The sequence below is a fragment of the Streptomyces sp. SudanB52_2052 genome (genome assembly GCF_964272415.1).
GTDB lineage: Bacteria > Actinomycetota > Actinomycetes > Streptomycetales > Streptomycetaceae > Streptomyces > Streptomyces olindensis.
Map to the genome: position 1 here is coordinate 282,373 of NZ_OZ186796.1, position 55,613 is coordinate 337,985.

General features: G+C 73.2%; 50 protein-coding genes and 2 pseudogenes (2 of these 52 only partly in view). 33 read left to right on the forward strand and 19 right to left on the reverse strand.

Annotated elements, in window-relative coordinates; all coding sequences use genetic code 11:
• Nucleotides 1-49, reverse strand: partial view of an MFS transporter gene (locus ACSUPV_RS01335; protein WP_436946746.1) — the 5' end (the start) only. 1,346 nt of this gene lie to the left of the window's left edge; 49 of the gene's 1,395 nt are visible here — the first part of the coding sequence; it begins with the start codon at nucleotides 47-49; its stop codon lies beyond the left edge, outside the window.
• A gap of 217 nt (nucleotides 50-266) precedes the next feature.
• On the opposite strand from ACSUPV_RS01335, the gene ACSUPV_RS01340 reads away from it, so the two are divergent.
• A complete protein-coding gene (locus ACSUPV_RS01340; protein WP_382608418.1) occupies nucleotides 267-938 on the forward strand; it encodes a pyridoxamine 5'-phosphate oxidase family protein in 672 nt (223 codons plus the stop codon).
• Between the two features lie 28 nt (nucleotides 939-966).
• On the opposite strand, the gene ACSUPV_RS01345 is transcribed toward ACSUPV_RS01340, so the two are convergent.
• Both ACSUPV_RS01345 and ACSUPV_RS01350 read right to left on the reverse strand, forming a co-directional pair.
• Nucleotides 967-2,214: a PP2C family protein-serine/threonine phosphatase gene (locus tag ACSUPV_RS01345; protein WP_382609251.1), complete on the reverse strand. Its 1,248-nt coding sequence runs from the start codon at nucleotides 2,212-2,214 to the stop codon at nucleotides 967-969.
• Between the two features lie 147 nt (nucleotides 2,215-2,361).
• The gene (locus tag ACSUPV_RS01350; protein ID WP_382608420.1) at nucleotides 2,362-3,456 is read right to left on the reverse strand and encodes a carboxylate-amine ligase; all 1,095 of its coding nucleotides are present in this window, start codon (nucleotides 3,454-3,456) and stop codon (nucleotides 2,362-2,364) included.
• Between the two features lie 250 nt (nucleotides 3,457-3,706).
• Here ACSUPV_RS01350 and ctaD point away from each other — a divergent pair, with 250 nt between their 5' ends.
• From ctaD to ACSUPV_RS01385, 7 genes are all read left to right on the forward strand, one after another.
• Nucleotides 3,707-5,422 carry an aa3-type cytochrome oxidase subunit I gene (ctaD, locus tag ACSUPV_RS01355; protein ID WP_359790439.1) on the forward strand — a complete coding sequence of 572 codons (1,716 nt, stop codon included), beginning with the start codon at nucleotides 3,707-3,709 and terminating at the stop codon, nucleotides 5,420-5,422.
• A complete protein-coding gene (locus tag ACSUPV_RS01360) occupies nucleotides 5,419-5,793 on the forward strand; it encodes a hypothetical protein (protein WP_031120342.1) in 375 nt (124 codons plus the stop codon). The genes ctaD and ACSUPV_RS01360 overlap by 4 nt, the downstream gene beginning before the upstream one ends.
• 269 nt (nucleotides 5,794-6,062) lie before the next feature.
• Nucleotides 6,063-6,389, forward strand: coding sequence for a hypothetical protein (locus ACSUPV_RS01365; protein ID WP_051648935.1), 327 nt, complete (start codon nucleotides 6,063-6,065; stop codon nucleotides 6,387-6,389).
• A 107-nt stretch (nucleotides 6,390-6,496) separates the two neighbouring features.
• Nucleotides 6,497-7,639 carry a hypothetical protein gene (locus ACSUPV_RS01370; protein WP_436946747.1) on the forward strand — a complete coding sequence of 381 codons (1,143 nt, stop codon included), beginning with the start codon at nucleotides 6,497-6,499 and terminating at the stop codon, nucleotides 7,637-7,639.
• A 91-nt stretch (nucleotides 7,640-7,730) separates the two neighbouring features.
• Nucleotides 7,731-8,261: a (2Fe-2S)-binding protein gene (locus tag ACSUPV_RS01375; protein ID WP_436946748.1), complete on the forward strand. Its 531-nt coding sequence runs from the start codon at nucleotides 7,731-7,733 to the stop codon at nucleotides 8,259-8,261.
• Nucleotides 8,258-9,262 carry an FAD binding domain-containing protein gene (locus tag ACSUPV_RS01380; protein WP_436946749.1) on the forward strand — a complete coding sequence of 335 codons (1,005 nt, stop codon included), beginning with the start codon at nucleotides 8,258-8,260 and terminating at the stop codon, nucleotides 9,260-9,262. Before ACSUPV_RS01375 ends, ACSUPV_RS01380 begins: the two co-directional genes overlap by 4 nt.
• Nucleotides 9,259-11,358, forward strand: coding sequence for a xanthine dehydrogenase family protein molybdopterin-binding subunit (locus ACSUPV_RS01385; RefSeq protein WP_436946750.1), 2,100 nt, complete (start codon nucleotides 9,259-9,261; stop codon nucleotides 11,356-11,358). The genes ACSUPV_RS01380 and ACSUPV_RS01385 overlap by 4 nt, the downstream gene beginning before the upstream one ends.
• A gap of 57 nt (nucleotides 11,359-11,415) precedes the next feature.
• Here ACSUPV_RS01385 and ACSUPV_RS01390 read toward each other — a convergent pair whose 3' ends face one another.
• A complete protein-coding gene (locus ACSUPV_RS01390) occupies nucleotides 11,416-11,832 on the reverse strand; it encodes a hypothetical protein (protein ID WP_382608433.1) in 417 nt (138 codons plus the stop codon).
• Between the two features lie 675 nt (nucleotides 11,833-12,507).
• Here ACSUPV_RS01390 and ACSUPV_RS01395 point away from each other — a divergent pair.
• From ACSUPV_RS01395 to tgmB, 3 genes are all read left to right on the forward strand, one after another.
• Nucleotides 12,508-12,819, forward strand: a complete 312-nt coding sequence (locus ACSUPV_RS01395) for a YkvA family protein (protein WP_436946751.1) — start codon at nucleotides 12,508-12,510, stop codon at nucleotides 12,817-12,819.
• Between the two features lie 132 nt (nucleotides 12,820-12,951).
• Nucleotides 12,952-13,143: a putative ATP-grasp-modified RiPP gene (tgmA, locus tag ACSUPV_RS01400; protein WP_031120348.1), complete on the forward strand. Its 192-nt coding sequence runs from the start codon at nucleotides 12,952-12,954 to the stop codon at nucleotides 13,141-13,143.
• Between the two features lie 16 nt (nucleotides 13,144-13,159).
• Nucleotides 13,160-14,143: an ATP-grasp ribosomal peptide maturase gene (gene tgmB, locus ACSUPV_RS01405; protein ID WP_359790449.1), complete on the forward strand. Its 984-nt coding sequence runs from the start codon at nucleotides 13,160-13,162 to the stop codon at nucleotides 14,141-14,143.
• Nucleotides 14,144-14,183: 40 nt separating this feature from the next.
• Here the strand turns inward: tgmB and ACSUPV_RS01410 are convergent, their stop codons facing one another.
• Complete coding sequence (locus ACSUPV_RS01410; RefSeq protein WP_031111422.1) at nucleotides 14,184-14,387, reverse strand: hypothetical protein; 204 nt, start codon at nucleotides 14,385-14,387, stop codon at nucleotides 14,184-14,186.
• Between the two features lie 140 nt (nucleotides 14,388-14,527).
• Complete coding sequence (locus ACSUPV_RS01415) at nucleotides 14,528-15,001, reverse strand: membrane protein (RefSeq protein WP_031120350.1); 474 nt, start codon at nucleotides 14,999-15,001, stop codon at nucleotides 14,528-14,530.
• A gap of 185 nt (nucleotides 15,002-15,186) precedes the next feature.
• Here ACSUPV_RS01415 and ACSUPV_RS01420 point away from each other — a divergent pair, with 185 nt between their 5' ends.
• Nucleotides 15,187-16,158: a GlxA family transcriptional regulator gene (locus tag ACSUPV_RS01420; RefSeq protein ID WP_031120351.1), complete on the forward strand. Its 972-nt coding sequence runs from the start codon at nucleotides 15,187-15,189 to the stop codon at nucleotides 16,156-16,158.
• A 45-nt stretch (nucleotides 16,159-16,203) separates the two neighbouring features.
• Here the strand turns inward: ACSUPV_RS01420 and ACSUPV_RS01425 are convergent, their stop codons facing one another.
• The gene (locus ACSUPV_RS01425) at nucleotides 16,204-16,455 is read right to left on the reverse strand and encodes a DUF5133 domain-containing protein (RefSeq protein WP_037763987.1); all 252 of its coding nucleotides are present in this window, start codon (nucleotides 16,453-16,455) and stop codon (nucleotides 16,204-16,206) included.
• Nucleotides 16,456-16,696: 241 nt separating this feature from the next.
• Complete coding sequence (locus ACSUPV_RS01430; RefSeq protein ID WP_031120353.1) at nucleotides 16,697-17,554, reverse strand: aldo/keto reductase; 858 nt, start codon at nucleotides 17,552-17,554, stop codon at nucleotides 16,697-16,699.
• Nucleotides 17,555-17,849: 295 nt separating this feature from the next.
• Between ACSUPV_RS01430 and ACSUPV_RS01435 the strand changes: the two genes are divergently transcribed.
• The 6 genes from ACSUPV_RS01435 to ACSUPV_RS01460 all read left to right on the forward strand — a co-directional run bounded on the left by ACSUPV_RS01435 (nucleotide 17,850) and on the right by ACSUPV_RS01460 (nucleotide 28,476).
• Nucleotides 17,850-19,385 (forward strand): acyl-CoA carboxylase subunit beta, encoded by a 1,536-nt coding sequence (locus ACSUPV_RS01435; RefSeq protein ID WP_382609254.1) that lies wholly within the window; start codon nucleotides 17,850-17,852, stop codon nucleotides 19,383-19,385.
• Nucleotides 19,386-19,463: 78 nt separating this feature from the next.
• Nucleotides 19,464-21,230: a fatty acyl-AMP ligase gene (locus tag ACSUPV_RS01440; protein ID WP_436946752.1), complete on the forward strand. Its 1,767-nt coding sequence runs from the start codon at nucleotides 19,464-19,466 to the stop codon at nucleotides 21,228-21,230.
• Nucleotides 21,227-25,360: a beta-ketoacyl synthase N-terminal-like domain-containing protein gene (locus ACSUPV_RS01445; RefSeq protein WP_436946753.1), complete on the forward strand. Its 4,134-nt coding sequence runs from the start codon at nucleotides 21,227-21,229 to the stop codon at nucleotides 25,358-25,360. The genes ACSUPV_RS01440 and ACSUPV_RS01445 overlap by 4 nt, the downstream gene beginning before the upstream one ends.
• A gap of 21 nt (nucleotides 25,361-25,381) precedes the next feature.
• On the forward strand, nucleotides 25,382-26,353 hold the full coding sequence (locus tag ACSUPV_RS01450) for an alpha/beta hydrolase (RefSeq protein WP_436946754.1): 972 nt from the start codon (nucleotides 25,382-25,384) through the stop codon (nucleotides 26,351-26,353).
• Nucleotides 26,354-26,475: 122 nt separating this feature from the next.
• Nucleotides 26,476-27,696, forward strand: a complete 1,221-nt coding sequence (locus ACSUPV_RS01455) for a PucR family transcriptional regulator (RefSeq protein WP_436946755.1) — start codon at nucleotides 26,476-26,478, stop codon at nucleotides 27,694-27,696.
• A 138-nt stretch (nucleotides 27,697-27,834) separates the two neighbouring features.
• Nucleotides 27,835-28,476 (forward strand): cutinase family protein, encoded by a 642-nt coding sequence (locus tag ACSUPV_RS01460; protein ID WP_436946756.1) that lies wholly within the window; start codon nucleotides 27,835-27,837, stop codon nucleotides 28,474-28,476.
• Nucleotides 28,477-28,541: 65 nt separating this feature from the next.
• Here ACSUPV_RS01460 and ACSUPV_RS01465 read toward each other — a convergent pair whose 3' ends face one another.
• Complete coding sequence (locus ACSUPV_RS01465) at nucleotides 28,542-30,263, reverse strand: hypothetical protein (RefSeq protein ID WP_436946757.1); 1,722 nt, start codon at nucleotides 30,261-30,263, stop codon at nucleotides 28,542-28,544.
• A gap of 160 nt (nucleotides 30,264-30,423) precedes the next feature.
• Here ACSUPV_RS01465 and ACSUPV_RS01470 point away from each other — a divergent pair, with 160 nt between their 5' ends.
• Nucleotides 30,424-30,654 (forward strand): hypothetical protein, encoded by a 231-nt coding sequence (locus tag ACSUPV_RS01470; RefSeq protein WP_031120363.1) that lies wholly within the window; start codon nucleotides 30,424-30,426, stop codon nucleotides 30,652-30,654.
• Nucleotides 30,655-30,682: 28 nt separating this feature from the next.
• Here the strand turns inward: ACSUPV_RS01470 and ACSUPV_RS01475 are convergent, their stop codons facing one another.
• Entirely contained in the window at nucleotides 30,683-31,540 is an 858-nt protein-coding gene (locus ACSUPV_RS01475) for an aldo/keto reductase (protein ID WP_037764001.1), read from the reverse strand.
• A gap of 174 nt (nucleotides 31,541-31,714) precedes the next feature.
• Between ACSUPV_RS01475 and ACSUPV_RS01480 the strand changes: the two genes are divergently transcribed.
• Together ACSUPV_RS01480 and ACSUPV_RS01485 are read left to right on the forward strand one after the other, a co-directional pair.
• Nucleotides 31,715-32,125: a VOC family protein gene (locus ACSUPV_RS01480; protein ID WP_031120366.1), complete on the forward strand. Its 411-nt coding sequence runs from the start codon at nucleotides 31,715-31,717 to the stop codon at nucleotides 32,123-32,125.
• Between the two features lie 315 nt (nucleotides 32,126-32,440).
• Complete coding sequence (locus ACSUPV_RS01485; RefSeq protein ID WP_359790460.1) at nucleotides 32,441-33,445, forward strand: substrate-binding domain-containing protein; 1,005 nt, start codon at nucleotides 32,441-32,443, stop codon at nucleotides 33,443-33,445.
• Nucleotides 33,446-33,469: 24 nt separating this feature from the next.
• Here ACSUPV_RS01485 and ACSUPV_RS01490 read toward each other — a convergent pair whose 3' ends face one another.
• On the reverse strand, nucleotides 33,470-34,477 hold the full coding sequence (locus ACSUPV_RS01490; RefSeq protein ID WP_037764007.1) for a LacI family DNA-binding transcriptional regulator: 1,008 nt from the start codon (nucleotides 34,475-34,477) through the stop codon (nucleotides 33,470-33,472).
• Nucleotides 34,478-34,705: 228 nt separating this feature from the next.
• On the opposite strand from ACSUPV_RS01490, the gene iolC reads away from it, so the two are divergent.
• The 7 genes and pseudogenes from iolC to ACSUPV_RS01525 all read left to right on the forward strand — a co-directional run bounded on the left by iolC (nucleotide 34,706) and on the right by ACSUPV_RS01525 (nucleotide 40,417).
• Complete coding sequence (iolC, locus tag ACSUPV_RS01495; RefSeq protein ID WP_436949864.1) at nucleotides 34,706-35,659, forward strand: 5-dehydro-2-deoxygluconokinase; 954 nt, start codon at nucleotides 34,706-34,708, stop codon at nucleotides 35,657-35,659.
• A pseudogene (locus ACSUPV_RS01500) lies at nucleotides 35,649-35,816 on the forward strand (Cgl0159 family (beta/alpha)8-fold protein); the annotation flags it as partial. The gene iolC and the pseudogene ACSUPV_RS01500, both read left to right, overlap by 11 nt.
• Nucleotides 35,813-36,091 (forward strand): annotated as a pseudogene (locus ACSUPV_RS01505) (aldehyde dehydrogenase family protein); the annotation flags it as partial. The pseudogenes ACSUPV_RS01500 and ACSUPV_RS01505, both read left to right, overlap by 4 nt.
• A gap of 20 nt (nucleotides 36,092-36,111) precedes the next feature.
• Nucleotides 36,112-37,062: a TIM barrel protein gene (locus ACSUPV_RS01510; RefSeq protein WP_037764017.1), complete on the forward strand. Its 951-nt coding sequence runs from the start codon at nucleotides 36,112-36,114 to the stop codon at nucleotides 37,060-37,062.
• Between the two features lie 9 nt (nucleotides 37,063-37,071).
• The gene (locus ACSUPV_RS01515; RefSeq protein WP_436946758.1) at nucleotides 37,072-38,511 is read left to right on the forward strand and encodes a sugar porter family MFS transporter; all 1,440 of its coding nucleotides are present in this window, start codon (nucleotides 37,072-37,074) and stop codon (nucleotides 38,509-38,511) included.
• Between the two features lie 20 nt (nucleotides 38,512-38,531).
• Nucleotides 38,532-39,551, forward strand: coding sequence for a Gfo/Idh/MocA family protein (locus tag ACSUPV_RS01520; protein WP_037764023.1), 1,020 nt, complete (start codon nucleotides 38,532-38,534; stop codon nucleotides 39,549-39,551).
• The gene (locus ACSUPV_RS01525) at nucleotides 39,548-40,417 is read left to right on the forward strand and encodes a sugar phosphate isomerase/epimerase family protein (protein ID WP_436946759.1); all 870 of its coding nucleotides are present in this window, start codon (nucleotides 39,548-39,550) and stop codon (nucleotides 40,415-40,417) included. Before ACSUPV_RS01520 ends, ACSUPV_RS01525 begins: the two co-directional genes overlap by 4 nt.
• 29 nt (nucleotides 40,418-40,446) lie before the next feature.
• Here the strand turns inward: ACSUPV_RS01525 and helR are convergent, their stop codons facing one another.
• Nucleotides 40,447-42,606, reverse strand: a complete 2,160-nt coding sequence (gene helR, locus ACSUPV_RS01530; RefSeq protein ID WP_436946760.1) for an RNA polymerase recycling motor ATPase HelR — start codon at nucleotides 42,604-42,606, stop codon at nucleotides 40,447-40,449.
• Nucleotides 42,607-42,898: 292 nt separating this feature from the next.
• Between helR and ACSUPV_RS01535 the strand changes: the two genes are divergently transcribed.
• Entirely contained in the window at nucleotides 42,899-43,783 is an 885-nt protein-coding gene (locus tag ACSUPV_RS01535; RefSeq protein WP_436946761.1) for a Gfo/Idh/MocA family protein, read from the forward strand.
• Nucleotides 43,784-44,319: 536 nt separating this feature from the next.
• Here the strand turns inward: ACSUPV_RS01535 and ACSUPV_RS01540 are convergent.
• Complete coding sequence (locus ACSUPV_RS01540) at nucleotides 44,320-45,186, reverse strand: class I SAM-dependent methyltransferase (RefSeq protein ID WP_037764034.1); 867 nt, start codon at nucleotides 45,184-45,186, stop codon at nucleotides 44,320-44,322.
• 140 nt (nucleotides 45,187-45,326) lie between these two features.
• Between ACSUPV_RS01540 and ACSUPV_RS01545 the strand changes: the two genes are divergently transcribed.
• Complete coding sequence (locus tag ACSUPV_RS01545) at nucleotides 45,327-45,911, forward strand: TetR/AcrR family transcriptional regulator (RefSeq protein WP_031120381.1); 585 nt, start codon at nucleotides 45,327-45,329, stop codon at nucleotides 45,909-45,911.
• A 149-nt stretch (nucleotides 45,912-46,060) separates the two neighbouring features.
• On the opposite strand, the gene ACSUPV_RS01550 is transcribed toward ACSUPV_RS01545, so the two are convergent.
• Nucleotides 46,061-46,960, reverse strand: a complete 900-nt coding sequence (locus ACSUPV_RS01550) for a GNAT family N-acetyltransferase (RefSeq protein WP_436946762.1) — start codon at nucleotides 46,958-46,960, stop codon at nucleotides 46,061-46,063.
• A 251-nt stretch (nucleotides 46,961-47,211) separates the two neighbouring features.
• Here ACSUPV_RS01550 and ACSUPV_RS01555 point away from each other — a divergent pair, with 251 nt between their 5' ends.
• Nucleotides 47,212-48,324 carry a PP2C family protein-serine/threonine phosphatase gene (locus ACSUPV_RS01555; RefSeq protein WP_436946763.1) on the forward strand — a complete coding sequence of 371 codons (1,113 nt, stop codon included), beginning with the start codon at nucleotides 47,212-47,214 and terminating at the stop codon, nucleotides 48,322-48,324.
• A 198-nt stretch (nucleotides 48,325-48,522) separates the two neighbouring features.
• Nucleotides 48,523-48,726 (forward strand): hypothetical protein, encoded by a 204-nt coding sequence (locus ACSUPV_RS01560; protein WP_037764046.1) that lies wholly within the window; start codon nucleotides 48,523-48,525, stop codon nucleotides 48,724-48,726.
• Nucleotides 48,727-48,742: 16 nt separating this feature from the next.
• Here ACSUPV_RS01560 and ACSUPV_RS01565 read toward each other — a convergent pair whose 3' ends face one another.
• A complete protein-coding gene (locus tag ACSUPV_RS01565; protein WP_031120386.1) occupies nucleotides 48,743-49,228 on the reverse strand; it encodes a DUF5709 domain-containing protein in 486 nt (161 codons plus the stop codon).
• A gap of 147 nt (nucleotides 49,229-49,375) precedes the next feature.
• On the opposite strand from ACSUPV_RS01565, the gene ACSUPV_RS01570 reads away from it, so the two are divergent.
• Complete coding sequence (locus ACSUPV_RS01570; protein ID WP_359790477.1) at nucleotides 49,376-49,552, forward strand: hypothetical protein; 177 nt, start codon at nucleotides 49,376-49,378, stop codon at nucleotides 49,550-49,552.
• Here the strand turns inward: ACSUPV_RS01570 and ACSUPV_RS01575 are convergent.
• The 4 genes from ACSUPV_RS01575 to ACSUPV_RS01590 all read right to left on the reverse strand — a co-directional run.
• The gene (locus tag ACSUPV_RS01575) at nucleotides 49,545-50,690 is read right to left on the reverse strand and encodes a HoxN/HupN/NixA family nickel/cobalt transporter (protein WP_436946764.1); all 1,146 of its coding nucleotides are present in this window, start codon (nucleotides 50,688-50,690) and stop codon (nucleotides 49,545-49,547) included. The genes ACSUPV_RS01570 and ACSUPV_RS01575 overlap by 8 nt on opposite strands.
• Before the next feature lie 161 nt (nucleotides 50,691-50,851).
• Nucleotides 50,852-51,700: a proteasome subunit beta gene (prcB, locus tag ACSUPV_RS01580; protein WP_436946765.1), complete on the reverse strand. Its 849-nt coding sequence runs from the start codon at nucleotides 51,698-51,700 to the stop codon at nucleotides 50,852-50,854.
• A gap of 71 nt (nucleotides 51,701-51,771) precedes the next feature.
• Entirely contained in the window at nucleotides 51,772-53,265 is a 1,494-nt protein-coding gene (locus tag ACSUPV_RS01585) for a hypothetical protein (protein WP_436946766.1), read from the reverse strand.
• Nucleotides 53,266-53,418: 153 nt separating this feature from the next.
• A protein-coding gene (locus tag ACSUPV_RS01590; protein ID WP_436946767.1) for a glycoside hydrolase family 65 protein crosses the window boundary here: on the reverse strand, nucleotides 53,419-55,613 show its 3' portion. It continues 160 nt past the right edge of the window; the window shows 2,195 of its 2,355 coding nt (coding positions 161-2,355); the start codon falls outside the window, past its right edge — the gene reads right to left on this strand; its stop codon occupies nucleotides 53,419-53,421.

Sequence of the window (55,613 nt, forward strand, 5' to 3'; positions counted from 1 at the left end):
TCGATCCGCCCGGGTCGCGGCGTCTTCGGCCCCGCCAGGTGATCACCATGCACGAGGACCGGGCCGTGGCCGGAACAGCGGTCGTCCTGGAGGTTCTGCGTCCGTCCGCGTGACAGGAGAGAGGCCGGGCCCGCAATGAGTCACCGGAGGGTGGTTGTTCTACCCTCACGGGCAAGGCCGATGGTGCATTTTCGGCCTGCAAGGCGATCGAATCAGTCACGCGCGCCGTGGCGGACGCGGGCGGACAACCCCTGCCAGGAGGACCCTTGTACGACGACCAGCGGGCGGAGCGCCCCGGAAGCCACGGAGAGCACCACATACAGCGCGAGTTGGGCACCGTCGAACGCGCCGACCGCTTCTACGACGAACAGGTGCTGGACCGGCTCAACCCGCGGATGCGGGAGTTCGTGGCCCGTCAGGAGATGTTCTTCCTCGCCACGGCGGACGGCCGCGGGGAGTGCGACAGCACCTTCCGGGCCGGCCCGCCCGGATTCCTCCGGGTGCTCGACGACGCGACCCTGGCCTACCCGGAGTACCGCGGGAACGGCGTCATGGCCTCGCTCGGCAACATCCTGGAAAACCCGCACATCGGCATCCTGATGATCGACTTCTCCCGGGACCGTATCGGCCTGCACGTCAACGGCCGCGCCCACCTGGTCGCCGATGACGCCATGCGCCGGCGACATCCGGGCCTGCCGGTCGACCCGGTGCCCGGCCGCCGCCCCCAGATGTGGGTGGAGGTCGAGGTGGAGGAGGCGTACATCCACTGCTCGAAGCACATACCGAGACTCGTCCCGGCACCACTGCGGCAGAACACCGCCAGGGAGGGCGGCCCGGCCGTCGACGGCGAGCAGGCCTGGGGCACCGACGACGTCCGGCGCAAGGGCGGCGACTACTTCGGAGCGGCGGCACAGCGGCACGGGCTGGCGTCACGCTGACGGCCGGCGACCGGCCGGCCGTCGCCGGTCAGGCGTCTTCGGGGCCGGCCGGGCGTCGCCGTGACGGGTACACGCCGGTCAGGTCGGCCGCCGTCCGCGCCGGTTCCGGACGCGGGCCGATCCACTCGCAGATGAGGACGGTGGCATCGTCCTGAAGACGGCCGTCGTGGTATTCGAGGACGGCGTGGATGAGGCGGCGCAGCGTCTCGGGGACGGGCAGCCCGTCGGCGTGGTGGCGGATCAGAAAGTCGGTGAACCGGTCCAGGCCGAATTCCGGGCCGCCGGAGCGACGCGCCTCGGTGATGCCGTCGGTGTAGAGCACCACGCGGTCGCCGGGCTGGAGGTGCTCCTCGCACACCCTGCCGGGCAGGCCGAGGTCGGTGCCCATCGGGTGGGCCGGCGGGCAGGTGAGGTGGGTCGTCCAGCGGTTGCCGCGGATGATGATCGGCGGGTGGTGGCCGCGGTTGACCCACCGCAGGCCGCCGGTGCGGGTGTCGAGCGTGGCCAGGACACCGGTGACGTAGCGCCGGTGGTCGTACTGTTCGAGGAGGGCGGCTTCGACGGCCTCCGCCTTGGCGAGGAGGTCGGCGCCCTGGCGGCGGGCGTTGCGGCAGGCTCCCAGCGCGAGGGCCCCGGAGAGGCCGGCCGCGGTGTCGTGGCCCATCGCGTCGAGGATCGTCAGGTGGACCAGGGGCCCGTCGACGGCGTACTCGAAGACGTCGCCGCTGATGTCGTAGGCCGGTTCCAGGGCGGCCGAGATCGCCACCCTTCCGTCGGCGTAGGTCCGCGGCGGCAGCAGGTTCCACTGCATCTCCGCGGCCACGCTCATCGGTCGAGTGCGGGCCAGTCTGGCCAGCGCGTCGCTGGTGCCCCGCTTGCTGACGACGATCAGCGAGACGAGGGCGGCCAGCGCCTCCATGTCCGCGCGGGTGCCGGGGTCGTCGCGCCCGGCGCTCACCCGCAGCAGCCCGATGCGTTCGGTCCCGTCCAGCAGCGGCACCCACCACTCGAACGTGTCACCGCCCGGTGGCCCGGCGGGCAGGACGTCGCCGTACTGGAAGGCCCGCCCGGCGACCGTCCCCTCGACCTGCAGCACCGGCTCGTCCCCCTGGGCCGCCGCGTCGGCGCCGGGCAGGAGGCACAGGGTGTCGCGTTGCAGGTCCGCCAGGTAGATCAGCACGCGGTGGAAGTCGGCGGCACGCGCGCACTCGGACGCCTTGGCCGGCAGCAGCTCGATCGGCATGAGGTGACTGGCGTCCAGCAGGTCGGCGAGCATCCGCCGCCCGCCCTCGCCGCTCGGCTCGCTCACGGTCCACCTCCGTTCGTTGCACCGGACGGTTACCCGGGGTGGCGTCCGGGAAGCCGGCCCGCGGAACCCGGCGGCGCGGTCACCCGGTGCGCCACCCACCGGCCGAGTGCCCCGTCACGGCATCGTGCCCTGGCCGCTGATCAGGTCGGTGACCGCGGGGAGGCCGCCCCGCGCGAGGGCGGCGCGCTGCCGGTCCGCGCCGGTACCGTCCTGCAGGAGCCGGTGGATCAGGGACGTGACCTGCCGGGTGTCGCCCGAGGCGTCGAGTGCGGGGGCGACGTAGCGCAGGAACTCGTACAGCATGTCGCCGGCGCGGTGCGGTGTGCCGCCCGGGTCGACCAGGGTGTCGTCGAGACCGTGACGGGCGGCGTGCCACATGGCGGCCTGGAGCATCTCCGGGGCGCAGTCGGGCACGGGCGCGCCGACGGCAGTCTCGGCCAGGGCGGTCTCCACCAGGCCCCGGGTGATCGCGGCGAGCATGACCGCCTCGTCCGCGTGCAGCTGGACGTCCAGGCACCGCACCTCGACGGTGGGATAGCGCGACGACAGGCGGGCCTGCCAGTAGAGCTGGCCGGTGTCGGAGATCAGCCCGGCCTCCACCAGCCGCTGCGCACGGCGGTCGTAGTCCGCGGCGTCCCGGAAGGCCGGGGGCATGCCGCTGACGGGCCAGCGGCTGAAGATCACCGTGCGCCAGCTCGCGAAGCCGGTGTCGTGGCCGTCCCACAGCGGGGAGTTCGCCGCCATGGCCGTCAGGGTGGGCAGCCAGGGCCGGATCCGGTTCAGGACCTGCACACCCGCCTCGCGGTCGGGCACGGCGACATGGACGTGGGTGCCGTTGACCAGCTGCTCCGCCACCAGCTGCGGTGCCTGCGTGACCATCGCCCGATACCGGGCCTGGTCGGTGACGGCCACGGGACGGCCGTGACGCACCGGCGGTGTGCCGCAGGCGGCGATCCGACAGCCGTGCTCCTCGGCGGCCACCCCGACGGCGTGCCGCAGCCGTAGCAGATGCCCTCCGACCTCCTCCAGGGTGTCGCACACCGGCGTGGCCACCTCGACCTGCGCCTGCAGCAGCTCGTACTGCACCTCCTGGTCGGCCACGAGACGCCCCACGCCCGCGGCGGCACGCACCTTGTCCGCGTGGGGTACCGGCAGGCCCGTGACCGGGTCGAGCAGCAGGTACTCCTCTTCCACGCCGATCGTCGTCATCGACCACCCTCTGTTCCGCCCGGCCGATGGGCCGGACCTCCATCCGAGTGCCGCAGCCGCTTCATGACAAACCATGACACATCAAGCGAAACGGAGGGTCGACCGCTCGGACGAATGGATCATTCGGCCGTTCGGCCGAACGCCGCGCGAGGACACGTGAAGGGGACGCACCGCCGGGGCTAGGTTCCTCCGAGCCGGAGACGGCAGACGCCGTCACGCCCACACACCGTTGCTGCTGATCGAGGAACTCATGGCGACCTATACCGAGCCCGTCGCGCCGGTACCCGCGGCGGAGCGCCGCGGCAGGGGGAAGGTGATCGTCACCTGGGTGACGACCACCGATCACAAGAAGATCGGGCACCTGTACCTGATCACGTCGTTCGTGTTCTTCCTGATCGCCGGGGCACTGGCGATGGCCATCCGGGCGGAGCTGGCACGGCCCGGGCTGCAGATCCTCTCCAGCGAGCAGTACAACCAGGCGTTCACCATGCACGGCACGATCATGCTGCTGCTGTTCGCGACGCCCACCTTCGCCGGCTTCGCCAACGCCGTCATGCCCCTGCAGATCGGCTCGCCCGACGTGGCGTTCCCCCGGCTGAACATGCTGTCGTACTGGCTGTTCCTCTTCGGCGGACTGATCGTGCTCGGCAGTTTCCTCACCCCGCAGGGCGCCGCCGACTTCGGCTGGACCGCGTACACCCCGCTCAGCGGCGGCGAGCGCACGACCCACGTCGGCGGGGACCTGTGGATCATGGGGCTGGCGCTGTCCGGCTTCGGCACGATCCTCGGCTCGGTCAACTTCATCACCACGATCATCTGCATGCGCGCCCCGGGCATGACGATGTTCCGGATGCCGATCTTCACGTGGAACGTGCTGCTCACCTCGGTGCTGGTGCTGCTGGCCTTCCCGGTCCTGGCCGCCGCGCTGCTGGTGCTGGAGGCGGACCGGCGGTTCGGCGCCCAGGTGTTCAACGCCGAGAACGGCGGGGCGGTCCTGTGGCAGCACCTGTTCTGGTTCTTCGGACACCCCGAGGTCTACATCCTGGCGCTGCCGTTCTTCGGCGTGATCAGCGAGATCATCCCCGTCTTCGCCCGCAAACCGATCTTCGGTTACACGGGTCTGATCGGCGCGACCATCGCGATCGCCGGTCTGTCGGTGACGGTGTGGGCGCACCACATGTTCGCCACGGGCGCGGTGCTGCTGCCGTTCTTCTCCTTCATGACGTACCTGATCGCCGTGCCGACGGGCGTGAAGTTCTTCAACTGGATCGGCACGATGTGGAAGGGCTCGCTCTCGTTCGAACCGCCCATGCTGTGGGCGGCCGGTTTCCTCGTCACCTTCCTCTTCGGCGGCCTGACCGGTGTCATCCTGGGCTCCCCGCCGCTGGACTGGCACGTCACCGACAGCTACTTCGTGGTCGCCCACTTCCACTACGTGCTCTTCGGCACGATCGTGTTCGCGATGTTCGGCGGGTTCAGCTTCTGGTGGCCGAAGATGACCGGCACCCTTCTCGACGAACGCCTGGAGAAGATCCACTTCTGGACGCTCTTCGCCGGCTTCCACACCACGTTCCTGGTGCAGCACTGGCTGGGCGCCGAGGGCATGCCCCGCCGCTACGCCGACTACCTGGACGCCGACGGCTTCACCGCCCTCAACACCGTCTCCAGCATCGGCGCCTTCCTCCTCGGCCTGTCGACGCTGCCGTTCCTCTACAACGTGTGGAAGACGGCCCAGAAGGGCGAGAAGGTCGAGGTCGACGACCCGTGGGGCTACGGGCGCTCGCTGGAGTGGGCCACCTCCTGCCCGCCGCCCCGCCACAACTTCCTCACGATGCCCAAGATCCGCTCCGAGTCCCCGGCTTTCGACCTGCGCCACCCGGACCTCGCCGTCCTCGACGAGGCGGAGAACACCGGCGGGCAGCGCGATGTGATCGACGCCGACGGGCACAAGGGCGAACGGCCGTGAGACGCGGCAGACGCGAACCGCCGGCCGGCGGGCGGCCTCACGTCCTGGCCGACGAGGTGGAGGGCTATCTCCTGGCCCAGACCCATCACGACCAGGCGCGACGCGAGGCCGAGGACCTGTGCGCCCGGATGCCGTGGCTGACCGGCGCCCAGGCCGAGGAGATCGCCGGGCACTACGTCCGCACGCGCCTCGACGTCACCCGTCAGCTGCTGCTCGGCACTGTCCGGCGGGCCGAGCAGCTGCGGCACGAGTACGAGAGCCGCTACGCCGCCCTGCGGCACGCCCTGCTCAGACGCCACGCGGCCGGTGCCTGCGCCGTCCTCGCCTGCGCCGCCGGGGTGGGCGCCCTGGCGGGTCTGCCGACCCGCTGATGAGCGCCGACGCCCGACGAGCCTCCCGGGCAGCGAGCAGGACCCGCCCCGATGCGGATGGTGGGCGGGCCCTGCTCGTGCGCACCATTGTGAGGAACCCCGGGGGGCCGGGCCACGAGTGAGATCCCCGTGTGTGCGCGCGGCGCGCACACCCCGCGCGCAGGGCGCACTCCCCGCACGCTCGCCCCTGCCCCCGGGCGCCGCCCGGGGCCGCAAGGCGCTGCCCGCGTCCTCACATGGCACAGCTCGGCACGGGTACGCGGTGCCTCATGAGCGACGACAACACCCCAGAACCGAACGACCGCGGGAGTCGGCCGGAGAGCACCGAGGAGGAGCGGGCCGCCGCCCGTCCCTTCAGCTATCCGCACCCGGAGCGGCGCGCGGGTGTGCGCGCCACCCGCCACATCAGCCGCGACGAGGCCGACGCGGACAGCGTCCCCGGCGTGCCGGGCGGCTACGGCACCACCGGCGGCGGTCAGGCCGGCGGCCGGAGCACGCCCCGCCCCGGCGGGGAGGACACCGCCGAGGAGTCGGGCGTGACCGACGTCGTACCGGGCCGCGAGCCGCGTCCCGACCGGGGAGGTGACCGCTCGTAGGTACGTACGGGACGGGAGCCCCGACCCGGACGCGACCCCGGGTGATCCCCGCCGGCCTGCGGCGACGATACTGGCAGGCACACGTACCCCCGCTCACAGATGGACCCATGCCGACCTCCCCCACCGTCCGCCCCCTCACCCCCGCCACGGTGTGGCTGGCCCGCGGCCGCCGTACCGGAGGCGCCGCGGAAGAGACTCTCCGGCGCTCGCTCCAGCAGCGCAAGGACAGCCAGGACATCGACGACTTCGTGGAGTTGCCCGCCGACGAGACGGCCCCCTCGGAGCGGGTCTTCGAGGCCCGCTGGCGGGTGGACGACGCGGTGACCGTGCGCGCCCGGCTGAGCCTGACGCCCGGTCCGGGCGACGGGCAGGAGTGGCTGCTGGTCGCGGAGGCCGAGCAGCCGTGGCGGGAGGCATGGCCGTCCCCGGCGGGCCTGTTCTGGCCGGAGGAGCCGGACACGGCGTGGGTCCAGGACGCCGCCACGGGCCTGTCCCTGCGGGAGATCAACCCGCTCCCCCAGGACGACAAGGAGACCCGTCGCCTGCTGCGGAACGCGGTGCGCGGCGGCTGGCACATCCACGTGGTCGTCCACGAGGCGATGACCACCGACGACCGCGGCCGGGTGCCGCTCGCGCGGTGGCTCCCGCCGGGCCTGCGGCACCGCGTGGTGGAACACCGCGCCGCGCCCCAGCAGCACCGGGGCCTCAACTGGGCCCTGCGCGACCTCGGTGTCCAGGTGCCGCGCGGCGGTGCCGTGGTCCTGCCCGGCACGCCGGCCCCGGAGGGCTACGACGCCCCGGACTTCTCCGTGCGCGCGGTCTTCCTCGACGGCTCGGAGCCGACCGACCTCGTCGACGCGGTGAAGCGGTTCGCGGCGCTGCCCAGACCCCTGCCCGACGGCGCCGAGGCCGCCCTCACCGCGCTGCGGGAGGACTGGCACCTGCTGACGCTCCAGGAGGAGCTGGAGCGCCAGCGCGGTCTGGTGGCCATGTACGCCGAGGCGCTGGAGGCCATGACGAAGTCGCGCGACCTGTACCGGGAGGCGGCCGAACGCGCCCACGAGGCCCTGGCCGCCTACCAGGAGTCCGCCGGGGCCGCTCCGGCCCGGGAGGAGCCGTCCGGTGCGCCCGCCGCGTCCCCGCTCCAGCAGCTCACCCGGACCCTGGAACGCTTCAGGAGCAGGCGCCCGGCGGCAACGGCCCAGGACGCGGGGAGCGCGGACGTCGAGCAGGTGAAGTCGGAGCCGTAACGCCCGCCTCGCGAGGCGCACGTGTCAGTCGAGGGCTCGTGGATACGCGTTCCGTACGGCAGTACGGCCCGCCCGGAAAGGTCCCGACGACATGGGCAACGACCAGCACCACTCGGAGACGACACTCCGCGTCAACGGCAAACCCCACACGCTCACGGTCGACCACCGACGGGTCCTGCTGGACCTGCTGCGGGAGGATCTCGGTGTCACGGGCGCCAAGAAGGGCTGCGACCACGGCCAGTGCGGCGCCTGCACGGTCCTGGTGGACGGGCGGCGCCTGAACAGCTGTCTGCTGTTCGCGGTCGCCCTGGACGGCTGTGACGTCACCACCGTCGAGGGCCTCGCCGGCGACGGGGAGGAACCGCACCCGCTGCAGCGCGCCTTCCTGGAGCGCGACGCCTTCCAGTGCGGCTACTGCACCCCGGGCCAGATCTGCTCCGCGGTCGGCGTGCTCGCCGAGGCGGCGGCCGGACACCCCTCGCACGTCACCGATCCCGGGGCGCCCTCGGGTCAGCCGGTGCCGCTGGACCGGGACGAGATCCGGGAGCGGCTGAGCGGCAACCTGTGCCGGTGCGGTGCGTATCCGCGGATCGCCGAGGCGGTGGAGGACGTGATCCCGTGAAGGAGTTCGCCTACGTCCGCGCCGGGAGCGTCGAGGAGGCGACCTCCGCGTACGCCTCCCACGCCGGGGCCCGCTATCTCGGCGGCGGCACCAACCTCGTCGATCTGATGAAGCTCGGCGTCGAGACGCCCGCCGCGCTCATCGACGTCACCCGGCTGCCGCTGGACGGGGTGGAGGAACTGCCCGACGGCGGGCTGCGGATCGGGGCGATGGTCCGCAACAGCGACCTCGCGGCCCACCCCCTCGTACGCGACCGGTACCCGGCGCTGTCGCAGGCGGTGCTCGCGGGTGCCTCCGGGCAGTTGCGCAACGCGGCGACGACCGGCGGCAATCTGCTCCAGCGCACCCGGTGCCCGTACTTCCAGGACCTGTCCAAGCCGTGCAACAAGCGCGAGCCGGGCAGCGGCTGCGGCGCGCGGGACGGCGTCCACCGCGACCACGCGGTGCTGGGCCACTCCGCGCACTGCATCGCCACCCATCCCTCGGACATGGCGGTGGCGCTGGCCGCCCTGGACGGGCGTGTCGAACTGTACGGCCCCGAGGGCGCCCGGCGTGTCGCGGCGGCGGACTTCCACCGGCTGCCCGGGAACCGGCCCGAGCAGGACACCGAGATCCGGCCGGGCGAGCTGGTCACCGGCGTGGTGCTGCCGGCCTCGTCGGCAGGGCTGCCGTCGGCGTACCGCAAGGCACGCGACCGGGCCTCGTACGCCTTCGCGCTCGCGTCCGTCGCGGTCGTGCTGCGCGTGGCGGACGGTGTGGTGGGCCACGCGGGCCTCGCCTTCGGGGCGCTGGCGCACCGGCCGTGGCGGGCCCGGCGGGCGGAGGAGGCGCTGCTGGGCGCGGCTCCCACCCGGGCCGCGTTCGAGCACGCCGTCGACCTCGAACTCTCCGCCGCGCGGCCGCTGCGGGACAACGCCTACAAGGTGCCGCTCGCCCGGAATCTCGCCGTGGACGTGCTGTCCCGGCTGACCGACACCGCGCTCACGAGGAGGGCGTCATGACCGGCAGCCTGGGCGCTCCCGCCGAGCGCCGGGAGGGACGGGAGAAGGTCAGCGGCACCGCCCGCTACGCCGCCGAGTACCACGTGCCCGGGCGGGCCCAGGCCTGGCCCGTGCCGGCGGCCGTCGCCCGGGGGCGGGTGACCGGCGTCGACACGGCGGCCGCCCTGGCCGTGCCCGGGGTGCTCACCGTCCTCACCCACGAGAACGCGCCGCGGCTTCGGGAGCCGGACGACGCGACGCTCGCCGTGCTCCAGGACCCGCGGGTTCCGCACCGGGGCTGGTTCGTGGCCCTGGTGGTGGCCGAGACCCTGGAGGCGGCCCGGGCCGGTGCCGCCGCCGTCCGCGTCGCCTACGACGCCGAGGGGCACGACGTGGCCCTCACCGCCTCGCACCCGGGTCTGTACGTGCCCGAGGAGGCCAACGCCGGTGCGCCGGGCCTGCGTGAACAGGGCGATCCCGACGGGGCGTTCGACTCCGCGGCCGCCCGGGTCGACGTGGTGTACCGGGTGCCGCCGCTGCACAACCACCCCATGGAGCCGCACGCCAGCACCGCCCGCTGGGAGGACGGCCGGCTCACGGTGCACACCTCCAGCCAGGGCACCAACGCGGTACGGGCCGCGCTCGCCGGGCTGTTCGGGCTGCCCGAGGAGCGGATCGTCGTCACCGCCGAGCACGTCGGCGGCGGCTTCGGCTCGAAGGGGACGCCACGGCCCGACGTCGTCCTGGCCGCGATGGCGGCCCGGCAGACCGGGCGGCCGGTCACCGTGTCGCTCCCCCGCCGGTACCTGCCCGCCGTCGTCGGGCACCGCGCGCCGACGCTGCACCGGCTGCGGCTGGGGGCCGACGAGGACGGCCACCTTTCGTCCCTCACGCACGAGGTCGGCACGCACACCTCCCGCATCAAGGAGTTCGTGGAGCACGCGGCGGTCCCCGCACGCGTGATGTACGCCGCGCCCCACCGCCGCACGGTGCACCGGGTCGCCGCGCTGGACGTGCCCTCGCCGTCGTGGATGCGGGCGCCGGGCGAGGCTCCGGGCATGTACGCGCTGGAGTCCGCCATGGACGAACTCGCGACCGAACTCGACATGGACCCGATCGAGTTGCGCGTCCGCAACGAGCCGGACGTCGAGCCCGACAGCGGCCTGCCGTTCAGCAGCAGGCACCTGGTCGAGTGCCTGCGGGAGGGTGCCCGGCGCTTCGGATGGGCCGGGCGCGATCCCCGGCCGGGGACCCGCCGGGAAGGGCCCCTGCTGCGGGGCACGGGCGTGGCGGCGGCGACGTACCCTGTCATGGTGGGGCCCTCCACGGCCGCGGCCCGCGCCCTGCCCGACGGGACGTACCTGGTGCGGGTCAACGCCACCGACATCGGCACGGGGGCCCGGACCGTGCTCGCGCAGGTGGGCGCCGACGCCCTCGGGGTGCCGCTGGAGCGGGTGCGGATCGAGATCGGCAGCAGTGAGCTCCCGTCGGCGCCGCTGGCCGGCGGCTCGTCCGGCACCGCCTCCTGGGGCTGGGCGGTCCACGAGGCCTGCGCCCGGCTGGCCCGGCGGCTGGCCGAGCACACCGGGCCGCTGCCCGAGCAGGGCGTCGAGGCCCGCGCGGACACGACCGGGACGGCGGACGCCGAGAGCGAACGGGCGCGGCACGCCTTCGGGGCGCACTTCGCCGAGGTCGCCGTGGACACCGTCTCCGGCGAGGTACGCGTGGGCCGGCTGCTCGGGGTGTACGCGGCCGGGCGCGTCCTCAACGCCCGCACGGGGCGTTCCCAGTTCGTCGGCGGCATGACGATGGGTCTGGGCATGGCGCTGACGGAGGGCAGCACGATGGACGCCGCGTTCGGTGACTTCACCGAGTCGGACCTGGCTTCGTACCACGTGCCCGTGCATGCCGACGTCGGCGAGATCGAGGCGCACTGGCTCGACGAGGACGATCCGTGGCTCAACCCGATGGGCAGCAAGGGCATCGGGGAGATCGGCATCGTCGGGACGGCCGCGGCGATCGGCAACGCGGTCCATCACGCCACCGGCGTCCGCTTCCGTGAACTCCCGCTCACGCCGGACCGGGTGCTGACCGGGATGCTCGGCGCGCGGGCGTAGCCCGCGGGCGGGACCGGATCCACCCGTGGATCCGGTCCGGCGCGGTGACCACGGGAGTCACTCCGCCATGGAGCCCGCCTCGGGCGCCGGGGCGGGCGCCCACTGTCGGCTCGCGATGGGCGCCAGCACGCGGAAGACCAGCGCGACGAGGGCCAGCAGTGCCGCGCAGACGGCGACCGCGGCGGCGAGCCAGGGCGGGGCGAGCGCGAGGTCCACGGCCCGGGACAGGGACGCCGCCGGGAAGGAACTCCCGTACGCCTGGGCCCCCGCCGGCACCGTCGGCACCAGCACCGACCCGGCCAGCACCACGGCGACGGGGCGCAGGGCCAGCAGCAGCACCAGCACCGTGCACAGCACCGACAGGCCGAGGGCGAACGCGTGCAGGCGCAGGGAGGCGTCGCCGCGCTGGAGCGGGAAGTGGGCCACCGCGCAGACGGCGAGGGCCAGGGCGGCGAGCCGGCCCGACCAGGACACGGAGCGGGCGAAGCGGTCCTGGGCGCGGTCGCGGTCCGAGGGCGGGGCGTCGAGGGTCCGGTGGGCCTCGCCGGCCGCGGCCTTGCGTGCCGCTCGGCGCTTGCCCGGCCGGGCGGGCGCCCCGGGGGTCCGCGGCCGTGCCGCCGGGGCGCGACGTCCCGTTCGGCGGGCGGCCGGTGCGATCCAGGCGCTCCAGGCCGAGGCGGTCGATCAGCTCGACCAGTTCACCGACGGTCCGACCGGTGGCGGCCGCCCGCGGTGCCTCCTCGCGGACGTGGGGCTCCTGCGGCTCCTTGTGCAGCAGGGTCACCAGCCGGGTCACCTCCTCCACGGGGCGGTGGGCGGCCGCGGCCCGGATGGCCTCGTCCGCGCAGTCGGCGTCGCGCGGGGGCTTGGTCAGAGCGGGGTGATGAAGAGCAGGTGGTCATACTCGCCTCCATGGGAAGAGTGCGGCCGCTCCTGCGCCCCCCGTCGTGTGACGAGCGATGTAACGGTCACCATTACCAGGCGCCCCCGTCACACCGTGCCACTCGGGTGAGCCAATGGGATGACCGCCCGCACGGGAAAATCCGCCGACGCGCCGACATGTCGGGCTCCGGGCGCAATACAGCGGCCGGAAACGGGAATCCAGGAAGGGACACCCCGTGTCGCGGCACGCCAGGAGGAGGGCAGCCCGTGGATACGACCACAACGGTGATCATCCTGGCCGCGGGTCTCGCGGCCCTCGTCCTCGCCTTCGCCGTCGGCATCCTCGTGCGGCTGGTGCGGACCCGGCGCGACCTGCGGCACGCGGGACTGCCCACGGGCCCGCGGTGGGTCTTCTGGGGCGCGGTCCTCTATTTCGTGCTGCCCGCCGACCTGCTGCCCGACCCGGTGTACCTGGACGACATCGGCGTCCTGCTGCTCGCTCTGCGCACTGTCCGCGGCTCCCTCGGCGAGCGGGAGCGCAGTACGGCACACCGGCCGGACTGTCAACCGGCCCGATGACTACGGAAAGTAAGGAAACCAACCACCCGTTCGATTCGTATAAGTCTCTGGAAGCCGAAACGAGCCGGCGGACCGGGTGGCCGCGCCCCTGGACCTTCGCTTGATCGGCGCAGTACCGACGAGGGAGAGACGATGCAACCGTTCGCGCTCAACTACGCGCGCCCGGCAGTGGAGTTGGAAGCGGCCACTCCGTACGTGTACGACGCCGGACTGCAGCTGAACGTGCTCCGCGACGGCCGGGTCGCCGCCTGCGACTTCGCCGTGTTGAGAGAGTTCGGCACCACGACGTCCACCGCCGGCTCCAAGACCCACTTCGACGACTGACCGCGGGCCGCCGAAGATGACCGTACTGATCCTCACCTGTGAGGAGGACGTGACCGCGGACATGGTGGTCGTGCACCTGAACGGCGCCGGGGTTCCGGTGGTCCGGGTCGACCCCGCCGACCTCACGGGGGGTGTCGCGCTGTCAGGGGAGTACGTGCACGGCCGGTTCCGCGGCCATCTGTCCGCCGGGGGGCGGCTGGTGAGCATCGGGGGGCTGCGGTCGGTCTGGGTGCGCCGGCCCGGCACCCCGGCCGCGCGGGCGGCCCAGCCGTCCGCGTGGCTGACCGAGGAGGCCGCGCAAGCGCTCTACGGCATGCTGCGGGGCTCGGACGCGCGCTGGATGAACCATCCCGACGCGGCCGTCCGGGCCCGGCACAAGCCCTGGCAGCTGCGTCTGGCCCAGCGGTGCGGCCTGCCCGTGCCCGCGACGCTGATCACGACCTTCCCGCGCGCGGCCCGCGAGTTCGCCGAGCGCTACCCGGACCTGGTGGTCAAGCCGGTGTCGGGCGCGCATCCGCAGGACCCGCCGCGAGCGGTGCCGACGAGCCGGGTCGCGCCGGACACGGACTTCTCCGCCGTCGCGTTCGGGCCGACGCTGTTACAGCGGCGGATCGCCAAGCGGGCCGACGTCCGGCTCACCGTCGTGGGCGAGCGGATGCTGGCCGCCCGCAAGGCGACCGCGGCGGACGCGGATCCCGACGAGGTCGACGTGCGTTTCGCGGCGCCCGGCCCGCCGTGGCAGCCGGCCGACGTCCCGCCGCGCGTCGCGACGGGCGTCCGGGCCTATCTGCGCGAGGCCGAACTGGCGTACGGCGCCTTCGACTTCGCGGAGGACGCCGACGGGACCTGGTGGTTCCTGGAGTGCAACCAGTCGGGGCAGTTCGGGTTCGTCGAGGTGGAGACGGGCCAGCCGATCGCCCGCACCATCGCCGAGTGGCTGGCCCGGCCGGTCCCCGAGGAGCCGTCGCGCGTCAACGGCTCGAACGCGACGGTGCGCTGAGCACCGGGCCCGGCACACCCCGGGCCCGGGCCCGCCGGGGTCACTGCGGTCGGGGGCCGGGGAGCATGCCGGCGCGCTGCCAGCCCGCTCCCGGGGAGTGCGGCCGGTCGTAGCCGAGGGACTGCGAGGGCCGCATGACCAGCTCCAGTTCCCTGCTCACACGTTCGGCCTCGCGGCGCACCTGTGCGGGTACGTCGCCGCGCTCCGCGATGAGTCGGTCGTAGATGGGGGAATCCTGGAACACCCGTCAACGTGCCTTTCTGCTCGTCGGCCCCGTACGGGGGCGAGACTGCGAGTGTAGGCGGCACAGAGTCCCGGAGTGTGAATTCCCTGGGATGACTTGACGCAGACCGGACATCCGTGACAGGCGAACGCGGGACGGCCTCAGGCTCCGGTCGAGGAACCCGGCCGGACGATCATCAGGACGGTGACCGTGGCCCAGAGGAGGTTGAAGATCCCGGTGGACATGGCGAGTTGCACGGTGTTGCGATGCTCCACGGCCTGCTCGCCCTTCAGCCGGTCGAGGAGTTCCTCCTGGCGGGGCAGGACGAACGCGACCAGGACGCCTGCCGCGGCGGCGGTGAGGGCGATGGAGGTGACGAGCCATCCGCTGCCCAGGACGCCCATCGCGGCGCCGGTGGCGAACCCGAACAGTGGGACCGTCAGTCCGACACCGGCGTAGACGCGGCAGATGCGGTGCAGCAGCGCGACCGTGCCGAGCGCCGACGGGCCGGGGGCGTCGCCGTCCGCGGGAGCCGCGCGGCGCACCGCCGGCGGGAACATGCTGGCCGCGACGGTCACGGGACCGATGGCGACGATGGCGGCCAGGACGTGGAGGGACAGCAGGATCTTGGTCACCGGGGCTCTTTCCGTGATGGTGATCGACAGCGCCCACGCTAGGAAGCCCCGACGCGATCCCCCAGGGGCTGGAACGACAGCTTCCCACGGGTTCTCGCCAACTCCCCCGACCTGCTCTGCTGCTGCGAGAGCCACCACAATCCCCACTTCACGGCGGTGGCGGGAACACTCCTAGGGTGGCGGTCATGCACACCGTGGCGATCCTGGTTCTCGATCACGTGGTCCCCTTCGACATGGCGGCGCCCCAGCAGACGTTCGCGTGGACCCAGCTGCCGGACGGGCGGCCCGCCTACCGGGTCCGGCTGTGCGCCGAGACACCGCAGGTGCGGGCGGACGGCGGTTTCACCCTGCGCGTCGACCGGGGGCTGGAGGCGCTGGCGGAGGCCGACACGATCATCGTGCCGGGCTGCTCGCCCGAGGCCGCGCCGCCGTCCGCCCGGGTACTGGCGGCCCTGCGGCAGGCGGCCGAGTCCGGTACCCGCATCGCGTCGGTGTGCGTGGGCGCCTTCGTCCTGGCGGAGGCGGGGCTGCTGGACGGGCTGCGCGCCACCACCCACTGGGTCGCCGCGGGCGAGCTGGCCCGCCGGTTCCCGCGGGTCGACGTGGAGCCGGACGTGCTGTACGTGGACAACGGACAGATCCTCACCTCGGCCGGTGCGGCCGCCGCGCTGGACCTGTGTCTGCACATGATCCGCCGGGATCTGGGGTCGGCCGTCGCGGCGGGCATCGCCCGGATGTCGGTCATGCCGCTGGAACGGGAGGGCGGGCAGGCCCAGTTCATCGTGCACGAGCACCCGCCCGTGCCGCGGGGCTCGGCGCTCGAACCGCTGCTGGAGTGGATCGAGGACAACCTCGCGCAGGAGGTGACGCTCGGCGCGCTGGCGGCGCGCGCGGGAATGAGCGAGCGGACCTTCAGCCGCCGCTTCCGGGAGCAGACCGGCACCACGCCGTTGCAGTGGCTGCTGCGGGCGCGGGTGCGGCGTGCCCAGTACCTGCTGGAGAACACCGACCACGGTGTCGAACGCATCGCGCGTCAGGCGGGGTTCGGGTCACCGACCGCGTTCCGGGAGCGGTTCCGCAAGGTGGTGGGCACCACACCGTACGCCTACCGGGCGGCCTTCCACGGGAGGACGGCTGCCTCGGCGGCCCGTTCGTAGGCCGCCGAGGCATGCGCCCGGTCCGCGCCCGGGCCCGGTGGGGTGTCAGCCGACGAGCGTCAGGCCGTTCTCCCCGTCCGGGTCCGCGGTCTCGGACCGCCCCTTGGTGAGGAGCAGTGCGTCCGCCTTGGCGATCGCCTCGTGAATCGCGGACGTCCCCATCATCACGCACAGCGTGTAACTGACGTCCTCCAGCTCGCGTGCCGCCGCCGGATGGTGCCTCTCCGCCTGAGCGATCCTCAGCGACGCGTACCGCGTCAGCAACTCCCTGACGACCTTCGGGTCCGGTACGAGCACGTAGCGCCCCTCTCTCTATTTTTCGCTGCGTATGCCCGAACCACGCGAAAACATTCACACCTTTCTCTCAGCCGGGCGGAATCGGCGAGATTTTGTTGTGCTCTGATCACCCGTCAGGCCGGCTGACGGCGCCCTGGACGGTGATGGCACCGGTGATCAGCGGCAGCAGCCAGATGGGGCTGTGCTCGGGGCAGCAGGAGACCCGGGGCGGCGCGCGGCCGTCCCGGGTCTCAGGGTCTGGTCAGGCGGCGTCCAGCTCCGCCAGTTCCTCGGCGGTCAGGGTCAGGTCGGTGGCGGCGAGCGAGTCACGGATGGTCTCGGGCCGGCTCGCGCCCGGGATCGGGACGACCACCGGCGACTTGGCGAGCATCCACGCCAGGCACACCCGCTGCGGGCTCACCCCGTGCCGCTCGGCGATGCGGGCGAACGGGGCGTGGGACGAGCCGAGTCCACCGGCCCGGGAGATCCCGCCGAGGGGGCTCCAGGGCAGGAAGGCGATGCCGAGTTCGTCGCACAGGCGCAGTTCCGGCTCGCTGGAGCGGAAGGCCGGGGAGAACTGGTTCTGCACGGAGACCAGGCGGCCGCCCAGGATGTCGTTGGCCTGCCGGATCTGCTCGGGGTCGGCGTTGGAGATGCCGGCCATGCGGATCTTGCCCTCGTCCAGGAGGTCGCGGATCGCGCCGACGGACTCGGCGTAGGGGACGCGCGGGTCGGGGCGGTGGAACTGGTAGAGGCCGATGGCCTCCACGCCGAGCCGGTGCAGCGACGCCTCGCAGGCCGCCTTGAGGTGGCGGGGGCTGCCGTCGAGGGTCCAGCTGCCGTCGCCCGGGCGCAGGTGGCCGCCCTTGGTAGCGACCAGGACGTCGGCGCCGCGGTCGTGGGAGGCGAGGGCCTTGGCGATGAGGGTCTCGTTGTGACCGACCTCGTCGGCGTCGCGGTGGTAGGCGTCCGCGGTGTCGATCAGGGTCACTCCGGCGTCGAGCGCGGCGTGGACGGTGGCGAGGGAGCGGTCCTCGTCCGGCCGTCCCTCGATGGACATGGGCATCGCGCCCAGTCCGATCGCGCTGACCTCGACGTCACCGATACGGCGGGTGTGCATGTGGTCGTGACCTCTTCCGCTGTCGTTCCGGCTGTCCGGCGATGGTGCGCTCCAGCCTGGCCGCCGGGGGCCGGGACGTCCAATAGAAGAAGGAGAACGCATTCAGCACCCGCGCCACTGAATCGGGCCCGGCGGGACCTTGTCACACCGGTATGAAATCCGGCGCCGGAACACTCAACTCCCCCACACAGAACGGCGATCCGCACGGCACTCCCCCGCCTCGCTGCCATATTCGAGAACCGCTTCGGAGGTGGTCGTGAGCACAGAAGTGACAGCATCCGGTCCGGGGGAGACTCTGACGCACGCCCCCGGGAGCACCGCGGAACGCCTCGCCGGCCTGGCGGACCGCCGCGAGCGGGCGGTGGCCCCGGGCGGACCGCGCAGACGCGGGGAGTTCTCGGCCCGGGAGCGGATCGAACGGCTCGTGGACAAGGACTCCTTCACCGAGACCGGCCTGTTCGTGCGGGCCCGGCCCACCGGGCAGGACACCCGCCGCCCCTACGGCGACGGGGTGGTCACCGGGTACGGCACGGTCGACGGCCGCCCGGTGTGCGTGTTCGCCCAGGACTCCGCGGTGTTCGGCGGCAGCATGGGCGAGGCCTTCGGCGAGAAGACCATCGCCCTGATGGAGCTCGCCCTGAAGACCGGCTGCCCGGTGATCGGGCTGAACGACGGCGGCGGCGCGCGCATCCAGGAGGGCGTCGCCGCGCTCGCCCTCTACGCCGAGCTGGTGCGCCGCAACGTGAAGGCGTCCGGGGTGATCCCGCAGATCTCCGTCGTCCTCGGACCGTGCGCGGGCGGTGCCGCCTACTCGCCGGCGATCACCGACTTCACGGTGATGGTGGACGGCGTCTCCCACATGTTCGTCACCGGCCCCGACGTCATCGAGACGGTCACCGGCGAGCGCACCACCGCGGAGGAACTGGGCGGCGCCCGCACCAGCAACACCGTCAACGGCAACGCCCACTTCCTCGCCGCCGACGAGGAGGACGCCCTCGACACCGTGCGCGACCTGCTGTCCTACCTCCCGGCCAACAACCTGGAACGGCCCCCGGAGTACGCCCCGGGGCAGGCGCCGCCCGGGACCGGGCTCGACCGGATCGTCCCCGACCGGCTCGGCGAGGCCTACGACATGCGGGACGTCCTGCACGCCGTCGTCGACGACGGTGAACTGCTCCAGGTGCAGGAGCTGTTCGCGCCGAACATCATCTGCGCCCTGGCCCGGGTCGAGGGCTGCTCGGTGGGGGTCGTCGCCAACCAGCCGCTGCACGCCGCCGGGGTCCTCGACATCGACGCCTCCGAGAAGGCGGCCCGGTTCGTGCGGTTCTGCGACGCGTTCGGCATCCCGCTGCTGACCTTCGCCGACGTGCCGGGCTATCTGTCCGGGGTGCGGCAGGAGCGGGGCGGGATCATCCGCCGCGGGGCGAAACTGCTGTACGCCTACGCCGAGGCGACCGTCCCGAAGGTGACGGTGGTGGTGCGCAAGGCGTACGGCGGCGGCTACGCGGTGATGGGGTCCAAGCACCTGGGCGCCGACGTCAACCTCGCCTGGCCGACCGCCCGGATCGCCGTGATGGGCGCCGAGGGGGCCGTGGGCGTGCTGCACCGGCGCGAACTCGCCGACTCCGACGACCCCGAGGCGCTGCGCGCCCGTCTGCTCGCCGCGTACGAGCGCACCCACGGCACCCCGTACCTCGCCGCCGAGCGCGGCTACGTCGACGCCGTCATCGCGCCGCGCGAGACCCGGGAGCAGGTCTGCCGCGCGCTGCGCGCCCTGCGCGGCAAACGCGCGCCGATGCCGGAGCGCCGGCACGGCAACATCCCCCTCTGACCGCCCCCTCTGACCGCCTCCCTCTGACCGCCCTTTCGCGACCCGTCAGCCGATCCGCGCCGTGAGGAGCCCCGCCCGATGGACAGCCGTCGCCCCCCGCTCGCGCCCGTGTGCCCGACGCTGCCGGAGTTCGTGCGGCACTGGGCCGAGACCACCCCGGACCGCCGGGCCTTCACCTTCGTCGAGCATCCCGCGCCGCACTCGCGTGGTGTCCACCGCACGCTGACCTGGCGCCGACTGGACGTGCGGGTGCGGGCGCTCGCCGCGCGCCTCGCCGGGGAGGCCCGGCCGGGGGACCGCGTCGCGCTGCTGTGCCCGCAGGACACGGAGTACGTGACCGCCTTCCTCGCGGCGCTGACCGCCGGGATGGTCGCGGTGCCGCTGTATCCGCCGGGACTGCCCGGGCACGCGGACCGGCTCGCGGGCGTCCTGGCCGACGCGCGGCCCTCGGTCGTGATGACCACGGGCCGGGCCCTGGACGAGGTGCGGGACTTCCTCGGTGCCGACGGGCCGCGGATCGTCGTCGCGGACGAGGTGCCCGACGACGCCGGCCCCGACGGGCGGCCGGTCGCCCCCGACCCCGGGGCGACCGCCTACCTCCAGTACACCTCCGGTTCGACCCGTGCCCCGGCCGGCGTGGAGATCAGCCACGGCAACGTCGTCGCCAACGCCCGCCAGGCACTGACCGCCTACGGTGCCGACGCCCGCCCGGTCACCTGCGTGGGCTGGCTGCCGCTCTACCACGACATGGGACTGGTGCTCAGCGTCGCGGCGCCGGTGGTGCGGGGGCTGCTGTCGGTCCTCATGGACCCGGCCGCGTTCCTGCACGAGCCCGTGCGCTGGCTGCGGCTGCTCGCCACGCACCCGAACGCCGTGAGCGCCGCGCCCAACTTCGCCTACGACTACTGCGTCGCGACCGTCACCGCCGAGCAGAAGGAGGGACTGCGGCTGGACGGCGTCACCGCGCTGATCAACGGCAGCGAGCCGGTCCGCCCGGGCACGGCCGACCGTTTCCACGCGGCGTTCGCCGACCAGGGCCTGGCGCCCGGGACCCACTGCCCGTCGTACGGGCTGGCCGAGGCCACCGTGTTCGTGTGCGCGGCCCGGCCGGGCGAGCCGCTGCGCCGGTTCGCGCTGGACCGTGACGCCCTGGCGGCCGGGAAGGCCCTGCCCGCGCGGCCGGAGGACCCCCGCGCCGTGCTCCTGGCGGGCTGCGGGACACCGGCGGGCCAGCGGGTGCGGATCGCCGACCCCCTGACGCGGGCCCTGCTGTCGGAGGGCGAGGTGGGTGAGATCTGGGTGCAGGGGTCGAACGTGGGCCGCGGCTACTGGGACCGGGGGCAGGGGGACGTCTTCGGTGCCGGGTTCGCGGACGCCGCGGCCGCTCCGGGCGGCTGGCTGCGCACGGGCGATCTGGGGACGGTGCTGGAGGGTCAGCTCGTCGTCACGGGACGGTTGAAGGACCTGATCATCGTCGACGGCCGCAACCACTATCCGCAGGACGTGGAGGCGACGGCCCAGGACGCGCACGAGGCCGTGCGCCGGGACCGGCTGGCGGCGTTCGCCGTGCCGGGCGGCGCCGGTGGCGAGCGGGTGGTCGTCGTGGCCGAGCACGCGCGGACCGCGCGCCTCGCCGAACTGGACGTCCCGGCCGTGGTGCGTGCCGTGCGGCGCGCGGTCTCCGCGCGGCACGGCCTGCGGCTCGCCGACGTCGTCCTGGTGCCGCCGGGCACGGTGCCGCGTACCTCCAGCGGCAAGGTGTCGCGGGCGCTGACCCGGGCTCGGTACCTGGAGGGCACGTACGGCGGGCAGGACCGTTCGGCGACGGCGGGTGCGGCGGGATGAGGACGGTCGACGAGGGCGCCCTGCGGCGGCTCATCGCCGAGCGGGTGGCCGTCTGGTACGGCACGGCTCCCGAGGGCGTCCCGATGGACCGGCCGCTGGCGGATCTCGGCATGTCCTCGCGGGACGCGGTCGCCCTGGCCGGTGAGCTGTCCCGGGCGACGGGCCGCGAACTGCCCGCGACACTCCTGTGGGAGACGCCCACCGGGCACGCGCTGGTGGCGCGGCTGTGCGGCACGGAGGCCGGAGCCGCCCCGGTGCCGCGTCCCGGACCGCCGGGCGGGACGGGCGAGCCGGTCGCGGTCGTCGGGGTCGGGTGCCGGCTGCCCGGCGGGGTGCACGGCCCGGAGGACTACTGGCGGCTGCTCAGTGAGGGCGTCGACGCGATCCGGCGCGTCCCGGAGGACCGCTGGCGCGACTTCACGGCCTTCCCGCCCGCCGACGCGCATCCGCTCGGCGGCTACCTCGACGACATCGCCGGGTTCGACGCGGACTTCTTCCGCATCACCCCGCGCGAGGCCGCGGTGATGGACCCCCAGCAGCGGATCCTGCTGGAGGTGGTGCACGAGGCGCTCGACCACGCCGCCGTGCCGGCCCGGTCCCTGGCGGGCACCGCCACCGGCGTGTTCGTCGGCATCTCCGCACCGGAGTACGGGCAGCTCACCGGCGCCGACCCGGCCGCCGTCGACCCCTGGGCCCCGGCCGGGGGCGCCCTGAGCGTGGCCGCCGGACGGCTCGCCTACGTCCTGGACACGCGCGGGCCGAGCCTCGCCGTCGACACGGCCTGTTCGTCCTCGCTGGTCGCGGTGCACCACGCCTGCGTCAGCCTGCGCACCGGCGAGAGCGACACGGCGATCGCCGCCGGCGTCAACCTGCTGCTGTCGCCCGCCGTGAGCGTCGCCTTCCGCAGGGCGGGCGCCCTCGCGCCGGACGGCCGGTGCAAGCCGTTCTCGGCCGCGGCGGACGGCATCGGGCGCGGCGAGGGCTGCGCGGCGGTGATCCTGAAACGGCTGTCCGACGCGGAGCGCGACGGCGACCGCGTGCTCGCCGTCATCCGCGCCTCCGCCGTCAACTCCGACGGCCGCTCCAACGGCCTGATGGCGCCCAACCCGGCCGCCCAGCAGGCACTGCTGGAGAGCGCGTACGCCCGGGCCGGGCTGGCCGCCGCGCACGTCGACTACGTGGAGGCGCACGGCACCGGCACCCCACTGGGCGACCCGATCGAGGCGGGCGCGCTCGGCGCGGTGCTCGGCGCGGGCCGCGACCCGGACCAGCCGCTGCTGCTGGGGTCCGTCAAGGGCAACCTCGGTCATCTGGAGTCGGCCGCGGGCGTCGCCGGCCTGGTGAAGACCGTGCTGGCCCTGCACCACGACCGCATCCCGCCGTCCCTGCACTGCGCGGAGGGCAGTTCCCTCGCCGACGTCCGGCTGCGGGTGGTGACCGAGCCGGAGCCCTGGCCCCGCTACGGCGGCACGGCCGTCGCGGGGGTCTCGGGATTCGGCTTCGGCGGCACCAACGCCCATGTGGTGCTGGAGGAGGAGCCGCCGGGCCTGGTCCCGGCCCCGGCGACGGGGGAGCCCGTCGCACGCCTGCACCTGCTCTCCGACGTCGACGCCGAGCGCGTCCGCGACACGGCGGGCAGGCTCGCCGACCGGCTGCGGGCCGGCGCCGCCCGTCCGGCCGACGTGGCCCGCACCCTGGCCGGGCGGACCGGCCGGGGCCCGGTACGCGCCGCCGTGGTCGCCCGTGACCGCGCCGAACTGGTCGACGCGCTGGACGCGTTGGCGGCAGGGCGTCCGGACGCGCGGGTGGTGACCGGGGACCGTGACCGCGTGGGGACCGGCCCGGTGTGGGTCTTCTCCGGCTACGGCAGCCAGTGGCCGGGCATGGGGCGGCGACTGCTGGCCGAGGAGCCCGCGTTCGCCGCCGCCGTCGAGAAGCTCGACCCTCAACTCGCCCCCGAATGCGGCCTGTCCCTGTACGACCACCTGTCCTCCGGGGCCGGACTCGACCGCCTGGAGGTCGCCCAGCCCGTGCTGTTCGGGCTCCAGCTGGCCCTGGCCGAGCTGTGGCGTTCCCACGGGGTCGAACCCGCCGCGGTCATCGGCCACTCCATGGGCGAGGTGGCGGCGGCCGTGTGCGCGGGCGCGCTGGACGTGGCGGACGGGGCGCGGGTCATCGCCGTACGGGCCCGGCTGCTCAGCGGGCTGCGGGGCGGGGCGATGGCGGTGGTGGACCTGGACGACGTCGAAGGGGAGTCGCTCGGACGGGGTGTGCACGTCGCCGTGCACTCCTCGCCCCGGCAGAAGGTCGTCACCGGCGAGGAGGCGGCGGTGGCCGCGCTCGTGCGCCGGCTGGAGGGGCAGGGCCGGGCGGCCCGGGCCATGCGGGTCGTCGGCGCCGGGCACTCCCCCCAGGTGGACGGCCTGTTGCCGGAGCTGGTCGAGGCGTTGTCCGGCATCCGGGGCCGGCGACCGGTCGTCCCGGTCCACTCCACCGTCCTCGACGACCCGCGCGGCGACTGCGTGTTCGACGCCGATCACTGGGCGGCCAACCTGAGGCGGCCCGTGCGGCTGGACCGGGCACTGGCGTCCGCCGCGGCCGACGGCCACGCCGCGTTCGTGGAGATCTCGCCCCACCCGGTGCTGACGGGCGCCGTGGTCGACACCGTGCCCGACGCCCTCGCCCTGGCCACACTGCGCCGGGACGCCGACGGGGCGGAGGCGTTCGCCGGGCAGCTGGCCGCCCTCTACGCGGCAGGCCGACCGCTGCCCGTGCCGCCCGGCCGGGTCATCGACCTGCCCGCACCGCGGTGGCGGCACGTACGGCACTGGTGGACGGACGGGCGGGGCCGCCGCCCCGGGCCGGCGGCCGCGGGGGGCTGGGCGCGTACGACACCGGAGGCGGCAGACACCCCGGCCCAGACCGCACCAGAACCCGCGAACGCCCGCGCCCACACGGCACCAAGACCCGCAGACGCCCTCGCCCACACGGCACCAGAACCCGCCGACTCCCCGGTCCACACGGCACCAGAACCCGCCGAGGCCCGCTCGACCCCGCTGCCGGAGGAGCGGTCCGCCGAACCGGCGGACGCCGCCTCCGTCCTGGCGCGGCTGGTCCACCACATCGCCGCCGTCACCGGTCACCCGCCCACGCGTCTGGCCCCGGGCACCGCCCTGGCGGACCTGGGTCTGGACTCGCTGATGGCCGTCCGCATCCGTACGGCCGTGGAGCGCGAGTTCGGCATCGAGCTGCCCCTGCGTGCCCTGTTCACCGCCGTCACCGTCGAGGACGCCGCCGCCCGCGTGCGCCTCGCCCTGGACAGCCCGCTGCGCCCACTGCGCGCGACCGGTTCCCGTCCGCCGCTGTTCCTGGCCCACGCCGCCGGCGGCCCGGTCACCGTCTACCGGACGCTCGCCGACCGCCTCGGGGACGAGCAGCCGGTGTACGGCCTGGCGCGGATCGAGGAGGCCCGGACCGTGCCCGAGAAGGCCCGCCGGTACGCCGAGGCCATCAGCGCCGCCCATCCCGACGGGCCCTGTGTGCTGGGCGGTTGGTCCTTCGGCGGGTTCGTCGCCCAGGAGACCGCGCGGCAGCTGCGCGCCGCCGGGCGGGACGTCCGGCTGGTCGTGCTCATCGACTCCGTGCGCCCCCTCCCCCGCCACGGGCAGTCGCGCGCCGACCGGATCCGGGCGCACTTCGAGGGCTTCGCCCGGTACGTCGCCGACGCCTACGGCGTGGAGCTGGTGCTGCCGTACGACGAGCTGGTGGCCATGGACGACGACCGGGCGCGCATCGACGCCGTGCTGCGGGCGCTGCGCGAGGCCGCCGACGTGCCGCCCGCCGCGCTGGAGCACCAGCGGGCCTCATACCTGGACCTGGGCATCGGGGAAGCGCACCGGCCCGGCGACTACGACGGGCCGGTGGTCCTCTACCGGGCCGCCGAGCCCGCGCCGCACACCGTGCGCGACCCGGCGTACGAGCGGGACGACGAGGCGCTGGGCTGGGACGAGGTGTGCCCGCGCCTGGAGGTCGTGCCGGTGCCCGGTCACCATCTGTCGCTGCTCGACCCTCCGCACGTGGACGAGCTCGCCGCCCACCTGGGCCGGGTGCTCGCCGAGCGGGCCCCCTGAACCGCAACCCGAGGAGCCGCCATGCCCGACCTGCCCGAGCCGGCCCGCACGCCGCGGCCGCCCACCGGAGTGTCCCGGCGCGCCGTCGCCAGAGCGACGGCCGCCGCCGGCCTCGCGGTCCTGTTCGGGGCCGCGAGCGGCACGGCCCGTGCCGGGGCGGCCACCCGGCAGGGGCCGCGCACCCTGGACGTGTCCGTGCCCTCCGCCGCGCTCGGCCGCACCGCCCCGGTCCGGCTGATCCTGCCGTCGGACTTCGGTGCCCGGCCCGAGAAGAGGTACCCCGTCCTGTACCTGCTGCACGGTGCCCACGACGACTACACGTCCTGGACCCGGGAGACGGACATCGAGGCCTTCACCGAGGGCCGCGACCTGATCGTGGCGATGCCGGACGCGGGCCCCACCGGCATCCCGAGCGTGTGGCGCGGCGGCCCCGACTACGAGACCTTCCAGGTGAAGGAGGTGCCGGCGCTGCTGGCCCGGGAGTACCGGGCCTCCGGCGTCCGGGCGGTCGCCGGGGTGTCCACCGGCGGCTACGGCGCGATGGCCCACGCGGCCCGCCACCCCGGGGCGTTCACCGCCGCGGCCTCCTTCAGCGGCATCCTCGACACCACCGCCCCCGGTGTTCCCGCCATCATGGACGCGATTGTGGCCCGCGAGAACCTGCCGGCCGCGTCGCTGTGGGGGCACCCGCTGCTGAACCTCCTGACCTGGCGGGACTTCAATCCGCGGGCCCGCGCCGCCGGGCTGCGCGGCACCGCCCTGTACGTCTCGCAGGGCAGCGGGCTGGCCGGGGGCAGCGGCGATCCGCTGCCCGAGGCGCTGGAGAGCGCCCTGTGGCCCTCGGCGCAGGGCTTCGCCCGCGCGCTGGGCCTGCTGGGCATCCCGCTCACCGCGCACTTCTACGCGGGAGGAGGACACGACTGGCCTTACTGGAAGCGGGAGTTCACCACCTCGTGGCCGATGCTCGCCCGTGCGTTGGGCGTGCGGGAGTGACGGGGGTGCCGTCGGGGCACGGAACGGAGCGGATGGGTCGTCCGTCCAACACGGGACTTCCCGCTCGTCCCTCTGGCAACAGCCCGTGGGCGAGCCGCTTCCGGCCGAAAGGAGTGTCCGTGATGGCCGTGCCCACTCCGCACGGCGTGCCGGACCGTCCCGGCACGCCACCGGTGCCGCCCGAGCTGGCGGAGCTGCTGCGCGTCCAGCTCGCCGCGGTCGCCGACGAGGTCGAGGAAGAAGTCCGTCGCCAGGTCCCCGAGTACGCCCGGCCCGCGGACGGCACGTACCGCCGGAACCTGCGGTCGGGGGTGGTGCAGGCGCTGACCCTGTTCGTGGACCACATCGCCGATCCGCGCGACGACGGCGGCGGAATCGCGGCGACGTACTACGAACTCGGGCGCGGCGAGGCCCTGGAGGGCCGCAGCCTGGACGCGCTGCAGTCCGCGCTGCGGGTCGGCGGGCTGCACGCCTGGCGGCTGATGGGGCGTACGGCGGAGGAACTCGGCCTGGACTCCGCGGTCGTGGCGGCGCTCGGGGAGCTGGCGTTCCGGACCGTGCACGAGGTCGCCCAGGCGGCCGCGGCCGGCTACGCGGAGGCCCGGCTGCGCAGCTCCGACGAGCTGGAGCGGCGCCGCAGGCGGTTGCTCGACCTGCTCCTGGAGGACGGCCCGGTGGCGTTGGAGGCCGTGCAGGACCTGGCGCACAACGCCCGTTGGCCGGTGCCCCGGACGGTCGCCGTCGTGGCGCTGGCGGCGGCGCCGGACCGCCGGGAGGAGGAGCGCCCGCTGGCGGCGGCGGGCGCGCTGGTGGACATGGAGTCCCGGCCGCCGCGGATGCTGGTGCCCGACCCGGACGGCTCGGGACGGTTCGGCGGCCGGGCGTTCACGCTCGCGCTGCGCGGCCGGCCCGCCGCGGTCGGCCCGACGGTCGCGGTCACCGAGGCCGCGCAGTCACTGCGCCTGGCCACCCGGGCGCTCGGCCTGATGGGGCGCGGGGTGCTCCCCCGCCAGGGCGTGGTGCGGTGCTCCGACCATCTGTCGACCCTGCTGCTGTACGGCGACGAGCCGCTGCTCGACCGGCTCCGGGCGCGGGTGCTCGCGCCCCTGGACACCGTCTCGGCGGGGCAGCGCGACCGGCTCGCCGAGACCCTGCTGGCCTGGCTGCTCAGCGGCAGCAACGTGCCCGACGTCGCCGTGCGACTGCACGTCCACCCGCAGACGGTCCGCTACCGCCTGCGTCAGCTAGAGAAGCTGTTCGGCGACGCCCTGCACGATCCGCACACCCGCCTCGATCTCATTCTGGCGTTGCGTGCGGAATCACTGGGAGCACGGCCGGTCTGAATACCGGTACTCAATCGGCGACAAAAAACCGCGGTGATTCCATAATCCCGTCCATAACACCCGGCGAGGGACAGCGAATACGTTCGGGCCGTCCTTTTTCGCAGGCGCTCGACGCGCCTCACACGCGGAGGATCCCCCATGCGTATCCGCTTGTGCCTCGCCGCGCTCTCGCTGGCCGGCGGGGCCGGACTTGCCACCCTCTCGGCTCCCCCGGCCGCGGCCGCGGCCTGCTCGGACGTGGAACTCGTCGCGGCCCGCGGCACCTTCGAGCCGGGCACGCTCGGCTTCATCGTCGGCGACCCGCTGTTTTCCGCCCTGCAGAAGAAAGTGACGGGCAAAAGCCTGTCCAGCTACAAGGTGAACTATCCCGCCGACCTCTCTCCGACGTCCGCGGCCCAGGGCAATCTGGACCTGGTGAACCACGTGAAGAGCCAGGCCGCCGCCTGCCCGAACCAGAAGTTCGTTCTCGTCGGCTATTCGCAGGGCGCGAACGTCGTCGACAACTCGATCGGTATCAGCAGCGCGGGCGCGGTGGTGGGCAGCCCCATCGTGGCCACGCTGCCCGCCGCGGTCGAGCCGAAGGTCGCCGCCGTGCTGCTGTTCGGCAACCCGATCCGGGCGCTCGGCAAGAGCGTCACCGGCACCTACCAGAGCCGCACCCTGGACATCTGCGCCAAGGGCGACCCCGTCTGCGAGAACGGCGGCGGCGACGTCGGGGCGCACCTGGGCTACCGGGACGACGCCGACGCGGCGGCCACGTTCGCCGCGGGCAGACTGTGAGCCGCGGCGCCAGGCGAAGGGGCCCGGGAGGAATTCCTCCCGGGCCCCGGGCGTGTGTACGGGGGCTAGCGGGGCGACCGGGCGAAGGCGGCGAGGCTGGTGGAGACGGGCTCGGGCCGGCCGTCGTTCTGCTCGGCCGCGGCGGTCAGCACGTCGAGGTGCTGGTAGCCGTCGGCGACCACGGGGTGCAGCTCGGGCGGGACCCGGCCGGCCAGCAGTCCCTCACCGGCGAGGACGGTGAGCACCGGGTTGGCCTTGAGCCCCTCCGGATGGACGACGAGCTTCCTCACCTGCGGGGCGGTGGACAGCTGAAGGTCCGTCACGAGCTTGGTCGGGAAGTACTGCTCGGTGAAGTCCAGCGGCTGCTCTGCCAGGCTGCGGGCCAGTTGCCGGATGTCGGTGACCTCCTCCCCGGGGCCGGTGAACGGCGTGCCGTCGGCCGACCGGTGGCCCGGGTCGTCGGGGTCGCCGACGCGGTCGTAGGTGCGCCAGGTGTAGAGCGGGCCCTGCGGCCGGTCCGGGATGGCCTTGTACGCGGTGCCGTACAGCCCGGGCTGCTGTGTGCCCCCGTTGGCGACGGGGAAGCTCTTGTCGGCGATCGGCCCACCGTCGAAGAAGCCGACGCTGGTCTGCAGGAACGCCAGCGGCACGGAGTTGTCGTCCAGCAGGGCGCCGAGCACCGCCCCGTTGGTGAGCCGGAAGTCCTTCACCGAGGGCGTCCCGCTGAGGAAGGCCGCGGTGTCCTTGGAGAACAGGAAGCGGTTGGTGGCCTCGATGTTGAGGTTGGAGGGCAGGTAGCGGGGCAGGTCGGCCTCGCCGTCCAGGTCCTTCAGGGCACCGAGGCCGGCGATGGCGAGCAGGGTCATGGTCTCGGGGTTGAGGAGGACCGGCGCGGACAGGGTGCGGGAGAGCACGCCGCTGTCGAGCCCGGCCTGGATCACGCCGTGGCCGAGGCCGATGTCGGGCAGGTTGGTGTCGTCGGGGAGGCTGCCGCTGAGGTCGGCGAGGGAGGTGGCGACGGTCGTGTCGAGGGCGAAGTAGCCGGCGCACTGGTTGTGGCCGGCGTCGGCCGTGGTGGCCCGGTCGCCGTCGAAGTCGGCCGTGGCGAAGTACCCGGTGATCACGCCGCCGAGCGAGTGCCCGCCGCACAGCACCTTCCGCTTGCGCTGCGTCCGGTCGGGCACCTCGGCGGCGAGCAGGTCGTACTGGTCCCGCACGGTCTGCTCGATGCCGAGCTTCGCCATCCAGCCCAGTCGGCTGTTGGGCGCGAAGCCGTCGAAGGTCCGGGCGTCGACCTGTTTGCCGCGGTAGTAGTAGTCGACGGCGGTGTGCTGGTCGCCGGAGGCGATGCCGGTGCGGTCCTCCAGGCAGTTGGAACGCCGGTCCAGCGCCCAGAACTCGATGTGCAGGCCCTGCTCGGCGGCGCGCGCCACGGTGTTGCGGGCGACGCCGTCGAAGGCTCCCGCTCCTTCCAGGATGCCGGGCTGGGCGACGAGGATGCGGTCGGCGTCGGCGGAGGCGGTGGGCCCGTCGGCGGAGCGGTAGCGCAGGTACGACAGCCAGTCGCAGGCGGCCGGACGGGGCCCGGCCGACTCCGGCAGCGGCACCTTCACCCGCACGACCGACTCCGTCACCCCGGTCACCGGCGATGTCGACGCCACCGGTGTCTCGGTCCGCGCCCCGTCGGCCCGGGCACCCGGAGCGGCGGCCGTGAGTGTCCCGGCGGTCAGCAGCACCGCCAGTGCGGCGCCGCGCCACTTCCCTCTACTCCTGAAATTCATGTCCATGCCACGGACGCTAGGGCTGGGTCGCGGGGCCGCTCAGGGGGTGCTGATGAGAACTCAGTTTCCGGATCGCGCCTTGTCACCGGCGCACAGCGGGCCGGTTCGTCCCGCTTCTGGTCGCGGCCGAGCTGCGAAGCGCCGGTTTCGGGCGCATGGTGGGGGCATGGACGGTCAACCCCCTGTGGTCGTGCAGCCGCCCGCGTCGGACGGCGGACGGCTGGTGACCATCCACGGCGAGAACATGGGCGTCGCCTACAGCCTGTTCGACGTGCTGGACTTCCTGCACCGCGAGGGCCTGCCCACCACGGACACGGCCGTCGACGACACCGAGCTGATCGAGTGGCGCGGCGGAGGCCCGTACGACTGGAACAACGGGTCCGCCGACGAGGCGTGAGTCTGCGTACGACGGCCCCGGCCCCGCCTCAGTCCGCCGGCGCCCCGTCGCCCGGCAGGTCGAGGCCGTCGAGGCGGTCGCGGTGGGCGGGCGTCAGTTCCAGTCCTGCCGCGGCGATGTTCTCCTCCAGGTGCTCGATCCGGGCCGTACCGGGGATCGGGAGGACGACCGGTGAGCGGTCGAGCAGCCAGGCGAGCGCGACCTGTGTGGGCGTGGCCCCGAGGTCGGCCGCCACGGCGGCGATCCCGGCGTGGGCGCCTGCCTCGCCCCAGGCGACGGGCCGCCAGGGCAGGAAGGCGATGCCGGCCGCCTCGCACGCGGCGAGCACGGGCTCGTGCTCCCGGTCGAGCAGGCTGTAGCGATTCTGCACGCTCACGACGTCGATGATCTCCCGGGCCCGGTCCAGCTCGGCGACGGTGACCTCCGACAGCCCGATCCGGCCGACGAGGCCCTCGGTCTGGAGCTCCCGCAGCGTGCCGAGCTGGTCGGCGAGCGGCGTGTCGGGGTCGATGCGGTGCAGCTGGAGCAGTTCGATCCGCTCCAGCCGCAGCCGCCGCAGGGCCTGCTCGACCTGCTCGCGGAGGATCGCGGGCCGCCCGTCGAGCTTCCACTCGCCTCCGGGGCCGGTGCGCGCGACTCCGACCTTCGTGGTGATCAGCAGCCCCTCCGGGTAGGGGTGCAGCGCCTCGGCGAGGAGTTCCTCGTTGGCTCCCCCGCCGTAGAGGTGGGCCGTGTCGATCAGCGTGACGCCCAGCTCCACGGCCCGCCGGGCGACCGCGAGGGCGTTCTCCCGGTCCGGGCCGGGCTCGGTCGGCAGGCGCATGGCGCCGAAACCGAGCCGGCGCACGTCCAGCTCCCCACCGATGCGGAACGTATGCGGTGTCATGAGCGCGGTCCTCCCCCTCTGCTCAAAGGACCACGCTAGCAACGTGGTTGGCCGCGGCGCCGGTCACCCGGCGGCACCGCCCCGCCCGGCGGTCACCGCTCGCCCGGCGCGCCGTTGTCGGTGCCCGGCGTTACGCTGCGCGCAACCGGCCCCTGCCCCTTCCGGGAGGTTCTCATGGTCTCGCGTCTCAACCCGTACCTCACGTTCAACGGCGACGCCCGCCAGGCGATGGAGTTCTACCAGGAGGTCTTCGGCGGCACCCTGGTCCTCAACACCTACGGCGACTTCGGCCAGGCGGACGCCCCGAACGCCGACCAGATCATGCACGGCATGCTGGAGACCCCGAGCGGCTTCACCCTGATGGGCGCCGACAACCCGCCGGGCACGGAGGCCCCGCAGGGCAGCCCCTTCTCCGTGAGCCTGAGCGGCGACGACGGCGCCGAGCTGCGCGGCTACTGGGAGAAGCTGTCCGAGGGCGGCTCGGTGTCGGTACCGCTGGAGAAGCAGATGTGGGGCGACGAGTTCGGCATGTGCGCGGACCGCTTCGGCGTCCCCTGGATGGTCAACATCAGCAGACCCGAGTAACGGGGCCCGAACGATCAGGACGGTCCGGGACCGTCCGGCCGAGGCCGCCCGCACCCGCCGCTCACCACCGGCGGGTGCAGGCGGCCCCTTTTTGTTGGAACGTCCTGACAAAGCTGTTGACATCACTCGAAGGCGCCCGCATAGTACCTGCCACTAGAGCGCGCTAGTGGCGCGCTCCAGCCACCACCACCGCAGGGGTCCGCACCCAGGACCGCCGCACACCCCATGACCGCCGCCGCCCAGGGCACCCACCCCTCGCCTCCCTCCCCGGACCGGGCGCGGCCCCTCGTCCCAGCACAGTGAGGTGCACCCGACATGCACAGACACCACAGAGCCGCCGCCCTGACCGCCGCCGTCCTCACGGGCGCCCTGCTCGCCACCGGCTGCTCCAGCGGCTCCGGCGGCAAGAAGTCCGAGGCCGGCGGCACCGACGCCGCCGCGGGCAAGGCCACCACCCCGCGGATGACCGTCGCCCTGATCACCCACGCGGCGCCCGGCGACACCTTCTGGGACCTGATCCGCAAGGGCGCCCAGGCCGCGGCCGCGAAGGACAACATCAAGCTCGTCTACTCCAGCGACCCGGTCGCCGGGAACCAGGCCAACCTGGTGCAGAACGCCATCGACCAGAAGGTCGACGGCATCGCCCTCACCGCCGCCAAGCCCGACGCCATGAAGGCGGTGGTGGCCAAGGCCAAGGCGGCCGGCATCCCCGTCGTCGGCTTCAACTCCGGCCTGGACAACTGGAAGGAACTCGGCATGCTCGAGTACTTCGGCCAGGACGAGAACATCGCCGGCCAGGCCTTCGGCGAGCGCCTCAACCAGCAGGGCGCCAAGCACGCCGTCTGTGTGATCCAGGAGCAGGGCCAGGTCGCCCTGGAGGCCCGCTGCGCCGGCCTGAAGAAGGGCTTCAAGGGCACGACGGAGAACCTGTACGTCAACGGCACCGACATGCCCTCCGTGAAGTCGACCCTGACCGCCAAGCTCCAGAAGGACTCCTCCATCGACCAGGTGGTCACGCTCGGCGCCCCCATCGCCCTGACCGCCGTGCAGTCGGTGAAGGACGCGGGCAGCGAGGCGAAGGTCGCCACCTTCGACCTCAACAAGGATCTCGTCGGGGCCATCCAGGGCGGCAGCATCGACTTCGCCGTCGACCAGCAGCCCTACCTCCAGGGCTACCTCGCCGTCGACGCGCTGTGGCTGTACAGGACGAACGGCAACTTCAGCGGCGGCGGCACCGCTCCCGTGCTGACCGGTCCGGCCTTCGTCACGAAGGACAACGTCGACACCATCGCGGAGTTCGCCAAGAAGGGCACGCGCTAGCGGGGCCGGGGGCCGGGCGGCGCGTCAGGCCGGTCCCGCCGCCTTCGGGACCGGCCCACTGGTGCCCCGCACCACCAGCTTGGGATCCAGCACCGCCTCCCGCGGCTGCAGCTCCCCGTTCTCCAGCCGCTCGACGGCGAAGCGGACGGCGTGCTCGGCCATGAGGACCGCGTCCTGGCGGACGGTGGTCAGGCCGATCGGCATCAGGTGCGAGAGGTGGCTGTCGTCGTAGCCGACGACGGACAGGTCGCGCGGCACCTCGACGCCCGCGCGGGTGAGGGCCATCAGCAGGCCCATCGCGCAGCGGTCGTTGCCGGCGAGGACCGCCGTCGGCAGCGGCCGGCCGGCGTCACGCTCGGCCAGGAGCAGGCAGCCCGTCTCGATGCCGGACTCCTCGGTGTGGTGACCGGGAATCACCCTCGCCTCGTCCTCCAGCCCGTGGCGGCGCATCGCGGCCCGGTAGGCGCGCCGCCGCTCCGCCGAGCCGGGGCCGCGTCCGCCGTCGATGTGCACGATCCTGCGGTGCCCCAGCTCCACCAGGTGGTCCATGGCCTGCCGGACGCCCTTGGCCTCGGCGGAGTGCACGAAGTCGACCCGGGCCTGGGGCACCCGGCGGCTGACCGAGACGGCGACCGTGCGCTGCCCGAGCTCGTCGAGGTAGGCGGGCGCGGCGTCCGGGCCGAGCAGGATCACCGCCTCACAGCGGTGGCTGAGCAGCGCCTCGACGGCCTTGGCCTCGCTGCGGCCGTGGGTGGCCCCGGAGAGCAGCACGTCGTAGCCGAGGCGTTCGGCCTCGGGGTAGATGCCGGTGATGAGGTCCGTGTGGAAAGTCTGGTGCACGGTGAACATCACGCCGAGCGTGCGGCTGCGGCCCCGGGCCAGGAGCCGGGCGGCGCTGTCCGGGCGGTAGCCGATCTCGTCGGCCACGCGCAGGACCCGTTCCCGGGTCTCCCGGCTGGCGCCCGCCTGGTTGCGGAAGATGATCGAGACGAGCGCGCGGGACACGCCCGCCTTCTCGGCGACGTCCGCCATCGTGGGCCGCTGCCTGCCCGATGCATCCACCTGTGAACCCACCCTCCGACGCCGCCCACCTTACGGGGTGTCCCGCTCGGGGAGCCGTGCGGGATCCGTTCGGATCCTCGTACAGGGGATCCTGCAATCTCCCGGCAACAAGCTATTGACATGACATTTGGACAGGGGTCATCGTACTCGAACTAGAGCGCGCTAGTAGAGCGCGACAGAGAGGGGAAACGCAGCGTGATGCCGTTCGATGTGCTGACCATGGGCCGCGTGGGAGTGGATGTGTATCCGCTCCAGACGGGCGTGGGGCTGGCGGAGGTCACCTCGTTCGGCAAGTACCTCGGCGGCAGTCCGACCAACGTCGCGGTGGCCGCCGCCCGTTACGGCCGTTCGGCGGCCGTGGTCACCAAGACGGGGCGGGATCCGTTCGGGGACGTCGTGCGCACGGCCCTGGAGGGGTACGGCGTCGACGCGCGGTTCGTCGGGGTCTCGGGGATCGCGCCGACGCCGGTGACGTTCTGCGAGATCTTCCCGCCGGACGACTTCCCGCTGTACTTCTACCGGCTCCCCAAGGCCCCGGACCTGGACATCCGGCCCGAGGAGCTGGATCTGGGGGCGGTGCGCGAGGCGCGGATCTTCTGGGTCACCGGGACGGGCCTGAGCGAGGAGCCCAGCCGCTCGGCGACGCTGGCCGCGCTGGCCCACCGGGCGAAGGCGGGCGCGACGGTGTTCGACCTGGACTGGCGGCCGATGTTCTGGACCGACGCCGACCAGGCCCGCACGTACTACACGGAAGCACTGCGCCACACCACCGTCGCCGTCGGCAACCTCGACGAATGCGAGGTCGCCACCGGTGAGCGCGACCCGCACGCCGCCGCGAAGGCGCTCCTCGCGGCCGGGGTGGAGCTGGCGGTGGTCAAGCAGGGCCCGAAGGGCGTGCTGGCCATGGGCCGGGACGGCACGGCGGTGGAGGTTCCGCCGGATCCGGTCGAGGTGGTCAACGGCCTGGGCGCGGGTGACGCCTTCGGCGGGGCGCTGTGTCACGGCCTGCTGTCCGGCTGGGACACCCGGCGCACGGTCACCTTCGCCAACGCCGCGGGCGCCCTCGTCGCGGGCCGGCTGTCCTGCTCCGACGCCATGCCCGCCCAGGACGAGGTCGAGGCCAAGCTGCGTGAGGTGAACCATGCCGTCTGAGAAGATCACCCGGATCGTTGACACACGGGTGACGGACCCCGGGGCGGTCGCGGCGGCCGCCGCGCGGCGCGTCAGAGCCGCCTCGCCGCTCGGTGAGCACGGCAAGGCGATGATCATCGCCGCGGATCACCCGGCGCGCGGCGCCAACGGGGTCGGCGCGACACGCTCGACCAGGCCATCGACCTCATCAACGCCAACCCCTACGGCAACGGCACCGCCCTGTTCACCGGCTCCGGCGAAGCCGCCCGCCGGTTCCAGCGCAACGTCCACGTCGGCATGATCGGCGTCAACGTGCCGGTGCCCGTGCCGATGTCCTACTGCTCCTTCGGCGGCTGGAAGGACTCCCTCATCGGCGACTCCCCCGTCCACGGCCCCGAGGGCATCCGCTTCTACACCCGCCCCAAGGTCGTTCCAACTGACCTCCCCGTCCCTCTCCCCAAAGGACACGCACCATGGCAACGGCGCCTCCCCCGATCCGCACCACCGTCGGCAACCTGTGCCTCGGCTCCGCCCCCGACTCCTGGGGCGTCTGGTTCCCCGAGGACGAGCACCAGGTCCCGTACACCCGCTTCCTCGACGAGCTGGTGCAGGCCGGCTACGAGTGGCTGGAGCTCGGCCCGTACGGCTATCTGCCCACCGACCCGCAGCGGCTGAAGGCCGAGTTGGACGCGCGGGGTCTGAAGGTCTCCGGCGGTACCGCGTTCGGCGCGCTGCACCGCCCCGAGGCGTGGGACGAGATGCTGGCCCACGTCCGGCAGGTCGCTGCGCTGACCGCCGCCGCGGGAGCGCACCACCTGGTCTTCATCCCGCCGATGTACCGGGACGAGAAGACGGGCGCGTTCACCGAATCCCCCGAACTGACCGCCGAGCAGTGGGCGGGGTTCGGCCGGGCCGCCGACCGGCTGGGCAAGCTGCTGCTGGAGGAGTACGACGTACGGCTGGTGGTCCATCCGCACGCCGACAGCCACATCCAGACGCAGGCGGAGATCGAGCGGCTGCTGAACGAGTCCGACGGCCGGTACACCAACCTGTGCCTGGACACGGGGCATGTGGCGTACGGCGGCGGGGACAACCTCGATCTGATCCGCCGGTTCGGTGAGCGGGTCGGCTATGTGCACATCAAGCAGATGGACCCGGAGATCCTGGCGCAGGTCGCGGCCGAGGACCTGTCCTTCGGTGAGGCCGTGAAGCGCGGAGTGTGCGTGTCGCCGCCGGCGGGGGTGCCCGATCCGGCCGAGGTGGTCGGCGAACTCGCCAAGCTCGACGCGGAGTTGTTCGTGATCGTCGAGCAGGACCTGTACCCGTGCGCCCCGGAGGTGCCGCTGCCCATCGCGGCCGGCACCCGCGAGTACCTGGCCGGCTGCGGCCTGTCGGGTACCCGGCGCCCGAACATCGACAGGTAAGGAGCGGCCATGGACGTCAGGGACGACACGACACCGGCCCCCATCCCCACCCCCGCCACCGCCGTCGCGGACGACGCCCCGCCGGCGGTGAAGCGGCGGCTGCGGCTGATCACGATCATCGCCACGTTCGGTGGTCTGCTCTTCGGCTACGACACGGGCGTCATCAACGGCGCCCTGCCTTACATGACCGACGACCTCGGACTGACCCCGGTCACCGAGGGCATGGTCACCAGCTCGCTGCTGCTGGGTGCCGCGCTGGGCGCGGTGACCGGCGGGCGGCTGTCGGACGCGCGCGGCAGGCGGCGCAACATCCTGCTGCTGGCGGTGCTGTTCTTCGTCGGCGCGCTCGGCTGCACGCTCGCGCCGACCACCGAGGTGATGATCGTGGCACGGTTCGTGCTCGGTCTCGCGGTCGGCGGTGCCTCGGTGACCGTGCCGGTCTACCTCGCGGAGGTGTCGCCCGCCGAGCGGCGCGGCGCCCTCGTCACCCGCAACGAGCTGATGATCGTCACCGGTCAGCTGCTCGCGTTCACGTCCAACGCGATCATCGCCCAGGTCGGCGGCGAGTCCGGTGGCGTGTGGCGCTGGATGCTGGTCATCGCCACGCTGCCGGCCGTGGTGCTGTGGTTCGGCATGCTGGTGATGCCGGAGAGTCCGCGCTGGCTGGCCTCGCAGAGCCGCTTCGGCGAGGCCCTCGAAGTCCTGCGCCAGGTGCGGTCGCAGGCCCGGGCCGAGGCCGAGCTGAAGGAGGTCACCGCGCTCGCCGTCAAGGACGAGCAGGAGAAGCTGGGCGGCTGGCAGGACATCAAGAGCACGCCGTGGGTGCGCAAGCTGATGTTCGTCGGGTTCGGCATCGCGATCGTGCAGCAGATCACCGGCGTCAACACGATCATGTACTACGGCACGCAGATCCTGACGGACGCCGGCTTCGCCGCCGACAGCGCGCTGACGGCGAACATCGCCAACGGCGTGATCTCGGTGCTGGCCACGTTCGTCGGCATCTGGCTGCTGGGCCGTGTGCCGCGCCGACCGATGCTGATGACCGGTCAGATCGGCACCACGGCGGCCCTGTTGCTGATCGGGGTCTTCTCGCTGGTGCTGCCCTCCGGTGATCCGCGGGCGTTCGCGGTGCTCGCCATGACGGTCACGTTCCTCGCCTTCCAGCAGGGCGCGATCTCGCCGGTGACCTGGCTGATGCTGTCGGAGATCTTCCCGATGCGGATGCGCGGCTTCGGCATGGGTGTGGCGGCCGTGGTGCTGTGGCTGACCAACTTCGTGATCGGGCTGGTCTTCCCGTCCCTGGTCTCCGGGATCGGGATCTCCAACACGTTCTTCCTGTTCGTGGTGGCGGGCGTGCTGTCCCTCACCTTCGTGAAGCTGTACGTCCCCGAGACCAAGGGCCGCACCCTCGAAACCCTCGAGGCCGAGCTGCGGACGCGCTTCTCCTGACCACCTTGCAAGGAGTCATCATGACCGTACGTGTAGGCGTCATCGGCGCCGGAATGATCGGCCAGGACCACATCCGGCGGCTCACCGAGGTCGTCACCGGGGCGAGTGTCACGGCCGTGACCGACATCGACGCCGGGCGCGCCGCCGAGGTGGCGGCCCGGACCGGTGCCACGGCGCTGCCCACCGGCGCCGACCTGGTCGCCTCCCCCGACGTGGACGCCGTCCTCGTCACCTCCTGGGGACCCACGCACGCCGAGCACGTCCTGAACGCGATCGCCGCCGGCAAGCCGGTGTTCTGCGAGAAGCCGCTGGCCACGACCGCCGAGGATTGTCTGCGGATCGTCGAGGCCGAGCGGGCGCACGGCCTCCGGCTGGTGCAGGTCGGTTTCATGCGCCGCTTCGACCCCGGCTACCGGCAGATGAAGGAGGTCCTGTCCACCGGTTCGCTCGGGGCCCCGCTGATCGTGCACTGCGCCCACCGCAACCCGACCGTGCCGGAGTCGTACCACTCCGCCATGGCCGCCCAGGACACGGCCGTGCACGAGATCGACGTGCTGCGCTGGCTGCTCGACGACGAGATCGTCTCCGCCCAGGTGGTCACCCCGCGCGCCACGAGCAAGCGCTTCGCGCACCTGAAGGACCCCCAGATCATGATCTTCGAGACGTCCGCGGGCGTCCGGATCGACCTGGAGGTCTTCGTCAACTGCCAGTACGGCTACGACATCCAGTGCGAGGTCGTCGGCGAGGACGGCCTGGTGCGACTGCCCGACCCGGCGGCCGTCGGGATCCGCACGGCGGCCCGGCACGGCACGGGAGTGCTGCAGGACTGGAAGGACCGGTTCGCGGAGGCCTTCGACACCGAGTTCCGCGAGTGGGTCGCCTCGGTGGCGGCCGGCACGCAGCCCACCGGCCCGTCCGCCTGGGACGGCTACGCCGCCACCGTCATCACCGACGCCGCCGTCCGGTCCCTGGAGTCCGGCGGCGAGACCGTCACCACCGACATGAAGCCCCGCCCCGCGTTCTACGGAGGGACCGCGTGAAGATCGCCCTCGACCCGTACATGTTCCGTGCCCTGCCGATCGACGAGATGGTGCGCACGGTCGCCGAACTGGGCTACGAGTACATCGAGTTGTCGCCGCGTGCGGACTTCATGCCGTTCTTCCTGCACCCGCGGGCGGACGACGCCCGGGTGGCCGAGCTGAAGAACGCGCTGCGCACTCACGGCGTCCAGCTGTCCTCGGTGCTGCCGCTGTACAAGTGGTCCTCGCCGGACGAGACCGAGCGGCAGGCGGCCGTCCGCTACTGGAAGCGGATGATCGAGATCACCGTCGAGCTCGAATGCCCGCTGATGAACTCGGAGTTCAACGGCCGCCCCGAGCGGGCCGCCGAGAGCGAGGCCGCGTTCTGGCGCTCGCTGGAGGAGCTGCTGCCGGTGTTCGAGCACGAAGGCATCGCTCTGAACCTGGAGGCCCATCCGGACGACTTCTGCGAGGAGAACACCCCGGCCGTCGATCTCGTGCGCGCGATCAACAAGCCGTGGGTGAACTACCTGTACTGCGCCCCGCACTCCTTCCACCTCTCCGGGGCCTCGGAGGTCGGTGCGGACATCGCGGCGATGATGCGCTACGCCGGTGACAAGCTCCAGCACGTGCACATCGCGGACTCCTTCAACCACAAGGGCTCCAGCGGGCTGCGCTACATCCTGAACCCGCCGGGCACCCCGGCCCGGATCCACCAGCACCTCGACATCGGTCAGGGCGAGGTCGACTGGGACGCCTTCTTCGGCACCCTGCGCGAGCTGGGCTTCGACGGTGTCGCCACGGCCTGCGTCTTCGCCTGGGAGGAGCGGGCGAAGGAGTCGTCGGCGTTCATGCTGGACCGCATCCGCAAGGAACTCGTCGCGTAGCGGGCTGCCGCCCTCGGCCCGGGCGGGCGTCAGGAGCTCGTGAGGATCACGAGCTCCCGCGTCGCCCGGGTCATCGCCACGTAGTGGTCGACCGCCCCTTCGACGCCCGTGCCGAAGCGCTCCGGGTCGACGAGCACGACCAGGTCGAACTCCAGCCCCTTCGACAGCCGAGGGGTCAGCGACCGTACGCGCGGGGAAGCCGGCCGGAACGAGGGATCGCCGATGACGCAGGCGGTCCCTTCGGCGTGTGCGGCCAGCCAGGCGTCGAGGACCCGGTGCAGGTCCGAGACGGGTCCGTGGACGACGGGGACGCCGCCGCTGCGGATGGAGACGGGGACGTTGGCGTCCGGGAGCGCGGCCCGGATGACCGGCTCGGCCTCCGCCATGATCTCCTCGGGCGTCCGGTAGTTGACGCTCAGGGACGCCAGGTCGATCCGGTCGAACCCGACCCGCTCCAGCCGTTCCCGCCACGACTCCGTGAAGCCGTGCCGGGCCTGGGCGCGGTCCCCGACGATGGTGAAGCTGCGGGACGGGCAGCGCAGCAGCAGCATCTGCCACTCGGCGTCGGTCAGTTCCTGGGCCTCGTCCACGACGATGTGCGCGAACGGCCCGGCGAGCCGGTCCGGGTCGGCGGTGGGCAGGGCGCTGTCGTCGACCAGGGAGTTGCGCATGTCCTGGCCGTGCAGCATGACCAGCACGCCTTCGCCGTCGTCGTAGCTGTGGGCTTCCAGCAGGTCGTCGATGACGTCGGCCATGTGCGCGCGCTGGGCGGCGACGGCGGCCTCGCGCCGTCGCTCGCGCCGGGACGCTTCCGGGTCGCCGAGCCGCTGCCGTGCCGCGTCCAACAGGGGCAGGTCGGACACCGTCCAGGCCCGGGGGTCGTCGCGCTGCAGCGTGCGCACCTCCTCGCGGGTGAGCCAGGGAGCGCACATCCGCAGATAGGCCGGTACCGACCAGAGGTCCCCGACGAGGTCGGTCGCCTCGAGGACCGGCCAGGCCCGGTGGAAGGCACCGAGCAACTCCCGGTCCTGGGACAGCGCCTTGCGGAGCAGGGCTTCGGGGACGTCGCCCTCGTGCTTGTCGACGAGGAGGGTGAGCAGTTCCTCCCAGATCTGGTCGCGGGCCTCGTTGTGCGGGGTGCCGGGTTCCGCCGCCTCGAACGCCACGGCCCAGTCGGCGGCGGTCAGCCGGATGTCGGACCAGTGGGTCGTGACCGTCATGGCCTCGGTGGGCGGTTCCTCGTAGAAGCGGACGGCCTTCTCGATCGCCCGCACCATGTCCGCGGACGACTTCAGCCGGGCCACGTCCGGGTCGGTCTCCTCCCCCGCGGTGGCTCCCTCGTCGACGAGGTCCCGCAGGACGCAGGTCTGCACGCCCTCCTCGCCGAGGCTGGGCAGGACGTCGGAGACGTAGGACAGGTAGGGCCGGTGCGGGCCGACGAACAGCACGCCGCCCCGGCGGTGCTGTCCGAGGCGCGGGTCGGAGTACAGGAGGTAGGCGGAGCGGTGCAGGGCGACGACGGTCTTGCCCGTGCCGGGACCGCCGTCGACGACGAGGGCGCCGCGGGAGCCGGCGCGGATGATGGCGTCCTGGTCGGCCTGGATGGTGCCGAGCACGTCCCGCATGCGGGGTGAACGGTCGCTGCCCAGGCTGGCGATGAAGGCGGACTGGTAGTCGAGCGCGGCGTGCCCGTCGAAGGCGTCGGCGGTGAACACCTCGTCCCAGTAGTCGCTGATCCGGCCGTCGGTCCAGCGGTAGCGGCGGCGGCTCGCCAACCCCATCGGGTCGGCGTGGGTGGCTCCGAAGAACGGCTCGGCGGCCGGGGAGCGCCAGTCGACCAGCAGCCGGCGCCCCTCGCCGTCCGTGAGGCCGAGGCGCCCCACGTACACGGGCTCGGAGCCGTCCGCGGCGACCATGTGCCCGAGGCACAGGTCCAGTCCGAAGCGGCGCAGGGCGCGCAGGCGCGCGGTGAGCCGGTGGATCTCGGCGTCCCGGTCCATCGCCTGCCGCCCCTTGCCGCCGGGCGCCTTGCGTTCGGCTTCGAGACGGTCGGACAGTTCGGCGATCGACTGCTCCAGGCAGTCGGCGACGGCGGCGAAGTGCCGCTCGTCCCCGGCGATCAGCGCGGGGGTGGCTTTGTGGGCGAGGCGGTCGGGAAGGTCGAACGCGCTCGTGGTCACAGGGGTCACGTCATGCTCCCGTTTCCGCAGGTCGTGGGGGGTGAGGAACGACAGTGTGCGGGAGACGGGGGGCCTTGCCGCAAGGCCCCCTGTGCGCTATAAGTTGAGAGTGGCAAGGAGAGCGCTCCTTGCCTTTCTTCTTTTTCCCCGCCTTTCTCCTTGCCTTTCGTGTTTCCTGCTCGCCCGTCGCCCCTGATCCCGGCCCGGGCTCCCGGCCGCCGGGTCCGTGTGACACGCTCTTCGCCGAGCGGTCGGCGGGAACCGGCCGCGGCGGTTTCCGGCACCGTGGAGAGGCGGCGGCATGCGCATAGGACTGCTCGGCACCGGCCCGTGGGCACAGCTGGCCCACGCCCCCGCACTGGGCGGGCATGAGGAGTTGGACTTCGTCGGCGTGTGGGGCCGCCGCCCCGAGGCGGTCAAGGAGCTGGCCGAGCGGCACGGCGTCCGCGCCTACGACAACGTGGACGAGCTGTTCGCCGACGTCGACGCGGTCGCCGTCGCGCTGCCTCCGGACGTGCAGGCCTCGCTGGCCGCGCGGGCGGCCCGGGCCGGGTGCCATCTGCTGCTCGACAAGCCGCTCGCGCCGACGGTGGAGCAGGGGCGGGCCGTGGTGCAGGCCGTCGAGGAGGCCGGTGTCGCCTCGGTCGTGTTCTTCACGACCCGCTTCCAGCCCGAGCCGGCGACGTGGATCGCCGAGCAGGCGGCGGTGCCCGGCTGGTTCACCGGGCGGGCGCAGTGGCTCGGGGCGGTGTTCACCAGTGAGAGTCCCTTCGCGACGCCGTGGCGGCGGGAGAAGGGCGCGCTGTGGGACGTCGGGCCGCATGCCCTGTCCGTGCTGCTGCCGGTGCTCGGCGACGTGCGCCGTGTGACGGCGGCGGCCTACGGGCCCGGGGACACGGCCCATGTCGTCCTCGACCACGCGGGCGGCGCGTCGAGCACGCTCACGCTGAGCCTGACGGCACCGCCCGCCGCGTCCGGCGCCGCCGTGGAGCTCCACGGGGAGGCCGGGATCGCGGTCCTGCCGGAGAGCGCCGACGGAGCGGTCCCCGCCCTGAAGCGCGCGGCGGACGCCCTGCTCACCGCCGCCCGCACCGGCCGCCCGCACGCCTGCGACGCGGCGTTCGGCCTCCGGGTCACGGAGATCCTCACGGCGGCCGAGGACGTGTTGAACGGCGCCGCTCGCTAGGGTCTGACGTTCGGATCCCGCGGCAGCCCGAGGTCGACGTGGCGGTCCTCAGTGCGTGTTCCAAGCCCCCGTGACGGCCCGAAGTGCCTTGCCCTGGCCCGTACTCAAGTGGTCCTGGTGGCGCGTCGGTAGGCGATGAACGTCAGCGCCATGCCGAGCAGCGCCCAGGCGGCGAGGGTCAGCTCCGGGCGGGAGGACCTGTCCGACGGTGGACCAGCCGTCGGGCAGCCAGTGCGGTCCGCCGGCGAAGCCGGAGAGCGGGTTGCCGAGCATCAGACTCAGGGCGGCCATGCCCAGCGACACGCCGAGGCCGGTGATCAGGTAGTTGCCGCTGAGCGAGCCGGTGCCGTACCGGAGGAGGGCGGCGGCGGAGAAGCCGGGGCCCTTGGGGTCGTCGTCGGTGAACGGCTTGAGGTCGGTGACGATGAGGTCGGCCTTCTGCTATCGCCGCCTTGAGTAACGGTACGGCGACACCCGGCTGTACGTGAGCCGCGGCGCCGGGGCCTCACCGTCGTGGAACCCGCCTCGAAGCAGGCTTAGGGCCTGTCCGACGAATCGGTCGGGCGATCCGCGATGACCAGCCACGACGTGCTGCGCAGCCGGACCGTGCCGTCGGCCGCCTCGTGGTCGCGCAGATGGTCCGTCAGGGTGCGGCGGGCGCGGGCCCGTGCGGTCGTGTCGGCCTGTTCCATCAGGTGGCGACCGGGACCCGTGTCCAGCAGGAACTCCGCCGCGTCCTCGGCTCCGTGTCCCCAGGTTCCCCAGGCTTGCGTCTGGTCGACGGTGATGCCGGTGAAGCCGGCCGCGGTGAGGATGTCGCGGATGCGGTCCGGCGCGGCCAGGGAGAACATGCCGGGTAGCCCCGGCCGCCCGAAGTCGCCGACCGGCAGGAAGTCGCTCAGTGCCGCCATCGCCGTCACCCAGTCGTTGAGCGTGGCATCGGCCGGGCAGACGAACGCCAGGCGCCCGCCGGGTCGCAGCGCCCGGCCGACGTTGCCGAACGCCGCCACGGGGTCGGCGAAGAACATCACCCCGTAGCGGCTGATCGCCGCGTCGAACACCCCCGCCTCAAAGGGGTGTGTCTGCGCGTCGCCTTGGACGAAGGAGACGTTGGCGATGCCCTCTCGCTCCGCGCGGGACCGGGCCTCGGCCAGCATCGGGCCGGACAGGTCAAGGCCCAGCGCCCGCCCTTGGGGCGCCCGGAGCGCGGCGAGGCGCGTGGTCTGCCCGGAGCCGCAGCCGAGGTCGAGGGTGCGGTGGTCCCGGGTGATTCCGGCGGCGTCGAGGAGCGGCTCGTCGAAACCCCCGTTCACCGCGTTCCAGCGGTCCTGGTTGCGGGCCCAGTGGGCTCCTTCGGGACCGTTCCACGCCTGAGCCTGTTCGGTGTTGACGATGTCGGGCACGGCTGCCTCCTGTGACGGACGACGAAGTATGGGCGTGTGCCCAAACAGTATGGGCGAACGCCCATACTGGCAATACCCCGCTACCATCCAGGGCGTGGCGTCCCTTTGAGGGCGGCGCAGGAGGAACGGAAGAGGAGCCCATGTCACCGCGCGGAGTGGCGACGCCGGACGTACGCGAGCGACTGTTCGCGGCGGCCGAGCGCGTCGTGGAAAGGGAGGGGCCCGGCGCGCTCACCAGCCGGTCCGTCACGACAGAGGCGGGCTGCGCCAAGGGGCTGCTGCATGCGCACTTCGCGGGGTTCGACGAGTTCGTGGCCGAGCTCTGCCTCGATCGGTTCGCCCGGACGGCGGCGAAGGCCCAGGAACTGTCGGAGCTCGCCGGACAGGCCACCGTGGCACGGAACCTCGTTGCCGTCGCCCTCGCGCTGTTCGACTCCGGCGGCCCCGCCATCTCGAGCCTCGCCATGACTCGCCCCGCCGCCGCGCTGCGCGTCCGCGAGGCTCTGGAAGGCGGGGCGCCCGGTTTCACGGCGATCCAGGAGGCCATCACCGGCTATCTGCGGGCCGAGCGGGGGCTCGGCCGGGTGGCGGAGACCGTTGATCCGGGCACGGTGGCCCTGGCCATCGTCGGCACCGCCCACCACCTCCTGATGACCAGCTGGCCGGGCGCGCCTGACCCACGGCCCCCCATGACACGCCTGGTGACCGCGTTGGTGGATGGCTGATTTCAGGAGCGCAGCCGGAGACGTACGGCGGCAACGTCACGGTGCCGTGAAAGACGTACGCCCTCATGTCCGGGCCGCGTGCATGCGGCCCGGAAGGTCTTCGGTCGGCAGATCAGCCGCTCGGCTCGGTTCCTCCGCCGAGGTGTGCCTCAGGCCCCTTCCCGCGCCGGATGGAAGTTGAGGCGTTCCCTGACCACGGGATAGCCGGCCTTGGTGAAGTTCGCGGCCATGGGGAAGTTGCCCTGGTCCGTGGCGGCGGAGACGAACTCCGCGCCCTGCGCGGCGAGGAAGTGGGTGCACTCGGCCAAGAGGTCGTAGGCGTAGCCGCGGCCCCGCTGGTCGGGCAGGACGCCGATGAAGCCGATGCACGGGCCGGAGGGGTTGTGGGCCGGGATGTGGATGCCGGCCGGCTCGCCATCGGGGGTGTACGCGACCTGCCACCACTCGCGGGGCGAGGGGCACCAGTGGAAGAAGTCGAGTTCCTCCTGGGCCGCCCGGTCGAGTCCGCCCTCCTCGATGGCCTTGAGGGCGTGGGCGTCCAGGGTGACGGAGTGGATGCGGCGCAGCGCGTCGAAGAACACGGCGTCGTCCGGTTCGGCGCGGAACTCCAGGCGCCCGGGCCGCTCGGGCAGGCCGAGGTCGGGGGTCCAGCGGTACATGAGGCGTTCGACGAGGAGGTCGTAGCCGGCCTTGCGCGCGGCGGTGAAGCGGGTCTCGGCCGCGGTGCGCAGGGCCGGGTCGTCGCGCCATCCCGCGGGCAGGTTCAGCTCCAGTTCGACCTGCCAGGGGGCGGAGCGCAGGAGCGCGGCGCCCGCCTCCTCCTCGCCTTCCGCCACGTCGAACCAGTTGAGGTTGACGGGCTCGGTGTCGTCGGGCCCGCCCCACCAGGCGCCGCGGGCGACGACGCGGCCGTCGCGCAGCGCCACGCGCTTCCAGTCGGGGCGGTGCCGGGTCAGCCGGTGGCCCTCACGGGCGCCCAGCGGGTCGGGCATGGTGTCGAAGAGAGCGGCGTCGCTCGCGTCGAGCGTGTGGATGACCGGATCGGTCATGGGAATTCCTCCGAGAAGCAGACTGCGAAGAGCGCTCCCGGTCGGTCAGTCGCAGCACGCCGGGACAAGGGGGAGGGAGCGCGGGAACGGTGTGAACTGCACGGCTCAGCCCTCCTTCCACTGGTCTCGGGCGTGGCGCGCCACACGTTACGCGATCACCGATCACCCGTCCACGGAATTCCGGACCGCGCTCAAGTGGCCCTCGAGAGCCCCGGCGTGCGGGGGACCGTCGGGCGTAGCAGCGTGGTGGTGTGAGCAGTGCGCGCGGCCGGTTCCGCCGGGCCCCCGACCGGGACGGGCCCGGCTGGCTGCGCGGCGCACCGCCGCCCGTGTGGGCGCGGGTGCTGCCGACCGCGCTGCTCGCGGGCGTGTGCGCGGCGGAGCTGATCAGCCCGGAGCCGCTCGACATCGGCTTCCTGCTGGGCGCCATCCCGCCGCTGGCCGTCCTGGCGCACGGCCCGGCGGCCACGGCGGTGCTGGGCGCGCTGGTGGTGGTCGTGCTGAGCGTCCCGGTCTTCAACCTCAACGCGCCCGGCACCACGGATTTACTGACCGTGTGCTTCGTCTCGGTCCTGAGCGTGCTGCTGTCATTCGTCCGCAGCAGGCGGGACGCGCAGCTGGTCACCGAGCGCTCGGTCGCCGAGGCCGCGCAGCGGGCGGTCGTGCCGCCGCTGCCGGAGCGGGTCGGGCCGGTGCGGTGCGCGGGGCTGTACCGGGCCGCGCAACGCGGGACGCTGGTCGGGGGCGACTTCTTCGACGTGCGGGCGGGCCCCTACGGCGTACGGGCGGTCATGGGCGATGTGCAGGGGCACGGGCTGTCGGCCGTCGCCACGGTCGCGTCGCTGCTGGGGGCCTTCCGGGAGGCGGTGCTGGACCAGCCGGACCCGGAGGCGGTGGCGGCCCGCCTCGACCGGAGGATGGCGGTGGACTCCGCGGACGAGCCGCATGCCGAGCTGTTCGCCACGGCGGTGCTGCTCGACTTCTCCACCGACGCGCGCCAGGTGCGGATCGTGGCGTGCGGGCAGTCCGGGCCGCTGCTGCTGCGGGACGGGCGGGCCGTCGAACTGGACGTCGAGCCGTGCACTCCGCTCGGGCTGGGCCTCGCCGGGGTCGCCCCGCCCCGGGTCGTCTCGGTGCCGCTGCGCGCCGGTGACCGGCTCTTCCTCGCCTCCGACGGTGTCACCGAGGCCAGGGACGCCGACGGGGCCTTCTATCCGCTGGCCGAGCGGCTGCCGGACCTCGCGCACGAGGACCCGGCCGCCCTGGCCGAGCGAGTGTGGGCCGACCTCGTCCGGTACAGCCCGGACGTACGGGACGACGTCACGATGCTCGTGCTCGCGCCCCGTCCCCGGGGCGGGCCCTGACGCCGCCGGCGAGCCTCCACCGTCACCCGGAGTACGGCGACGCGACATCGGTGGGCGTCCGAACGGGGTGTCCGGGCCCCCGGACGGCCGGTCCGCGCTCTCCGGATGCACGCCGGGCTCGCGCGGGGAATGGTGATAGCGGACCCGTTTTTCAGCACCGGGGCCGCACCAGCGATCCGGACCCTAGGAGCAGAGAACATGTCGACGTCACAGCCCCAGTCCCGGCCGCCCGAGGACCGCACCACCCCGGACCGCCTGCTCCACGCCCGCACCGGCACCGACGTGTCGCCGGAGGACCTCGTCCTCGCCTCGGGCAAGGACCTCACCCCCCGCAATCTGGAGTGGGCCAAGCGCAAGCTGGCGGCGGAGGGACCCGCGGCGATGGAGAAGCTGCTGCCGTAGCCGACCGACAGGGGCCCTACTCGTCCGCGTCGGGCAGGGCGCTGTCGTCCTCCACCACGTGCACCGCGGCCTCCTCCGCGCCGGCCGCTCCGCCGTCGATGCCCATGTCGGACGCGACGGTCTCCTTCGTGGTGTCGGGGTGGGCGCCCTCGTCCGGGGCGACCAGGCGGCCGGCACGGGCGCTGCCCGCCTCCGGGTCCACCGGTTCGCCGTCGCCCTCGGGGGTGTCGCCCACGCCGTCCCCGGCCGGTTCCGCGGACACGTCGGGGACCTCCTGGGACAGCCGTTCGTCGAGGGTCTCGCCCTCGTGCTGCTCCGCGGCGGTGGTGCCGTGCTTGGTGACGCCCAGGGGCTTCTCCGGCGGGGAGTAGCCCTCGTCGAGGGTGTCGTCGTAGGTCCGTTCGTCGACGGCGTCCTGCAGGTCCAGCGGCGCGGCGTCCTCCTGCTCCTCGTTGCTCCCGGTGGGCTGGTACGCGTCGTCCGCCATCGGTTCGGGGCGCATCGGTTCCGTGCCCATCACTCCTGCCTCCCTGTCGCGCTGCGTCGACTCGTTCGTCTCACGTGTCCGTTCCGCGTTTCCCGTTCCGGGGGCTCTAACCTCGACGGCCGCCAAGCCCCAGGTCGTACACTGCGCGCCAGGGAGGGTGCCGTGGCTGATCAGGAGTCGTACGGTGGCGTGATCCGGCGGGCGCGGCGCGCGGAGCGGGTCGGCTGGACCGCCATCGGGTGCGTGTCGGGGCTGCTCGGCCTGGCCCTGGTCGCCTTGGTCGCCGGCCTGCTGGTGTTGGCTGTCGCCGCCTGGTTCGTCGCCCTGGCGCTCAGATGACGTCGTTCCCCGGCCGGGCCGGGTCCACCGACCACTTCTCCTCGATGCGTCCGACCCTCCACACCACCAGCGCCACCGCCCAGGTCGCGAAGAACAGGGCGACGACGACGTAGCCGAGGACGTTGAGGTCGAGGCCGGAGATCCAGTTCCAGAAGGGTCCGTGCAGGCCGAGCCTCTCGGCGAGGAGGCCGAGGAGTTCGACCGTGCCGATGAGGAGGGCCGCGGCGACGGACAGGCCGGTGATCGTGAGGTTGTAGTAGACCTTGCGCACCGGCTTGGAGAACGCCCAGCCGTAGGCGAAGTTCATGAAGGAGCCGTCGACGGTGTCCAGGAGGCACATCCCGGCGGCGAACAGGACGGGCAGGCACAGGATCGCGTACCAGGGCAGGCCGGACGCGGCGCCGTCGCCGGCCAGGACGAGCAGGGCGATCTCGGTGGCGGTGTCGAAGCCGAGACCGAACAGCAGGCCCAGCGGGTACATCTGCCAGGGCCGGGACACCGACTTCGTGACACGGCCCAGCAGGCGGTTCATGAAGCCGCGGTGGTCGAGCTGCTCCTCCAGGGCGGCCTCGTCGTAGCGGCCCGCGCGCATGGCCCGGGACACCTTCCAGATGCCCGCGAGGATGACGAGGTTGACGGCGGCGATGAGGTAGAGGAACGCCCCGGAGACGGTCGTGCCGATCAGGCCGGTGACGTCGTGCAGGGCGGAGCCGTCGTCGCGGACCGGTCCGGCCAGGGCCTTCACGCCGAGGGTGAGCAGGAAGGCGAGGGCGAAGACGACGCTGGAGTGGCCGAGGGAGAACCAGAAGCCGACCGACAGCGGCCGCTGTCCCTCGCCCATCAGCTTGCGGGTGGTGTTGTCGATGGCGGCGATGTGGTCCGCGTCGAAGGCGTGCCGCATGCCGAGCGTGTACGCGGTCACGCCGATGCCGACGCCGAAGGTCCGGGTGCCGATGGCGTGGTGCTCGGGGGCGACGATCGCGACGAGGACGAACCAGCCGATCACGTGCAGGGCCACGATGAACGCGGCCATCCCCCCGACCCTGGTCCACTCCCGCCGCGTCATGGAGGTGCGGACGCGGTGCCGGGCCGTGCGCCGGGCGGGGAGGGGCGGAGTGGACTCAGGGGCGGCCGTCATCGAGGGGAGGGTCTTTCTGTCGGACGGACGGCTGCGGTGAACAGCCTTGTGTCATCCTCCGGCACCTGCAAGTGATGTGCAGTAAAGCCCGTGGCAGGTCTTGTCCATGGAACCGAAAACTCCGGAACCGAGAACTCCGGAGCCGGGCCCCTGAGAGCGGGTCACACCCCGGCGTTCGGTCCGTCCGGCCGGCCGCGGCGCTGCTCGACCATCTCCCGGCTGAGCTCCTCCGTCTCCGCCTCGGACAGCCGCTCGAAGCCGTCCTCGGTGATGACGGACACGACGGGGTAGATGCGGCGCGTGAGGTCGGGGCCGCCGGTCGCAGAGTCGTCGTCGGCCGCGTCGTAAAGCGCCTGCAGAGCCGCCAGGGTCGCCTCGCGCCGGGACAGGCCGGGGCGGAACAGCTTCTTCAGCGCGCCCCGGGCGTACGGCGAGCCGGAGCCCTCGGCGTGGAACCCGTACTTCTCGTAGCGGCCGCCGGCGACGTCGAAGCCGAAGATGCGGCCCCGCCCGCCCTCGGGGGCCGCAGGATCGTAGCCCGCGAGCAGCGGGACGACCGCGAGGCCCTGCATGGCCTGCCCCAGGTTGCTCCGGATCATGGTGGCCAGCCGGGTCGCCTTCGCCGCGAGGGTCATGGGGGTGCCCTCGATCTTTTCGAAGTGGTTCAGCTCGACCTGATAGAGCTTCACCAGGTCCAGTGCGAGCCCGACGGAGCCGGCGAAGGCGACCGCGGTGTGGTCGTCGGCGGGGTGCACCTTCTCCAGGTCCCGCTGCGCGATCAGGTGGCCCATCGTGGCCCGCCGGTCCCCCGCGATCAGCACGCCGTCGCCGTAGGTGAGGGCCAGCACGGTCGTGCCGTGCGGGGCGCCCTCGGCGCGGACGCCGTCCGGGAGGACGCGGCGGGTGCTCAGCAACTCCGGGCGGTGGGCCGCCAGGAACTCCGTGAAGGACGAGGTGCCCGGAGTGAAGAACTCCTCCCCCAGCCGCCCCGCGTGGTCGTCCGGCGCCATGCCGCTCCCCCTCGTTCGTGACCGTCGAGCGAGTCCTACCTGAACGGGGCGGACGGGAAACGCGGGTCGGGTCACCGTGTCCCGGTGGGTGCCGGCGGTGCGACGCGGACGTCCAGGTCCGAGATCCGGTGGACGGGCCAGGTGCGGGCGTACCCGGGCGGTGTGCCGCCGGCCGGTGCGAGATGGGCGACCGGGAGGCGCCGCGCGGTGCGCAGGATGGCGCCGGGGGTGGTGTTCTCGTTGTGGCCGGCGGTCGCGCCCGAGGAGCAGCCGGTGTAGTAGCCGATCGGGATGGCCTCGTGCCCGGTGAGCAGACAGGGCGGGCGGACGCCGAGGCGGTGCAGTTCCCCGGCGGTGCGGTCCCAGTCGCGGCGGTTCTCGGTGTTGCGGGCCACGGTGCGTTCCAGGACGGCGATCTGCACCGCCAGGTGCCCGGCCAGGCCGAGGGCGACCAGCGCGGCGGCGACCGGGCGCCACTTCCCGCCGGGGGTCTTGACCAAGTGCCACAGGGCGTCGGCGACCGGGATCGCGAGCAGGGCGTAGGTGGGCTGGAGGAAGCGGGGCGCGGCGTAGCCGATCATGAACAGGTAGGGCAGGGCGGCCGTGGCCGCGCAGGCCAGCGGGATCAGGGTCCGCCCCAGGCGCCGGGCGCGGGCGGCGACGACCAGGCCGAGACCGGCCAGGACGGGCAGGACGAACCACCAGACGGTGACCACGGGGTGGGGCATCGACCCGATGCACGGCCGGCACAGGGCGCGGCCGCCCAGGCTGCGCAGCTGGTCGTCGACGGCGATCTGCCAGCCGAGTCCGCCCTGGATGCGCGAGGCCTCCGACAGCCGCTGCCCCAGGCCGCCGTGGCCCAGGTACGCCTCGATCACCCACGGGACGGCACCCGCCGCGAGGCCCGCCGCGAGCGCCAGGAGCAGGCGCCAGTGACGGCGGAGCAGCGCGAGGGCGAGCAGCGGCACGGTCACGTACACCGCGTCCACGGGCCGCATCAACGCCATCAGCGTGGCGCCTGCGGCGACGCCCCACAGGACCGCCGGGGCGGAACGTTTCTCCCGGGCTCGCAGGAAGCAGCCCACGCTGATCAGGCCACCGATCGCGACCCAGTAGTTGGGCATGGCCTGCGGGCCGTAGAAGAGGGTCACCCACAGGGTGGCGAAGAAGGCGCCGCCGACGACCAGGACACGGGTCGGGAACAGGCCCCGCCAGCAGCGCAGGGCCAGGTAGAGGGCGAGGCCGGAGAGCAGGGCGAGGTAGACGCGCAGCAGCGGGACGGACGACGACCAGGACGCCACGGGCGCCACGAGCAGGGAGACGCCCCGGGAGCGCGGCGCGCTGAAGAAGGCCGCCGGGGTGTGGGAGGTGACCTGGCTGACGTAGACGACCTCGTCCCATCCGAGATCCAGCAGGGGCCGGACGAGGGCGAGTTGCGCGAGGGTGAAGACGCCGGCCAGCACGGCGAGCGGCCGGTCGACGCGCCGCTTGCGCACCGTCCCCTTCACGCCGGTCTGCTCGCGTCTTCGCATTCGGACGAGGATGGCGTTCCCGCCGTCGGCCATCGTCCACTCCTTCCCCTACGCGCCGTAGGGCCGCTGCGACCTCCCACCCGTCGGGCTGAAAGCCGGATGATCAGAAAACACGGCCAAACTAACCCGCGGGGTGGGGCGATGCAGGGTGGAATACGGCCAACTGAGTGACCTGAAACCGCCTGGTCAGTGGGTGTTCGGGGCCCGGTGCGGGGGCTGGCTGGGGGCCGGGCGCGGGGTCTGCGGGGGGACGGGCCGGGTGACGGGGGCGTCCTGGTCCACCGTCAGCTCGGTGCCGTGGTGACGGATGGTCAGGGGAGCTCCGGAACGCAGGGTGTACGTGGCCCGGCCGGCGGTCAGTTCCACGCGCAGGCACCGGCCGAGGAATCCGACCGTGAAGGCCAGCCGGCTGTACCGCTCGGGCAGGCGCGGGGCGAACCGCAGGGTGCCGTCGGTGCACCGCATGCCGCCGAACCCGGCGACCAGCGCCATCCAGGTGCCGGCCAGCGAGGCGATGTGCAGTCCGTCGCGGGTGTTGTGCTCCAGGTCGCCGAGGTCCATCAGCGCGGCCTCGGCCGTGTAGGCGCAGGCCAGGTCGAGGTGTCCGGTCCGGGCGGCCATGACGGCCTGGACACAGGCGGACAGGGACGAGTCCCGCACGGTCAGCGGCTCGTAGTAGGCGAAGTTGCGGGCGATCTGCTCCTCGTCGAAACACTCCTCGAAGAAGCTGCCGCAGGTGTACATCGCCAGCACCAGGTCCGCCTGCTTGATCACCTGCTTGCGGTACAGGTCGAAGTAGGGGAAGTGGAGCATCAGCGGGTACTGGTCCGGGCCCGTGTGCTCGAAGTCCCAGCGCTGGTAGCGGGTGAAGCCGGCGTGCTGTTCGTGCACGCCGAGTTCGTCGTTGTAGGGCACGTGCACGGCCTCGGCGGCGTCCCGCCAGGCGGCGCGCTCCTCCTCGTCGGCGCCGAGCCGTGCCGCTTCGTCGGGGTGGCGTTTGCAGGCGTCGGCGGCGGCCAGCAGGTTCGCCCGGGCCATGAGGTTGGTGTAGGTGTTGTCGTCGGCGATCGCGCTGTACTCGTCGGGGCCGGTGACGCCGTCGATGTGGAAGACGCCCCGGTCGTCGTGGTGGCCGAGGGAGCGCCACAGGCGGGCGGTCTCCACCAGCAGCTCCACGCCGACCTCGCGTTCGAAGTCCTCGTCGCCGGTGACCGCCACGTACCGCACCACGGCGTCGGCGATGTCGGCGCCCACGTGGAAGGCCGCCGTGCCGGCCGGCCAGTACGCGGAGCCCTCCGAGCCCTCGATGGTGCGCCAGGGGAACGCGGCGCCGCGCAGGCCGAGCTGGGCCGCGCGCTCCCGGGCGGCGGGCAGGGTGTCGAGGCGCCAGCGCAGGGCCTCGGCGGCGGCGTCCGGCGCGGTGTGGGTGAGCAGCGGCAGGACGAACGCCTCGGTGTCCCAGAAGGCGTGGCCGTCGTAGCCGGAGCCGGTGAGTCCCTTGGCGGGGATGGCGCGCTGCTCGGCGCGGGCCCCGGCCTGCAGGACATGGAAGAGGGCGAAGCGGACGGCCTGCTGGATCTCCTCGTCGCCGTCGATCTCCACGTCGGCGCGCGTCCAGAAGTCGTCGAGGTAGGCCCGCTGGTCCTTGAGGAGTCCCCACCAGCCGCTGTGCGCGGCCGCCGCCAGCGCGGCCTCGACCTGGTCGCTCATCGCGGGCCGGGAGCGGGCTCCGGACCAGCCGTGCGCGACCAGTTTCTCCACCCGCAGCCGCTCCCCCGGCTCCAGGACGGAGGTGATGGTCAGCCGGGCGACGTCGACGTTGCTCTCGCTGCTCGTGGTGGTCCGCTCGGGGCCCGTCACGGTGTGGTCGGCGGCGACCGCGACCCGGAGGCCGCTGCGGCGGGTGCGGTGGACCAGGCGCAGCCGGCTGCCCGAGGCGAGGTCCTCCTCCGGCTCCAGCGGCGACTTCAGCGCCCGGGCCGCGCGCGGGTCGCCGTCCGGCTCGGGCAGGCTCTCGTTGGCGACCAGCTCCGACTGGACGACCACCCGGGTCCGGCTGTCGACGGGCTCCACCTCGTACGCCACGGCGGCTATCGCCCGCTGGGTGAGGGAGACCAGCCGGGTGGAGCGCACCCGGACGGTCGAGCCGGCCGGCGAGGTCCACTCGCAGATCCGCTCCAGCACGCCCCGGCGCAGGTCGAGGGTCCGCTCGTGGCTGATGAGCCGCCCGTAGCGCAGGTCGAACGGCTCGTCGTCGACGAGGAGGCGCAGCACCTTGCCGTTGGTGACGTTGATCGACGTCTGGCCGGACTCCGGGTAGCCGTAGCCGGCCTCGGCGTACGGCAGCGGGTGCAGTTCGTGGACGCCGTTGAGGTAGGAGC

Coding starts and splice junctions, on each gene's coding strand:
- ACSUPV_RS01345 (WP_382609251.1), bottom strand. CDS start 2,214: ATGCTCGCCGACCTGCTGGACGCCAGTCACCTCATGCCGATCGAGCTG.
- ACSUPV_RS01350 (WP_382608420.1), bottom strand. CDS start 3,456: ATGACGACGATCGGCGTGGAAGAGGAGTACCTGCTGCTCGACCCGGTC.
- ctaD (WP_359790439.1), top strand. CDS start 3,707: ATGGCGACCTATACCGAGCCCGTCGCGCCGGTACCCGCGGCGGAGCGC.
- ACSUPV_RS01365 (WP_051648935.1), top strand. CDS start 6,063: ATGAGCGACGACAACACCCCAGAACCGAACGACCGCGGGAGTCGGCCG.
- ACSUPV_RS01370 (WP_436946747.1), top strand. CDS start 6,497: ATGCCGACCTCCCCCACCGTCCGCCCCCTCACCCCCGCCACGGTGTGG.
- ACSUPV_RS01375 (WP_436946748.1), top strand. CDS start 7,731: ATGGGCAACGACCAGCACCACTCGGAGACGACACTCCGCGTCAACGGC.
- ACSUPV_RS01385 (WP_436946750.1), top strand. CDS start 9,259: ATGACCGGCAGCCTGGGCGCTCCCGCCGAGCGCCGGGAGGGACGGGAG.
- tgmA (WP_031120348.1), top strand. CDS start 12,952: ATGCAACCGTTCGCGCTCAACTACGCGCGCCCGGCAGTGGAGTTGGAA.
- tgmB (WP_359790449.1), top strand. CDS start 13,160: ATGACCGTACTGATCCTCACCTGTGAGGAGGACGTGACCGCGGACATG.
- ACSUPV_RS01420 (WP_031120351.1), top strand. CDS start 15,187: ATGCACACCGTGGCGATCCTGGTTCTCGATCACGTGGTCCCCTTCGAC.
- ACSUPV_RS01430 (WP_031120353.1), bottom strand. CDS start 17,554: ATGCACACCCGCCGTATCGGTGACGTCGAGGTCAGCGCGATCGGACTG.
- ACSUPV_RS01440 (WP_436946752.1), top strand. CDS start 19,464: ATGGACAGCCGTCGCCCCCCGCTCGCGCCCGTGTGCCCGACGCTGCCG.
- ACSUPV_RS01445 (WP_436946753.1), top strand. CDS start 21,227: ATGAGGACGGTCGACGAGGGCGCCCTGCGGCGGCTCATCGCCGAGCGG.
- ACSUPV_RS01450 (WP_436946754.1), top strand. CDS start 25,382: ATGCCCGACCTGCCCGAGCCGGCCCGCACGCCGCGGCCGCCCACCGGA.
- ACSUPV_RS01455 (WP_436946755.1), top strand. CDS start 26,476: ATGGCCGTGCCCACTCCGCACGGCGTGCCGGACCGTCCCGGCACGCCA.
- ACSUPV_RS01460 (WP_436946756.1), top strand. CDS start 27,835: ATGCGTATCCGCTTGTGCCTCGCCGCGCTCTCGCTGGCCGGCGGGGCC.
- ACSUPV_RS01465 (WP_436946757.1), bottom strand. CDS start 30,263: ATGGACATGAATTTCAGGAGTAGAGGGAAGTGGCGCGGCGCCGCACTG.
- ACSUPV_RS01470 (WP_031120363.1), top strand. CDS start 30,424: ATGGACGGTCAACCCCCTGTGGTCGTGCAGCCGCCCGCGTCGGACGGC.
- ACSUPV_RS01475 (WP_037764001.1), bottom strand. CDS start 31,540: ATGACACCGCATACGTTCCGCATCGGTGGGGAGCTGGACGTGCGCCGG.
- ACSUPV_RS01480 (WP_031120366.1), top strand. CDS start 31,715: ATGGTCTCGCGTCTCAACCCGTACCTCACGTTCAACGGCGACGCCCGC.
- ACSUPV_RS01485 (WP_359790460.1), top strand. CDS start 32,441: ATGCACAGACACCACAGAGCCGCCGCCCTGACCGCCGCCGTCCTCACG.
- ACSUPV_RS01490 (WP_037764007.1), bottom strand. CDS start 34,477: ATGGCGGACGTCGCCGAGAAGGCGGGCGTGTCCCGCGCGCTCGTCTCG.
- iolC (WP_436949864.1), top strand. CDS start 34,706: ATGCCGTTCGATGTGCTGACCATGGGCCGCGTGGGAGTGGATGTGTAT.
- ACSUPV_RS01510 (WP_037764017.1), top strand. CDS start 36,112: ATGGCAACGGCGCCTCCCCCGATCCGCACCACCGTCGGCAACCTGTGC.
- ACSUPV_RS01515 (WP_436946758.1), top strand. CDS start 37,072: ATGGACGTCAGGGACGACACGACACCGGCCCCCATCCCCACCCCCGCC.
- ACSUPV_RS01520 (WP_037764023.1), top strand. CDS start 38,532: ATGACCGTACGTGTAGGCGTCATCGGCGCCGGAATGATCGGCCAGGAC.
- ACSUPV_RS01535 (WP_436946761.1), top strand. CDS start 42,899: ATGCGCATAGGACTGCTCGGCACCGGCCCGTGGGCACAGCTGGCCCAC.
- ACSUPV_RS01545 (WP_031120381.1), top strand. CDS start 45,327: ATGTCACCGCGCGGAGTGGCGACGCCGGACGTACGCGAGCGACTGTTC.
- ACSUPV_RS01550 (WP_436946762.1), bottom strand. CDS start 46,960: ATGACCGATCCGGTCATCCACACGCTCGACGCGAGCGACGCCGCTCTC.
- ACSUPV_RS01560 (WP_037764046.1), top strand. CDS start 48,523: ATGTCGACGTCACAGCCCCAGTCCCGGCCGCCCGAGGACCGCACCACC.
- ACSUPV_RS01565 (WP_031120386.1), bottom strand. CDS start 49,228: ATGCGCCCCGAACCGATGGCGGACGACGCGTACCAGCCCACCGGGAGC.
- ACSUPV_RS01575 (WP_436946764.1), bottom strand. CDS start 50,690: ATGACGGCCGCCCCTGAGTCCACTCCGCCCCTCCCCGCCCGGCGCACG.
- prcB (WP_436946765.1), bottom strand. CDS start 51,700: ATGGCGCCGGACGACCACGCGGGGCGGCTGGGGGAGGAGTTCTTCACT.
- ACSUPV_RS01585 (WP_436946766.1), bottom strand. CDS start 53,265: ATGGCCGACGGCGGGAACGCCATCCTCGTCCGAATGCGAAGACGCGAG.